Below are 54652 nucleotides of genomic sequence, written 5' to 3'. Positions count from 1 at the left end.
GCCGGAAACCGGTTCTCGATACGGCCCTGGCGGGCCTACTCGACCAACGGGAGATCCGCACGTCGGCTCGAGGGCGCCGGTCTCGCGCGGTTGGCTTCGGTCGCTGGCGCTCCCTCGAGCCAACGGGAACACCCACGTCGGCTGGAGGGAGCGAGGAACGAGCGACCGAAGCCCCGGAGCCCGCGCGACCGCGCTGCTCCCGACCCGCTGGTCGAGTAGCGAGGAACGAGCGTATCGAGACCCCGCACGAAAGACGACCTCCCGCCGGAAACCGGGTCTCGATACGGCCCTGGCGGGCCGACTCGACCAACGGGAGATCCGCACGTCGGCCCGAGGGCGCCGGTCTCGCGCGGTTGGCTTCGGTCGCTGGCGCTCCCTCGAGCCAACGGGAGATCTGCACGTCGGCTCGAGGGCGCCGCGCCGCGACGAAGGAGCAGCGCAGCGCCCGAAGCCCTGAGCGGATCCGCGGACACTGCAGCCTGCGGCGTCCGCGCGATCAGGCGACCGGCGCCTTCTGCCCGCGCACGGCCGGGGCGAGGCGCGCGGGGTCGAGGTCGATGCGGCGCAGCAGCTGGGCGTTCAGCGCGACGACGATCGTCGAGAGCGACATCAGCACGGCGCCTGCCGCGGGCGAGAGCACGAAGCCGACTCCGGCCAGCACTCCGGCGGCCAGCGGCACCGAGATGACGTTGTAGCCGGCCGCCCAGACCAGGTTCTGGATCATCTTGCGGTAGCTCGCGTGCGAGAGCTCGATGATCGAGAGCACGGCCCGCGGGTCGTTGGCGGCCAGCACGACGCCGGCCGACTCGACGGCGACGTCGGTTCCGGCGCCGATCGCGATGCCGATGTCGGCGCGGGCCAGCGCGGGGGCGTCGTTCACGCCGTCGCCGACCATCGCCACCGTGAGTCCGCGCGCCTGCAGCGCGGCCACCTGCGCGGCCTTGTCGCCGGGCAACACCTCGGCGAACACCTCGTCGATGTCGAGGTCGGCGCCGACGGCATCCGCCACCTGCTTGGCGTCACCCGTGATCATGGCGACCCGGATGCCGCGCGCGTGCAGTGCCGCGATCGCCGCGCGCGACTCGGCGCGCACCTCGTCTTGCAGGGCGAAGGCGCCCAGCACAATCGCCGCGGGCACGGCTGCCGCGGCGGAGCCGGCGCGCACGAGGTACAGCACGGAGGCGCCGCGGGCCTTCCACCCGTCGACCTCCCGCTGCATCTCGGCCGGCACCTCGAGGTTCTCGTCCGCCAGCAGGCGAGGGCCGCCGACCGCGTACTCGACGCCGTCGACGACGGCGCGCACGCCGATGCCCGTGAGGGAACGGAAGTCTGCGACGTGGCCGAAGCGCGCCTCGTCCTCTGGCGCGCCGGCGGCATCCGCCTGCCGGGCGGCCTCGGCGAGCGCGGCGGCCACGATGGCGCGGGCCACCGGGTGCTCGCTCGACTGCTCGGTCGCGGCGGCCAGACGCAGCACCTCGCCGCGCTGCTGACCGCCGGCGACGGCGACATCCGTCACCGCGTGCTCGCCCTTGGTGAGGGTGCCGGTCTTGTCGAACAGCACGACCTCGACATGGCGCATGCGCTCGAGGGCGAGGCGGTTCTTCACCAGCACGCCGGCGCGGGCCGCGCGCTCGGTCGAGATCGCGATGACCAGCGGGATCGCCAGGCCGAGGGCGTGCGGGCAGGCGATCACGAGAACTGTGACGGTGCGCGTGATGGCGTCGTCGACGCTGCCGAGCAGCATCCAGGCGATGAAGGTGAGGACACCGGCCCCGGCGGCGAAGTAGAACAGCAGGGCCGCGGCGCGGTCGGCGAGCGCCTGGGCGCGCGAGCTGGAGGCCTGGGCCTCGGCGACGAGGCGCTGGATGCCGGCGAGCGCGGTCTGGTCGCCGACGGCGGTCACGCGCACCCGGATGGCGCTGTCGGTGGCGACGGTGCCGGCCACGACGGTGTCGCCGAGGGCGCGCGGCACGGCGGCGGACTCCCCCGTGATCATCGACTCGTCGAGCTCGGCGGCGCCGTCGACGATCACGCCGTCGGCCGGGACGCGGGCACCGGAGCGCACGAGCACGACGTCGCCGGCGGTGAGCTCGCCGATCGGCACCTCAGCGATGTCGTTGCCGGTGGCGGCGCCGTTGACTCTCTCGGCGGTGTCCGGCAGCAGGGCCGCGAGGGCGTCGAGGGCCCCGGATGCCGCGCCGAGCGCCCGCATCTCGATCCAGTGGCCGAGCAGCATGATGACGATGAGGAGCGCGAGCTCCCACCAGAAGTCGAGGTCGAGCCCCCAGCCGAGGCTCGTCGCCCAGGAGGCGATGAAGGCGACCGAGATCGCCATCGAGATGAGCGTCATCATGCCGGGCTGGCGGCTCTTCAGCTCGCGCACCGCGCCCTGCAGGAAGGGCAGGCCGCCGTAGAAGAAGATGACGGTGCCGAGCACCGGGGCGATCCAGGTGGAGCCGGGGAACTCGGGCAGGTGGTAGCCGAGCAGGTGCGCGACCATCGGGCTGAAGATGACGACGGGGATCGAGAGCACGAGGCTCCACCAGAACTTGTCGCGGAACATCGCCACGCTGTGCCCGGCGTGCTCGCCGTGCAAGTGCACGGCGTGGTCGTCCATGTCGTGGCCTGCGTGGTCGTCCATGTCGTGGCCGGCGTGCTCGTGGGCGGCCATGTCGTGCGCACCGTGCTCGTGCGAGCTCGGTGCGTGGCCGGTCATCTCGTGGCCGGCATGCCCCGCGTGCGCGTCATCCGCCCCGTGTCGAGTCTCGTTCTGCATGGCGCATTCCCTCCGTCAGACACTTCAACCCTATACCCCCTAGGGGTATTCCGAGCCGGCTGGGTGGCGCGGTGGGCCAGAACTGGCGCAGAGCGGATGCCGCTCAGCCGCGTCGCGGTCCGAGCGCACGGGCCCGGTTCAATAGCAGGGCGCGGTCTCGCTCGTTGCCGGCGAGCGCCGCCGCGCGCTCGTACTCCTCCCGAGCCTCCTCCCGCCGACCCAGTTTCTGCAAGAGGTCGGCGCGCACGCTCGGCAGCAGGTGGTAGCCGGCGAGCCGGCCCTCGGCGACGAGCGCGTCCACCAGCACGAGCCCGATGGCCGGCCCGCGCGCCATCGCGAGCGCGACCGCGCGGTTGAGGTCGACGACGGGCGAGGGCACCCGCCGGGCCAGCCGCGCGTAGATGTCGGCGATTTGCGCCCAGTCGGTGGCATCCGCCGTCAGTGCGCGGGCATGGCAGGCGGCGATCTCGGCCTGCAGTTGGTAGTTCCCGGGCTCGGCCCCGCGGGCGGCCGCGCAGCGCTCCGCCCGCTCGAGGGCGGCGAGGCCGCGCCGGATCAGCAGCTGGTTCCAGCGGCCGCGGTCCTGTTCGAGCAGCAGGATCGGCTCGCCCTCCCGCGTGGTGCGCGCGCCCAGCCGCGAGGACTGGATCTCCATCAGCGCGACGAGCCCGTGCACCTCGGGCTCCCGCGGCAGCAGCTCGGCGAGCACGCGGCCGAGCCGCAGAGCCTCCCGACCGAGCTCCGGCCGCATCCAGTCGTCGCCGGAGCTGGCCGAGTAGCCCTCGTTGTAGATGAGGTAGACCACGGCGAGCACCGAGTCGAGCCGGGCGGCGAACTCCGCCCGCTCCGGCACCTCGAACGGCACTCCGGCGGCGGCCAGCGCCTTCTTGGCGCGCACGATGCGCTGCTGCATGGTCGCGGTCGGCACGACGAAGGCTCGGGCGATCTGCTCGGCCGTGAGCCCGCCGAGCAGGCGCAGGGTGAGCGCGACCCGGGCGTCGCGGCCGAGCACCGGGTGGCAGGCGATGAAGATCAGCCGCAGCAGCTCGTCGTCGATCGGCTGCAGCACGGCGAGGTCCGGCCGGGTCTGCACCGACAGCGGGGCACCGGCCAGCGCGCTCGAGGCGGCGGCGGCCGGCGCGGTTCCGGATGCCGCGGCGGCGGCCTCGGCCGCGGCATCCGCGACCCGCAGCTCCTCGGCGAGCGCCGCCGCCCGGTGCTCGAACGCGGCCTGCCGGCGCCACTGGTCGATCGCCCGGCGCTTGGCGACGGTGGTGAGCCAGGCCCCCGGGTTGCGCGGGACGCCGGAGCGCGGCCACTGCTCGAGCGCGGCGACGAGGGCATCCTGGGCCAGTTCCTCGGCCTGGCCGACGTCACCGGTGAAGCGCACCAGCGTGGCGATCAGGCGGGCGGACTCGATCCGCCACACGGCCTCGACCGCGCGCCGCGCGGCGCCCGCGGCGCCCGCGGCGTCCGTCATCCGGCACCCCTGCCGCTGTGCACGCGCGTGCCGCCCTGCACCAGTTCGCAGGCCTCCGCGCCACATGGTGTGGCGCGGAGCGCCACGAACTGGCGCAGGGCGGCGGCGTGGCTCACGCGGTGCGCGACGTGCCCATCTCCTCGCGCCAGACCTTCTCCTTCTGCACGTACTCGTTGCTCTGGTCGAAGTCGGCGAGCTCGAACACCTGGCGCACCTCCACCTGGCCCTCCGGCAGCGGGATGCGCTTGGCCCACTCGATCGCCTCCTCCTTGGAGGCGACGTCGATGATCCAGAAGCCGGCCAGCAGCTCCTTCGACTCGGTGAACGGGCCGTCGACCACGGTGCGGTCGTCGCCGTCGTACGTCAGGCGCACGCCCTCCGACGTCGGGTGCAGGCCCTCGCCGGCCAGGATCACGCCGGCCTTGATGAGCTCCTCGTTGTACGCGCCCATCCGGTTGAGTGCCTCCTCCTCCGGGCCATTGGTGACGGAGTTGGACTCGTCGGACTGCAGCAGCATCATGAACTTCATGGTCGTACCCTCTCGATCGGCGTGAGGCAGAACCGCCTCATACCCAGACGTCGAACGGGCGGGGCTCCGATCGACACGGCATCCGAAATTCTCCGAAAAGTTTCCGGTTGGCTCCACAGTACGAGCCCGGATGCCGCGGCAACAGTGCCCCGACAACACTGCGCCGGCAACACTGCGCCGGCTACTCCCGGTGCCGCTCCGCACCCGCCTCGGCGGGTGCGGCGGCCTCCGCGGCGGCCTTGATCGCGGCGAGCCGCTCGTCCCAGCCGCTGGCCACCCGCTCGAGCCGCCGTGCGGCCTCGCCGAGCGCGGCGCCGATGGCCCGGTAGCGCAGCTCGCGGCCGTGCCGCTCGGCCTCGACCAGGCCGGCTCCGCGCAGCACCTCGAGCTGCTTGGCGAGGGCCTGCCTGCTGATCGGGAACTCCGTGCTCAGCGCCGACGCCGAGGCCGGCTCCGCGCCCAGTCGCACCAGGATCTGCCAGCGGGTGTCGTCGCCGAGGGCGGCGAAGACGGCGGTCAGCGGGGCCGGCCGGGCCTCAGACGGCGCAGCACTCATGCCGCGGCCGCTTCGAGGTGGGCCTTGGCCGCGTCGAGCTCGACCTCCCAGCCCTCCGTGTTGTTCTCGAGGGCGGCGCGGCGCTTGGCCGCGTCGACGGGGAGCGCGGCGAACCCGGTCTCCAGCACGCGCAGGGTGACGCCGCCCGGCCGCTCGCTGATCCAGAACTCGACGAGGGTCGTCGCCTCCGTGGCATCCGAGCCCGAGCGGTCGACGCCCTCGAGGTTGAACCAGCGGAAGGCGGCGTAGCGCGGGGGCTCAAGGGCGACGGTGCGCAGCGGGAACTCGCCGTAGGTCGGGTCGATCACCACGACGTAGCCGTCCTCCTGGCGGATCTCGTGCTCGATGACGGTGCCGGTGTTGATGTACCAGCCCGGCTCCGCGATCAGCTCCCAGACCCTCTCGGCACTGGCGTCAATCTCGATGCTGCGCTCGATGCTGTCCAGCTCGTCGCGCTCCGCTGTCTCGGTCATGGTGGATCCCTTCCTCGATCTGCAACCACATAATTGCACGACGAAACGCGTCCTGCAACCGTTTGTTTGCACTTCTGTGTGCGGCGGCATCCGCCGGGCCGGCGCGCTGCCACCGCCGCTAGGCTCTGGCCATGAGCGCGCAGGAGGATCTGTTCGACGGCCCGGCCGTGCCGATGCCCGCACCCGGTGGCGGCAGCTTCGGCTGGGAGGTCTTCAGTGCCGAGGCGGATGCCGCACCCGTCGCCGCCCCGGCCCCGGTTCGCCACGTCGAGGGCTACGCGCCCTTCCTCGCCTTCGCACGGGAACGCGGCGCCAGCCCCGCCGATCTCGCCGGCGACCCGCTCACCCTGCTGCGCTTCGCCCTGCTGCACGCCGCCGCGCTGAACGAGGACGCCCGGCTGCGCGCTGCGGCGACGGTCTTCCTCGGCAACGCCATCGTCGCACTGCGGACAGATGCGAACTGGCGCGCGATCGGGGCGGGGCGGCCGGCCGAGGTCGGTGCCGGGCGGATGAGCTTCGACGTCGGGAGCATTCTCGATGCGATCACCGCGATACCGCCGAACAGCGCCGGCACGGGCGCGGGCTCCGGCACGGTCGCGGGCTCCGGCGCGGTCGCGGGCTCCGGCACCCCGCCCCCAGAGGGCGCCGCCGCGATGCTCGCTGAATGGGCCGCCGCAGAACAGGACGACGCGCGTGACGCCGCAGAGCAGGAGCGCCGGCTTGAGCGGATGCGCGCCTGGCCGGCGCCGCAGCCTGCGCCATCCGGGGCCCCGCGCTACACCCGGCCCGCCCTGCCCGCATCCGACTACTCCGATGCCGCTGGGCAGCCGATCCCCTATGGCAACCGCTGGGGCGCGGACGGCCCGGACCCCGACAGCTACAGCCGGGTCAGCCACCCCGAGCGCTTCGCCGGGCTGCACACCGTCGCGAACGCCCTGATCGACTATCTCGAGCAGGCCTACGCGGTGAGCGTGTGGCGCGAGAGCGCGGTGCCCGACGCCCCCGGCGGCGGCTTCGATCCACCGCTGCTGCACGCGCAGGACGACGTGGTCGAGGTGGTGCGGGTCGTTCCAGAGAGCCCGGATGCCGCATCGCTCAGTTTCGCGTTCACCGCGTTCCCCGGCGTCTTCGTCGAGGCCGGCGTGCTGCACACCTTCCCGCACCCGATCTGCGGCTGCGACGCCTGCGACGACACCGCCGAGGCGCAGGCCGTCGAGCTCGAGGAGCTCGTGCTGGCGGTGGTGAACGGCGCCTACACGGAGGAACTGGGCTCCGGGCCGGGCGCCGAGGTGAGCCACAGCCTCGTGTTCTTCGACGAGAACGGGGCGCAGACCGGCTCCCGCAGCGGCAGCGGGGGCGCCCCGACGACGGTGTCGGCCGAGCGGCTGGCCGCGGCATCCGCCACCCTCGCCGCGCTCCCCCACGGCTGGCGGGCCTGGCCGCGGCGCGGCTGAACCCTCCTACGCCAGTTCAGCCGGAACCGCGCCAGCTCAGCTGGCGCGATCCGTGCTGAACTGGCGTAGGCGACGGGCCGTGCGGGCCGTGCGGACCGCCTAGGCGGCGGGCTCGGCCGCCCGCAGCCCGGCCGGCACCGGCTGGCTATGGTGCGGCTCGTCGCCGAGCGACGCCTGCAACTGCCACAGCTGCACGGTCAGCTCGTCGATCACGTGCGCGTACTCGGCCGAGTGGTAGACATTCACCAGCTCCTCCGGGTCGAGCTGCATGTCGTAGAGCTCCCACTCCGGCGGGTAGACGTGCTCGGAGCTGCCGGGCAGCCCCATTCCGTCGTTGTAGAAGTAGATCAGCTTGTACCGCTCGGTGCGGATGCCGTAGTGCGCCAGCGCGTGGTGGTGCTGGTCGTCGTTCTCGTAGTACCGGTAGTACACCCCGTCCCGGGTGGGCGCGTCCGGCGAGTGCGTCAGCTGCGGCCAGAAGCTCACCCCCTGCATCCGCTCGGCCGGCTCCACCCCGGCCGCCTCCAGGATCGTCTGGGCGAAGTCGACGTTCGTCACCATCTGCTCCAGCGGCACGCCCGGCTCGATCGCGTTCGGGTAGCTCAGCACCAGCGGCATCAGGATCGACTCCTCGTACATGAACCGCTTGTCGAACCAGCCGTGGTCGCCGAGGAAGAAGCCCTGGTCCGAGGTGTACATCAGCAGCGTGTCGTCGAAGTCGCCGCGCTCCCGCAGCCAGTCGGTGACACGGCCGACGTTGTCGTCGACCGAGGCCACGCAGGCCAGGTAGTCCTCCATGTAGCGCTGGTACTTCCACAGCGCCAACTCCTCCGGGGTCAGCCCCTCCGGCGGCGCGACCTTGAGGTCCTTCATGGTCAGGTATTCGGCGACCCGCATCGTGGCGTGCTTGGCGGCGCTGGAACGGCCGGCGTAGTCGTCATCGAACGTGGCCGGCACCGGGATCCGCTGGCCGGCGTACATGCCCTGGTGCTTCTCGTCCGGCTCCCACGAGCGGTGCGGCGCCTTGTGGTGGATGAGCAGGCACCACGGCTCCTCCCCCTCCAGGGAGTTGACCCAGTCGATCGACAGGTCGGTGATGATGTCCGTGGCGTAGCCCGGCTCGATCCGGACGCCGTCGGCGCTGAGGATCTGCGGGTTGAAGTACTCGCCCTGCTCGCGCAGCACCGCCCAGTAGTCGAAGTCCTGCGGGTCGTGCCCCTCGCCCTCGCCCATGTGCCACTTGCCGACGATGCCCGTGCGATAGCCCTGCGCCTTCAGCAGCGACACGAACGTCGTCTGCGAGGCGTCGATCGGGGTGTCCAGCGTCGTCACCCCGTTGACGTGGCTGTGCGTGCCGGTCAGGATCGACGCCCGGCTCGGCGTGCACAACGCGTTGGTGCAGTAGCAGTGGTCGATGCGGCGCCCCAACGCGGCGATCTCATCGATGCGCGGCGTTTGGTTGACGACCGAGCCGTACGCGCTGATCGCGTGCGCGGCGTGGTCGTCGGTCAGGATCAGCACAATGTTGGGGCGCTTGCGGGGTGTCTTCATCGGTTCTCGTCCTGTTGTGAAGCGGTGTTGCGGTGTGGTGGTGACGGTGTGAGTGCGGATGCCGCGGCGCCAGTGCGTACTGGCGCCGCGGCATCCGGTGCCCGCCGGGGCGGGCGGGTGCTGCGTTACTTCGTGCCGGCGGCGAGGAACAGCTCGCTGGTGAAGTAGGTGGCGGGGTCGGCCGGGTCGGTGACCTTGCCTGCGCCCACGAAGTAGTTGTTCATGCCGGTGAGCCAGCTGTGGACGGTGCCGTCCTCGATCAGGGCGTCGAGCTCAGCCGAGTCGAAGTAGGTGACGTTGCCCGCGTCGGTCTTGACGACCTCGGGGTCGAGCTTCATCATCTTCGCGGTGAGCTCGATGACCTCGTCGAGGTTAGCCTTGCGGTAGTCGAGGGCCTCGCGCACGACCTGCAGCACCTTGGTGGTGGCCTCGGGGTTCTCGGCGACGAAGTCGTTGGCGCCTACGAAGCCGGAGGCGAACGCGACGGTGTCCTTGAAGTCCTCGTTGGAGGCGAGGATCTCCAGGTCGGGAACCTGGGTCTCGATGGTGCTGATCAGCGGGTACCAGAGGCCGGCGGCATCGACCTGGCCGGAGGCGAAGGCGGCGACGGCCGTGGCCGGGTCCATGACGACCTTCTCGACGTCGGCGATGGTCATGCCGGCCGACTCGAGGGCGAGGTTGAGGATCATGTCGCCGGAGGTGCCCTCTGGAACGGCGACCGTCTTGCCCTTGAGGTCCTTGATCGACTCGATGCCGGGCTGCGCGATCACGCGGTCGCCGTTGCCGGTGGCGTTGACGGAGATGACCTGGGCCTGGCCGGAGGCCGGCAGCCACATGGCGCCCGGGCCGACGTAGCCGAAGTCGAGGTCGCCGGTGCCGAGGGCCTGGATCTGCAGCGGGCCGTTGGTGAAGACCGGGGTCTCTGCCTTGAGGCCGTACTTCTCCCACAGGCCGAGCTCCGCGGCGATCGCGTGGACGCTGGCGCCGTTGAAGTCGGCGATGTAGCCGAAGGTGATCTCGATGGGCTTCTCGGCGGGAGCGGCGCTCTCGGCACCGCCCGCTGCGGGGGTGTCGCCGGCGGCGCAGCCGGTGAGAACGAGGGCGGCTGCCGCGAACGCTGCGACCATTCCGCGCTTGATTGCAGTGTGCTTCATTGCTTCTCCTGTGGTTCGGGCCGTCGCTGTTGACGGCGCGGTGGTGGGCGGATGCCGGCAGACGCTGTTGTCTGCTGCGCCCGTCGGTGCTGCTGGGGTGGTGGGGTTAGTGGTTGCCGTCCTGGTGGTACACCGCGTGCCAGACGCGGTTGCGCAGGGCGGTGAACTCGGGGCTGAGGCGCATGTCCTCCGTGCGCGGGTAGGGCAGGTCGACGTCGATGACCTCGTGGATGCGGCCGGGGCGGGCCGCCATCACGACGACGCGGTTGGCGAGGTAGACGGCCTCGTCGACGTCGTGGGTGATGAACACGACGGTGCGCTTCTCCTGGCTCCACGTCTCGAGCAGCTGCTCCTGCAGCTTGACCCGGGTGAGGGCGTCGAGGGCGCCGAACGGCTCGTCCATCAGCAGGATCGAGGGGTTCACGGCGTAGGCGCGGGCGATGGCGCAGCGCTGCTTCATGCCGCCGGAGAGCATCTTCGGCAGGGCGTCGGCGAACTGGCTGAGCCCGACCAGGTTGATGAAGTGCTCTGCCCGCTCCCGGCGCTCCGCGCGCGGGACCTTGGCGGTCTTCAGCCCGAACTCGACGTTCTTGCGCACGGTGAGCCAGGGGAAGAGCGCGTACTGCTGGAAGATCACGCCGCGCTCCGGGCCGGGGCCGTCGACGGCGATGCCGTCGACGAGCGCCTGGCCGGTGCTGACCGTCTCGAGGCCGGCGAGCACGTTCATCATGGTGGACTTGCCGCAGCCGGAGGGGCCGACGATCGTGACGAACTCGTTGTCGGCGACGTCGAGAGACACGTTGTCGAGGGCGGTGAACACCTCGTTGCCGAGCGGGAACGTCTTGGTGACGCCGCGCACGGAGATCTTGGCGGCGGCCGTTGCGGGCTGAAGGGTGCTGGTGGTCATCGACGTTCCTGCCATCCGGTGAGCTTGATTTCGGCGAACAGCAGGATGCGGTCCATGAGGAGGCCGAAGATTCCAATGGTGATCAGCCCGACGAAGATCGTGGGCAGGTCGTAGTACATCTGCGCGGCCTGCATGCGGGCACCGAGGCCGACCTGGGCGGCGATGAGCTCGGCCGCGACGACCGTTGCCCACGCGGCTCCGAGGCCGACGCGCATGCCCACCAGGATGAACGGGGTGGATGCCGGCACGACGACGCGGGCGAAGATCGCCGGGTCCTTTGCACCCAGCACCCTGGCCGCGTTGATGAGGGTGCGGTCGACGCTCACGACGCCCTGGTAGGTCGAGATCACGCTGGAGAGGAACGCGGCGAGGAAGATCACGAAGATCTTGGGCTGCTCGCCGATGCCCATCAGCACGATCACGAGCGGGATGATCGCGAGCGGCGGGATGGTGCGGAAGAACTGGATCCACGGCTCCATCAGCCCGCGCGCGACCCAGTACCAGCCCATGAGGAAGCCGACCGGGATGGCGAGCGCGGTGCCGAGGGCGAAGCCGGCGAGCACGCGGCCGAGGCTGGCCCCGGCATCCACGAACAGGGTGCCGTCGACGGTCAGCTGGATGGCGCGCTCGAGCACCTGCGGCGGCGTCGGCAGGCGGAAGCCCGAGACCGAGAGCACCCACCAGATGCCGATGCCGGCCACGACCGAGAACACGTTGAGGGCGAGCATCGTGCGCGAGCGCTTCGAGCGGCGCTTCTTCTCGGCGCGCGCACCCTGGGGCGAGACGGTCGCCGTCAGGGTGGTCGCCGTTTCGGGCGCCTGGTGCTTGCCGGGCGTAGCCGTGCCGGCGGCGGCTGTAGCCGTCATCGCGCGCACCTCGCCTTCTTCTCTGCGCGGGGTGCGTTGCGGCCGATCATGTGGTGCTCCTTTGCAATGAAACTGGCGACTGAGAATCTGTGGGGGCGGATGCCGGGGCGCTCTGGTAGCGCTCGAGCAGCGACGACCGGCGCAGCACCGCTGCGACGGCGCCGCGGGCCCCGTCGTCGGAGCCGAGGGTCGCCGCGCGCACGACCGGTTCGGCCTGCGGGATGGGGAGAAGCTCGTAGGCGATGGAGGCGCGCGCCTGGTCGACGATCATCGGGGCGGCGAGCGCGAGCGGCCCGCCGATCACGATCTCGGCCGGGTCGAGCGCAGTGGCGAGGCCGCCCAGCACGCGGCCGACGGCGACGCCGACCTCGCGCAGCACGGCGGTGGCGATGGGGTCGCCGTTCTCGGCCGCGCCCTGCAGGGCGTCCAGGTCGGGGAGGGTGGCCCCGCGGCGGGCGCACTCGGCGAGCACGGCGGGGATCGAGGCGATGGTCTCCAGGCAGCCGCGCTTGCCGCAGCGGCAGTCCAGGCCGTCGACGGCGACCGTGATGTGGCCGATCTCGCCGGCGTAGCCGGACGCGCCCGTCTCCAGGGTGCCGCCGAGCACCAGGCCGCCGCCGAGGCCCTGCGAGAGTCGCAGGTAGAGCAGGCTGGACGAGGGCGTCTGGCCGCCCCAGATCGCCTCGGCGAGGCCGGCGAGGCGGGCGTTGTTGTCGATGTGCACGGGGGCGGCGAAGCGCTCGGTGAAGCACTGCAGCAGCTCGCGGGCGCCGTCCACGGCGGAGGTGTCGCGGCGGTCGCGGCCGAGGGCCAGGCGGGCGCCGTTGGCCGAGAAGGGGCCGGGGAAGCCGAGGCCGATGCCCTGGAGGGCGCCGTAGTGCACCTCGTGCTGGGACTTCAGCCGGTCGAGCAGGGCGAAGGCGATCTCGGCGCGCTCGGTCCAGGCGGAGCCGGTGCCGTAGTCGGCGACGCCGGCGGCGATGATCTGCTGGCTCGCGTCGACGACGACGGCGTACACGCGGCCGTGGCTGAAGTCGATGCCGATGACCTGGCCAGCCCCGGGGTCGAGCACGAGGCGCTCGGCGGGGCGCCCGCGGCCGGCGCGCTCCGCGGCATCCGGGGCCACGACGACGATCGCGCGGCGCTGGATGAGCTCGGCCGTGATCTCGGAGGTGGTGGTGCGGGAGAGGCCGACGCGCTCGGAGATCTCGGCCCGACTGAGGGCGCCGAGCTCGCGCAGGGCACGCAGAACGCGCTCCTCGTGGGTCCTCCGCACGAGGGCATGCGCACCTTCGAGCTCAGCCATGCCTGAAACCCTAAGTGAGCTTATTTTTTCCGTAAACACTCCGGCAAAATTACACGGTCTTTTTGTTACCGTTTCGTCATAAATGCCGGCGGAGAACGGCAGGTTGCGCCAGTTCGGCCGGGTCTGCGCCAGCTCAGCTGGCGCAGACCCGGCCGAACTGGCGTGGACGGATCGGAGCGGGGTTCGCCTAGCTCCAGACGGAGGGCGCCTCGGCACGGGTGGCCGGCAGGGCGACATCCGGGGCCCAGCGCAGCAGCCACTCGGGCAGCTCCATCTCCTCCGGCACGGCACCGACGGCCTCGAGCAGATCCTCGATCGCCACGACGCCGCCGCTGCGCTTGAGGAAGCGGCCGCGGATGAAGCCCTGGGCGTAGATCTCGGGGTTGCCGTCGGCATCGGGGCGCACGAAGCGCTGCTCGACGTAGACGGCCTTGTCGTCGAAGCCGAGGATGCGCGACTCGATCGTGAAGCGCTGCCACGGCTCGAGCGACTTGCGGAAGCTGATCGTCTCGGCGACGACGACCGGGTACCAGCCGCGTTCCTTGAAGATCGCCCAGACGCCGTTGCGCACGAGCATGTCGAAGCGGGCGACGTCCATGATCGACAGGTAGACGCCGTTGTTCATGTGGTTCAGGATGTCGAGGTCGGTCGGCAGCACCCGGAAGTTGGTGTGGGCGACGTCGTAGTGGCCGAGGCGCGGCTTGCGCCGCGAGAACACCAGCATGTGCATCATCGTGCGGAAGAACATGTGCATGGGCCTCACGCTATCTGCGAGGTGCGGATGCAACGGAATCTGTTGTGCGAATCCTCAAAGCCCGCGCGCTCCCGTCGATTGAGCAGGCCGTCTACGGCCGTATCGAAATCACGCTCCCGCGAGAGCATCCACGCGCGAGGTCTCGACACGCTCGTTCCTCGCTACTCGACCAGCGGAGGTGGAGCCAGCTCACGCGGGCAGCTCCCGCTGGTCGACGCCGTTGTACACCGAGAGCGGCCGGATCAGCGCGTTGGACGCGAGCTGCTCCATCACGTGCGCGGTCCAGCCGACGACGCGGGCGGCCACGAAGATCGGCGTGAACGTCTCGGTGTCGAAGCCCATCAGGTGGTACGTCGGGCCGGCCGGGTAGTCGAGGTTCGGCTTGATGTTCTTGCGCGACACCATCGCGGTCTCCAGCGCCTCGTAGAGCTCGAGCATGTCCGGCCGCTCGTAGTGCGCGGCCATCGCCTCCAGCGCGGTGCGCATCGTCGGAACGCGGGAGTCGCCGTTCTTGTAGACGCGGTGCCCGAAGCCCATGATCTTGGCCTTGCGGGCGAGGGCCTCCTCGAGCCACGCCTCGGCCTTGTCGGCGGAGCCGATCTCGTCGAAGGTGTGCATGACGGCCTCGTTCGCCCCGCCGTGCAGCGGCCCCTTGAGCGCGCCGATCGCGCCGGTCACAGCCGAGTAGATGTCGGAGAGCGTCGAGGCGATCACGCGCGCCGTGAAGGTGGAGGCGTTGAACGAGTGCTCGGCGTAGAGCACCAGCGACACCCGGAAAGCGTCTACGACGGCCGGGTCGGCCTCCTCGCCGAACGTCATCCAGAGGAAGTTCTGCGAGTAGTCGAGGTCGGCGCGCGGCTCGACGAGCTCCTGCCCGTGGCGGCGGCGCTGGTCGTACGCGACGATCGCCGGCAGCTGGGCGAACAGGTGCTTCGCCTTGCGCAGGTTCTGCTCCGGCGCGTTGTCCTCGGCATCCGGGTCGTTGGCCCCGATGATGCTGACGGCGGTGCGGCAGACGTCCATCGGGTGCGTGCTGAGCGGCAGGTCGTCGATCGCGCGACGCACGTTCGGGGCGAGTGTGCGCGAGGCCCGCTCCTCCGCCATGAAGCCGTCCAGCTCGGCGCGGGTCGGCAGCTCGCCGTACCAGAGCAGCCAGGCGACCTCCTCGTAGCTGCACATTGAGGCCAGCTCCTGCACCGGGTAGCCGCGGTAGAGCAGCGAGTTGGTGTCCGGATTCACCTTGGAGATCGCGGTGAAGTCCACAGGCACCCCGGCCAGGCCCTTGAAGATGGTGGGAGTCTCGTCAGTCATCGTCGTCTGATTCCTTTGCTCGTGGTGCGGGGGTGGTGCGGATGCCGCGGCCGGATTCACGCCGGCCCGCAACACACTATTTCGTGACAGTGAAGTTGAACACTCCGGAGTCGAAGTGGTTGTAGCCCTCGTAGTCGATCAGCTCGTAGAGGTCTGCCCGGTGCTGCATCTCGCCGAGCAGGGGCTCGAGCGTGCCGGCATCCGTCAGCGAGTCGAGGCCGCGCGCGGTGGCTCCCATCGCCAGGCGCAGCATCGACACCGGCCAGATGACCATGTTCATGCCGATGCCCTGCAGCTGCTCGACGGTGAAGAGCTCGCTCTTGCCGAACTCGGTCATGTTGGCCAGCAGCGGCACGTCCACGGCCGCGCGCATCGCCGCGAACTCCTCGAGCGAGCGCATCGCCTCGGGGAAGATGGCGTCGGCGCCGGCGTCGACGAGGCGCTTGGCCCGGTCGATCGCGGCCTCCAGGCCGTCGACGGCTGCGATGTCGGTGCGCGCCATGATGAGGAAGTTCGGGTCGCGGCGGGCGTCGACGGCGGCGCGGATGCGCTTGATTGCCGTGTCGGAGTCGACGACCTGCTTGCCGTCGAGGTGGCCGCAGCGCTTCGGGTTGATCTGGTCCTCGATGTGCATGCCGGCCAGGCCGGCATCCTCCATCTCCTGCACGGTGCGGGCGACGTTCATCGGCTCGCCGAAGCCGGTGTCGGCGTCGACGATCGCGGGCAGCTCGGTCATCCGGGCAATCTGCTTGGCCCGGCCGGCCACCTCGGTGAGCGTGGTCAGGCCGATGTCGGGCAGGCCGAGGTCGGCGCTCAGCACGGCGCCGGAGATGTAGACGCCGTCGAAGCCTTTCTTCTCGATCAGTCGGGCCGAGAGCGGGTTGAACGCGCCGGGGAAGCGCAGCAGCTCTCCGCTGGCGAGGCCGGCACGGAACGCGATGCGCTTCTCGGCCGGGGTGGTCTGGGCGTACAGCATTAGAAGATCCCCTCCGGGGTGGCGACCGAGGAGAGCACGCCGGGGGTCGCCTGGAAGGTGAGCCCGCCGAGCTCGGCCGGGCCGAGCTCTGGCAGGCGCTCGGCCAGGGCGATGAAGCGGTCGATCTCGGCGCCGGAGAGCACCGGCTCGGCCAGCATCCGGAACTTGTTGATGTAGTCGGCGCGGGCGAAGGGGCGGGCGCCGAGCGGGTGGGCGTCGGCGACGGCGATCTCGTCGACGATGGTGCTGCCGTCGGTCAGGGTGATGACGACCTTGCCGCCGAAGGCCTTCTCGTTCACGTCGAGTGAGTGGTAGCGGCGGGTCCACTCCGGGTCCTCGACGGTGCTGAACTTGTTCCACAGCGCGACCGTGTCCGGGCGCTGGGCGCGGGCCGGGGCGTAGGAATCGACGTGGTGCCAGCTACCGTCCTGCAGGGCGACGGTGAAGATGTACGGGATCGAGTGGTCCAGCGTCTCGCGGCTGGCCGTCGGGTCGTACTTCTGCGGGTCGTTGGCACCGGAGCCGATCACGTAGTGCGTGTGGTGCGAGGTGTGCAGCACGACGCTTGCGATGTTCTCGACGTTGTCGAGGATCAGCGGGTAGTCGTTGTGCAGGCGGCGGGCCAGGTCGATGATGGCCTGCGCCTGGTACTCGGCCGAGTGCTCCTTGGTGTAGCTGTCGAGGATGGCGCGCTTGGCCTCGCCGCGCTCGGGCAGCGACACCTCGTAGGCGGCATCCGGGCCGTCGAGCAGCCAGGCGATGACGCCGTCCTCGCCCTCGTAGATGGGGGTCGGGCTGGTCTCGCCGCGCATCGCGCGGTCGACGGCCTCGACGGCCATCTTGCCGGCGAAGGCCGGGGCGTGCGCCTTCCAGGAGGAGATCTCGCCCTTCCGCGACTGGCGGGTGGCCGTCGTGGTGTGCAGCGCCTGGCCGATGGACTGGAAGATCGTGTCGACGTCGAGGCCGAGCAGGGTGCCGATGCCGGCGGCGGCGCTCGGGCCGAGGTGGGCGACGTGGTCGATCTTGTGCTTGTGCAGGCTGATCGCCTTGACCAGGTCGATCTGGATCTCGTAGCCGGTGGCGATGCCGCGCACCAGCTCGCGGCCGCTGAGCTCGCGCTTCTCGGCGAGGTGCTGGGCGACGGCGAGGATCGCCGGGATGTTGTCGCCGGGGTGCGAGTACTCGGCGGCCAGGAAGGTGTCGTGGTAGTCGAGCTCGCGCACGGCGACGCCGTTGGCCCAGGCCGCCCACTCTGGACTGGTGCGCCGGGCCGGGTCGAGGCCGAAGACGTTGGCGCCGGCGCCGTGCACCGAGACGGGGTGCGAGGTGGCCTGCGAGCGGGCCGAGACGACGGGCGCGCGGGTGAGCGATGCCGCGGCGACGGCGGCGTTGTCGATCACGCGGTTGATCACCATCTCGGTGACCTCCTCGCTCACCTCGACGGGGTCGGCGGCGAGCTCGGCGAGCTTGTAGGCCAGCTGGCCCTCGCGGGCGAGGTTCTCGTCGCTGCGGTGCACTCGAAGGTGGTGAGTCTGCACGGATGGTCCTTTCGTCGTGCTGCGGGGTGCGTGTCTAAACGGTGTTGCTGGCGGTGCTCGTCGCTTCACTCTCGGCGCTGGAGAGGGCGTTGGTCAAGCTCTTGTGCAGGTGCACGTGGGTGGCGTGGCTGGCGAGGGACGCGTCGCCGGCCAGGATCGCCTCGACGATCAGGAGGTGCTCGGATGCCGCCTGCCGGAGGCGGTCGTGGTCGTGGCTGGCGAGCCTGCGGATGCGGCTGGAGTGCAGCCGCACGCTCTGCAGGGCGGCGACGAGGTAGTCGTTGTCGACGGCCTCGTCGATGGCCTGGTCGATGTCGTCGACGAGGGCGAAGTACTCGCGGAGGCCTTCATCGCCCTGCTCGAGGAGGGTCGGGGCGCTGCCGAGTCGGCGCTGCAACTGGCGGAAGGCGACGTCGTCGCGGCGGCGGGCGGCGAGCATGGCCGCCTGGCCCTCCAGCGCCTGGCGCAGCTCGTACAGCCCGACGATGTTGTCCGGGGAGATCTCGCTGACGACGAGGCCGCGCCCGGAGAGCGCGGTGACCAGCCGGTCGGCGGTCAGCCGGGTGAGGGCCTCGCGCACGGGGGTGCGGGAGACGCCGAGCCGGATGGACTGCTCCACCTCGGCGAGCACGGTGCCCGGGCGCAGAACGCCGTCGAGGATCTCGGTGCGGAGGGTTTCGTATGCCCGGTCTCCAGCGCGCATGTCGCCCCCTTTGTGTGTCCGTGTGGCGGCCGTGAAGCCCACTATGTATACATAGTAGGGGTCGACGTGGGGATAATGCCAGTCGGGGGCGAACTTTTGACACCGAATGTATACAGGAACGCTGCAGAGCGCGGCCGAGACCAGTGCGCGGGGCGGCATCCGGGCAGCGGGCCTCGCATTGAGTCCCGGGCGGGTGAGCCGCTAGCATTTTTGCTGAGGTCGCACCGGCCATCCACCCCTTCACCGATGGAGCCCCATGCCCGACTACGCGTCACTGTCCCCATGGAAGCGATTCTGGGAACGCGGAGGGTGGTGGAAGGCGGTCATCCTCGCCGCCGCCTACTTCGCACTCTACGAGCTCGGCTCGCTCCTCTTCGTGCCGCTGGCTGTAGGTGTCGACCAGGACAGCGCCGCCTTCGTCCTCATCGCGTATGCGCTTCCGATCATGCTCGGCAGTGTGATCCTGGTGCTCTTCGGGCTGTCGCTGGGTTGGCTCCGCGAACTGTTCGGCCGCCAGCCCATCCGCGGCAGCTGGTGGATGTGGATCGCCGTCGCGGCGGTGCTCCTCTTCAACATCCTGCGCTTCGCGACCCTCGACTACGAGGCGGCCGGGTTTGACCTGGTTGCGGCCTGGCTGATTGCGGCCCTGTTCGTCGGCTTCGCGGAAGAGGTGCTCACCCGCGGCTACGTCGTGAACATCATGCGCAAGGCCGGGCACTCGGAGATGGCGGTGGCGCTCGTCTCGGCAGCCATCTTCTCTGCGCTGCACGCCGGCAACCTGCTCGGCGGCCAGGACCTGTTCCCGACGCTGGTTCAGCTCGTCTACACCTTCGCGTTCGGCATCTGCATGTACCTCACGCTCCGCGTGACCGGCAACATCATCTGGCCGATCCTGCTGCACGCCAGCACCGACTCGAGCATCTTCCTGCAGACCGCGCACCCGACGGACGGCCCGCTCGCCACGATCGCGGGCCTCGGCAACATCGTGGTGATCATCACCGGCCTCGTGCTCGTCTTCTTCATCCGGGGCCGCATCGCCGCCCGCGAGGGTGATCCCGCGCTCGCTTCGGCACGGGCGCCGCTGGCCTAGCGGCCGGCAGCCGCGGAGGTGCTTCGCGGCGCCGCCCGCTCCGTCGACCGCGTTGTGAGGAGGCCTCGGCCTACCAGAGCGGCTCGGCCGGGCGGTGCGCGAGGGCGGACGCCGCGGCATCCGCGTGCAGCGCGGCCAGGGTCGCCGGCTCCCAGCGGGGGCTGCGATCCTTATCGATCAGCAGGGCGCGCACGCCCTCGGCGAAGTCGGGCTGCTCGAGCAGCCACGCGCCGACGCGGTACTCCTGCTCGAGGGCCGCGCGCAGGCTCGGCAGCCGGCGCGCAGCGCGTAGCGCCGCCAGCGTCACGGCAAGCGCCGTCGGCGAGAGCCGCCCGAGTTCCTCGGCGGCCTGTGCCGCCTCGGCCTCGGGCCGGGCGCGCAGGCGCTCGAGGATCCCGGGAACGGTGTCAGCCGAGTAGCAGGCGTCGATCCACTCACGGCGCGAATGCAGTGACTGAAACGTTTCGCCGTCGGCGACCAGCGGTTCCGGCGTCTCGTCGAAGAGCATCGCGATCTCGGCCGGAGAGCCCGGGTCCGCGCGCTCGGCGAGCGCCTGGAGCAGGTGCGGCAGCAGCTCGCTGGGCAGGTAGAAGTCGGCGAAGCCGGTGTCGATGGCATCCGCCGCCGCCATGCTCGCCGAGCTCAGCGCGAGGTAGGTGCCGAGCTCCCCCGGCGCCCGGGCAAGCAGCCAGCTGCCGCCGACGTCGGGGGTGAAGCCGATGCGCGTCTCGGGCATCGCCAGGCGGGAGCGCTCGGTGACGATGCGGATCGCGGCGTGCCCGGCCAGGCCGATGCCGCCGCCCATCGTGATGCCGTCCATCAGAGCGACGACGGGCTTGGGGTACTCGGCGATCATGGCATTCAGCCGGTACTCGGCGCGGAAGAACTCCCGGGCGCCCGCGTGCTTGCCCGCCGCCGTGTTCTCGGCCAGCTCGCGGATGTCGCCGCCGGCGCAGAAGCCGCGCTCGCCCGCGCCGTCGAGCACGACCACGGACACCTCGCTGTCGCCCGCCCACCCCTGCAGCACCTCGGTCAGGGTGTCGACCATCCCGGCGTTCAACGCGTTGAGCACCCGTGGGCGGTTGAGCGTGAGCCGGCCGACCCCGTCGGCAACCCGGACCAGTACCTGCGGTTCATCGCTCATCCCCTCACGCTATCGCGCTGCCCGCCCAGCCCCCGGCATCGAGATGACGGTTGAACGTCTTCGCTGGGCCAGGGAACACGCCGAAGTGTCATCTCGGCGAGCGCGCCAGGCGGATGGCGCTGGAGTAGCATTCCGGCATGGTTCCGTGGCCCAACCTGCTCGCCTTCGCGCTGGCGTCGATCGCGCTCATCGCCCTGCCAGGCCCGAGCGTGCTGTTCGTCATCGGCCGCACGCTGACCCTCGGCCGCACCGGCGGCCTGCTCAGCGTGCTCGGCAACTCGCTCGGAGCCCTGCCCGCCCTCGTGCTCGTCGCACTCGGCGTCGGCACCATCGTGGCGCAGTCGGCGACGCTGTTCACGGTCATCAAGTTCGCCGGCGCCGGCTACCTCGTCTACCTCGGCGTGCAGGCGATCCGGCACCGCAAGGATGCCTCGAGCTCTGCCTCCGCAGAGGAGATGCCGGCTGGCATCACGCCGTCCGAGGCGCCACAGAGCCGCGGCGCCCGCTTCGGCCGCGCCTTCCGGCACCCCACCACCCGCATCCTCGGCGAGGCGTTCCTCGTCGGCCTCACCAACCCCAAGACGATCGTGTTCTTCGTGGCGGTGCTCCCCCAGTTCGTCGACTACGGCGCGGGCATGATCCCTGTGCAGCTGGCCGAGCTCGGCCTCGTCTTCATCGTGCTCGCCCTCATCGGCGACAGCCTGTGGGCGCTCACCGCAGGCGCCGCCCGCGACTGGTTCGCGCAGAGCCCGAAACGGCTCGAGCGCCTCGCCGGGGCCGGCGGCGCCATGATGATCGGCCTGGGCGGGGTGCTCGCCCTCACCGGCAACAAGAGCTGACGGCATCCGCTGCACTCGACCACCGGCGGATGCCGCCTAGTCGGTCGTCGCGGTTCCGGTGAGCGTGCCGCGGGCCAGCGTGTGGAAGTGCAGGTTGAAGCCGAGGACAGCTGGGGTCGACTGCGGGTCGAGCTCGAGCCTGGCCACATCGACCGCGTGCACGGCGAAGATGTAGCGGTGCACGCCCGTCGTCGGCGGCGGGCCGGCGCCGACGAAGGAGGTCAGCCGGCGCTCGTTCGGCAGGGTGAGGCTGCCGGCCGGCAGCAGGACGCCGCCCGGCGCCCCGGCGTTCTCGGCCAGCGACGTGACGCTCGCCGGGATGTTGCAGACCGCCCAGTGCCAGAAGCCGGAGCCGGTCGGGGCGTCCGGGTCGAAGCAGGTGACGGCGTAGCTCAGCGTGCCGGCCGGGCCCGCGCTCCAACTCAGCTGCGGCGACGTGTCGCTGCCCGCACCGCCGGGGCCGCCGCCCGCGCCCCACTGGGCGGGCGCCAACGGCTGGCCGTCGCGCAGCTGCTCGCTCGTGACGGTGAGCGGCGCGAACTGCTTGAGCGTGGCCAACTCGGCATAGGGATCGTAGCTGAACATCGTCGTTCTCCATTCAGGGCGGGGCGGCTGCGCCGCGACATCCGGATGCCGCCAGCCTACGTCGCAACGGGCGGCGGCACCCGGTAGGCACCCGGTCTTCCCTCGTTCCCCGCTCAGCCGCCGTGGAGGGCGCAGTCCGTAAACTTGGCTCGTGGCCACAGCCAAAATCCTCCTCTATTACGCATTCACGCCCCTCGCCGACCCCGAGGCCGTGCGCCTCTGGCAGCGCGACCTCGCCGAGTCGCTGGGCCTGCGCGGCCGCATCCTGCTCTCCGGGCACGGCATCAACGGCACCCTCGGCGGCGACATGGCGGCGCTCAAGCGCTACGTCCGCAAGACCAGGGACTACGCGCCGTTCAAGGGCATCGACTTCAAGTGGAGCGAGGGCACCGGCCTCGACGAGACCGGGGCGAGCCTCGACTTCCCGCGGCTCAGCGTGAAGGTGCGCGACGAGATCGTCAGCTTCGGCGCGCCCGGCGAGCTCGCGGTGGATGCCGACGGCGTGGTCGGCGGCGGCACCAAGCTGGCGCCGCGCGAGCTGAACGCCCTGGTCGCCGAGCATGCGGCATCCGGCACCGAGGTCGTCTTCTTCGACGGCCGCAACGCCTTCGAGGCCGAGATCGGGCGCTTCAAGAATGCGATCGTGCCGGATGTCGCCACCACCCGCGACTTCGTCAGCGAGCTGGACAGCGGCAAGTACGACCACCTCAAGGACACCCCGATCGTCACCTACTGCACGGGCGGCATCCGCTGCGAGGTGCTCTCCGGCCTGATGAAGAGCCGCGGCTTTGAGAACGTCTACCAACTCGACGGCGGCATCGTGCGCTACGGCGAGGCCTTCGGCGACTCCGGCCTCTGGGACGGCTCGCTCTACGTCTTCGACCAGCGCGGCTCGGTCGACTTCGGCGCGAACACGGCCGTCATCGGCGCCTGCGTGCGCTGCGGCGCGGCCAGCAAGCGCATGCAGAACTGCAACGACCTCTCCTGCCGCGAGCAGATGGTGGTCTGCGCCGACTGCGCGGCCGAGTCGGAGACCTTCTGCGGGGAACACGCCCTCACCGCCCAGTAGCTCCCACCCGCACCCCACCCCCGCCCAGTTGCCACAAATCGGGGGTAGGCGCCCCGCGCACCCGTGAATTTCGGCAACTGGGTGGGGTTAGGGGGCGAGGGTGGGCGCGGGGTCGTTGCGCCGCGCGAACGCGCGCGCGGCCCGGCTGGAGAGCGCCAGCAGGATCAGGATGTCGAGCGCCAGGCTGGGCAGCGTCGTGCGCAGGGTGATCTCCAGACCGGACTGCCACCACTCGAAGAACGACACCAGGATGCTCACCGTGGCGAACAGCATCGCGGCGACGCGCGCCCAGTTGACCCCGCGCAGCACCAGCCAGGACAGGACGAGGTAGAACAGCAGCCACGCGCCGTAGCCGATCATGAGGACGTCGACGAAGGCGCTGGCCGCGGCCTGCTCCTCGGCGGTCGCCTTCGCGCCCTCGAAGATGACGTCGTTGAGGAAGTCCTCCCTGTCTCCGAACGCGACCGCGATGACGAGCACGCCCGCGAGGGCCCGCAGGCACATGAGCACCGCCCCCATCGTGGTGGGCGCCGGCCGCCTCTTGCCGGACGCGGCGCTCACGACAGCCCCCGCAGCTCGGTCGTGCGCGGCTCGTCGCCGGCGACCTCGCCGGCGGCCTCGCCGGCATCCGCGCCCGCGCCCGCGGCGAGCGCGACCCGGCGCAGGTCGATCACGGGCAGGTCGCCGTCGGTGTGAATCGAGTCGCCGCCGCCGTTGCGGGCGTGATAGCCGGTCGAGAAGTCCCGGATGACCACGAAGCGCGCCTTCGGCTCGGCCTCGCGCACCGTCGCGACGATGTGGTCGCGCTCGATGTCGGTGTTCGCGTCGATCTTGTGCGTGACCTGCAGGGTGAAGAGCGAGAAGCCGACGGCCCGGTCGAAGGTGCCGGCCGCCAGCCAGTCGACGCGGTGGCCTCCCGGCAGCATCCAGCCCTCCGGGCACTTCCAGAAGCGCACGTGGTGGCGCTTGGACGGGTTGCCCTCGACCTCCTGCTGGTAGGCGAAGTCCTGCTGCCGGCCGAAGAGGAACAGCGGGCTCACGGGCGCCTCGTCATAGCTCTGCCGCGTCAGCGTGGAGGTGATGATGCGCCTGCTCGATGCGCCCGTCACCTGGTCGGCGCGCGTCCAGCCCGCGGCATCCATCGTCTGCTCCAGCTGTTCGGAATCCCCGAGCAGCGCCAGGTTGACCGGGTCGCCGAGCAGCCCGTCGCTCGTGCGGGCCCGCCCGATGAAGTAGTTGGGCACGTAGAGCTGGGTGAGGATGCGGTGCAGCCGCGGCAGAACCAGGTAGGCCAGCAGCAGCCAGAACGCCAGCGCGAACCAGATCGCTCCCCAGCCCCACTCCAGGCTGTCGGAGGCCAGCAGCACGGCGAGCCACACGGCGGCGAGCCCACCGAAGACGAAGAAGAAGTTGTCGAGCGCCGCGCTCAGCGAGCGGCGCTTGGTGCGCGTCGGCCTCGTGTGCTGCGTCGCCGTGGCAGGCATGACGCCATGCTAACCGCTGGCCCCCTCCGCCGTCGGTTACGGCCGCACGATCACGTTGCCGACCTTGCGGCCCGTGTCCACTCGCGCGTGCGCGGCGGCGATGTCCTCCAGCGGGGCGACGAGGTCGGTCACCGAGACGAGCTCGCCCGCGGCGAGCATCTGCAGCAGCAGCGCGACGTCCTCCGGTCGCTCCGGCGCAGTGCCCGACTTGACGTTGCCGTGGGCGCCGAGGATCTGCCAGAGGTCGGCCACCGCCAGCAGCAGCACGCCTCGCTCGGTCAGGAGCCGGCGGCCGGATGCCGGCGACAGCACGCCAACGGTGTCGAGCACGACGTCGTAGCGCCCGTCGTGCTCTGCCCACTCGGTGCCGGCGCGGTCGATCGTGCGCTCGGCGCCGAGCCCGGCGACGAGGGCGCGGTTTCCGGCACTGCAGACGCCGGTGACGCGGGCGCCGGCCCGTGCGGCGAGCTGGACGGCGTTGGTGCCGATCGCCCCGGAGGCCCCGATGACGAGCACGGAGGTTCCCGGCGCGACGTCCGCCTTCTTGCGCAGGAAGTACAGGGCGGTGCTGCCGCCGAAGAGCACCCCGGCCGCATCCTCGTGGCTCACCGCGGCGGGCTTCGGAACGGCGCGGGAGGCCGCGATGCAGAGGTATTCGGCGTGCGCGCCCATCGGGCTGCCCGTCATACCGGACACCTCGTCGCCGGGGGCGAAGCCGCCCGCGTCCGAGCCCCGCGCGGCCGGGCCGACCGCCTCGACCACGCCGGAGAAGGCGCTGCCGAGCACCTGCCGCCGGGGCCGCCGCACCCCGAACATGAGCCGGGCCATCGGGGCAAAGCCGCGCGGGAAGCGGGCCGCCCGGATGCGTGCATCGGCGCTCGTGACGGCGGCGGCGTGCACCCGCACCAACAGTTCGCCCGCGCCCGGCACCGGCACGGGCAGCTCGGCGATGCGCACCCGCTCCGGCGCACCGTAGTTCTCGACAATTGCGGCTCTCATCGGATTCTCCCTTACATGCGTAAGCCGGCCAGCGCTGCTACTGTAGCCTTACGGTCGTAAGTCCACAAGGGCCGAGCCGCTCCACCTTCCCGGAGGCCGAATGACCCCCCGCACGCCCCTCACCCGCCCGCTCATCGCCGATGCGGCCGCCCGGGTCGCGGATGCCGGCGGGCTCGCCGCCGTGAGCATGCGCAACGTCGGCAAGCAGCTCGGCGTCGAGGCGATGTCGCTCTACCACCACGTGCCGAACAAGGAGGCACTGCTCGACGACCTCGCCGACTGGGTGTTCGCCCGGATCGAGCTGCCGGCCCCCGGCCAGCCGTGGCGGCCGGCGATGGCCGAGCGGGCGGCGTCGGCCCGGAGCGTGCTGGCGCGGCATCCGTGGGCCCTCGGCCTCGTCGAGTCGCGCCGCGCCCCCGGCCCGGCATTGCTGCACCACCACGACTCGGTGCTCGGCTGCCTGCGCGCGGGCGGCTTCAGCGTGGCCCTCGCCGCGCACGCCTTCTCGGTGATCGACGCCTACGTCTACGGCTTCGTGCTCACCGAGCAGAATCTGCCCTTCGACGACGATGACGACGCGGGCACCGACGAGCTGATGGCGAGCTTCCTGGCGATGGCGGAGAACTATCCGCACCTCGCCGAGCTCAACGCGACCCTCTCCCGGGGTGAGACCTACAGCTACGCCGTCGAGTTCGGCTACGGCCTCGAGCTCATCCTCGACGGGCTCGAACGGCGGATGCCGCTGGGCTGAGCCCGCTCAGCTGTAGTAGTAGCCGATGCGCTGGCCGGCGATCTCGCAGACGTCGATCGGCATGCCGTAGATGTTCGCGAGCACCGCGTTCTGCATGATGTCGTCGATGCCGCCGTGCGCGAGCACGCGCCCCTTCTGCATGGCGATGATCTCGTCGGAGTACACCGACGCGAAGTTGATGTCGTGCAGCACGATCACGATGCGCTTGTCCATCTCGTCGGCGACGCGGCGCAGCAGGCGCATGATCTCGACGGCATGGCGCAGGTCGAGGTTGTTCAGCGGCTCGTCGAGCAGCACGTACTTCGTGTCCTGGGCGAGCACCATGGCGATGAAGGCGCGCTGCCGCTGGCCACCGGAGAGCTCGTCCAGGTAGCGGCCCTCGAGGCCGCCGAGGTCGAGGAACTCGAGGGCGTTCTCGATGTGCTCCCGGTCGAGCACCGTGAGCCGGCCCTTGGAGTGCGGGTAGCGCCCGAAGGCCACAAGCTCGCGCACGGTCAGGCGCGCGGCCAGGTGGTTGTCCTGGCGCAGCACCGCGAGGCGGGTGGCGAGCTGCGAGCCGGCCGTCTTGACGACGTCGAGCCCGTCGACGGTGATGGTGCCCTCATCCATCGGCAGGAGCCGCGCAATCATCGACAGCAGCGTCGACTTGCCCGCGCCGTTCGGCCCGATCAACGAGGTGATGCCGGAGCCGCCGAGCTCGAGTGAGACGTCGTCGACGACGGCGGTGCGCCCGTAGCGCTTGGTGACTCCGCTGATGCTGATCATCGAATGCCCTTTCTGAGAAGCAGGACGATAAAGAGGATGCCGCCGACGAACTCGATCACGACGCTCAACACCGTGCCGAGGCCGAAGACCTGTTCGAGCACGAACTGGCCGCCGACGAGGCAGATCACGCCGAGGAAGATCGTGGCGGGCAGCACAAGGGCGTGCCGGCTGCTGCCGACGATCAGGTACGCGAGATTGGCCACGATCAGCCCGAAGAAGGTGATGGGGCCCACCAGCGAGGTCGACACGGCCACCAGGATCGTGATCAGCACGAGCAGGATCGTGACGGTGCGGCGGTGGTTGACGCCCAGCGCGATGGCCTGTTCCTCGCCCAGGTTGAGCACGTCCAGCACGGGCAGCAGGCGCAGCGCCACGACGCACACGGCGATGACCGCGATCGCCGAGAGCCAGAGCTGCGCCGGGTCGACCGCGTTGAACGTGGCGAAGAAGCTGTCTTGCAGCACGGCGAAAGCGGCGGGGTCGAGCATGCGCTGCATCATGCTGGCCAGGCTGCGGAAGAACACGCCGAAGACGATGCCGACCAGCACGAGGAGGTAGATGCTGCGCTTGGCGCCGACGAACAGCCAGCGGAACAGCAGCCCGGCGAACCCCACCATCAGCGCCACTTCGCCCAGCCAGACGAGGCGCGAGTCGACGCTGGTGAAGGCCGACACCCCGAACACGAACATCAGCGTCGTCTGCACGAGCAGGTACAGCGCGTCAAACCCCATGATCGACGGCGTCAGGATCCGGTTGGCGGTGATCGTTTGGAACAGCACGGTCGACACGCCGATCGCCACGGCCACCAGCACCATGGCCGCCACCTTGCGCCCCCGGAACGGGATCGCGAAGTCCCAGCTGCCGGTGATGCCCACGAACAGGAACAGGGCGATGGATGCCAGGGCTGCCAGCGCCAGCAGTGCAACGCGCACCCGCGGCGAACCCAGCACCAGGGCCAGGGACGCACGGGCGCGGGCGGCGCGCGACGACGCCGGCGACGCGGCATCCGCCCCGCGCTGAAGAAGTGGTGGACTAGTGGGCATGGCTCGACCTTCTGAGCAGGAGGTAGAGGAAGAGGGCAGCGCCGACGACGCCCACGACGATGCCGAGCGGAATCTCGTAGGGGTAGCGCAGCACGCGACCCAGGATGTCGCAGGCCACAACGAAGATGGCGCCGATCAGCGCGACCCACGGCAGCGTGCGGCGCATGTTGTCGCCGAAGATGATGCTGACGACGTTGGGCACGACGAGGCCGAGGAACGGGATGACCCCGGCGGTCACCACGACGATGGCGGTCACGATCGAGACGATCACGAGGCCGAGCGTGAGAACGCGGCCGTAGTTGAGGCCGAGGTTCGTCGTGAACTCCTGGCCGAGACCGGCGACGGTGAACCGGTCGGCGGCGAGCCAGGCGATCAGCGTCATCGCGAACGCCAGCCAGAGCAGCTCGTAGCGGCCGCGCAGCACGCCGGAGAAGTCGCCCGTCATCCATGTGTTGAGGCTCTGCAGCAGGTCAAGGCGGTAGGCGAAGAAGGTGGTGACCGCGGCGATGATGCCGCCGAGCATCATGCCGACGAGCGGCACCAGGACGATCGAGCGCACCGGGATGCGCCGCAGGATCAGCAGGAAGAGGCCGGTTCCGGCGAGCGCGAACACGGCCGCGACCCCCATCTTGCCGAGCAGGCCCATCGACGGGGCGAAGATCGTGACCACGAGCAGGCCGAGCATGGCCGACTCGGTGGTGCCCGCCGTGCTCGGCTCGACGAATTTGTTGCGCACGAGCAGCTGCATGAGCATGCCCACGATGGCCATCGATGCCCCGGTGAGAACGAGCGCCAGGGTGCGCGGCAGGCGGCTGGCCAGCAGCAGCTGCATGGCCTCGCCGTCGATGCCGCCAGCCAGGAGCGACGCGGGTGTGACATCGCTGACGCCGATGAACGTGCTGACGACGGCGAGCAGCACGAGCAGGGCGCCGGCGCCGATGAGCAGCCACGGCGAGCGGGCGCGGTCGGCTGGGTGTGCCGCGGGCGGCCGGCCGGCCGCCGTCGGGGTGCGCAACGCACCGCCCCGCGTGGCGCGGGGCGGTGTGTCGGCAGTTTCAGAGCTCACGATGCGGGGAGAGCGACGGCCTAGGCCAGCGCGTCGGCAACCTCGTCGATCATCGTGTTGATGGCGGTGAGGCCGGAGATCACGATGTACCAGGCGGTGCCGTCGAGCTGCACAACCTGGTCCTGCTGCCATGCGGTCGTGCCGGAGACAACCTCGTTGTCGAGCACGGTGAGCGCCGCGGCTCCGCCGGACTCGCCGACGGCGACATCGCGGTCGACGACGAAGAGCCAGTCGGGGTTGGCCTCGCGGATGAACTCGAACGAGATCGGGTCGCCGTGCGTGGAGGCGTCGACGTCGGGCACGGCGGCCGTGAGGCCGAGTTCGGTGTGCAGCCAGCCGAAGCGCGAGCCGGGGCCGAAGGCGGTGACCTCACCGGCGTTGGTCATGACGATGAGGCCGGTCCCGGCATCCGGGGTCAGCTTCTGCACGGCGGCGATCTTCTCGTCGATGGCCGCGAAGGCGGTGTCGACCTCGTCCTGCTTCTCGAAGATCTCGCCCAGCGTCTCGGCGTTGGCGCGGAAGCTCTCGAGGTAGTCGGCCGGGTCGGTGGTGAGGTCGATGGTCGGCGCGATGGCGCTGAGCTCGGGAAGGGCGGATGCCGAGCGCTGCGCGACGATGATGAGATCGGGGGCGGCGGCGTTGACGGCCTCGTAGTTGGGCTCCTTGAGCGAGCCGAGGTCAACGTAGTCGTCGCTCGCGTAGCTCGTGAGGTACTTCGGCAGGTTCTGCTTGGGCACGCCGGCAACATCGACATCGAGGGCGTCGAGGGTGTCGAGAACGCCGAAGTCGAGCACGAGAACGGTCTGCGGGTTGACCGGGACGACGGTCTCGCCCTGCGCGTGCGTGACCGTGATCTCGCTCGCAGCCTTCTCGGTTGCCTGCGGAGGCGTCCCGGCCTCGCCCTGCGGGCTGGCGCAGCCGGCGAAGAGCAGAGCGCCGGCCGCGGCGAGCGCGAGGGCGCCAAGAGGTCGAATCTGGGCGTGCGTCATGAGGGTGCTCCAATGCGGTGGGGTTCCTGGCGGCTGCAGTGCGCAACGCCGACGTGCCGCGGGGCGGGTGAACCAGGAGCGGGCCGAAGCCGTCGCCAGGCAATCCGAGACAACATTGGATAGGCTAACCTAACTCTCCAACGACTGTCGAACCGACTCGGCTCCTTCCCTGCCTTTTACCCTACGCCGCCGGAGCGCCGAGCTGCGCGGCTTCGCCTCGGCCGGCGACGGTGAGGTCCGTTTCCCGCCGACCGCGCGGCGGGTGCCGCGGCTACGGTGAGGGGCATGACCGACATCGACACCGCCGCCACCGCCGCCCGCGCCACCGACCTCCTCCGCCTGCACGAGACACCGGAGCTGCTGCAGCTCGTCAACGTCTGGGACGTGGTGAGCGCCCGCGCCGTCGCGGCCCTGCCGGAGACCCGCGCCCTGGCCACCGCGAGCCACTCGATCGCGGCGAGCTTCGGCTACCCGGACGGCGAGGCCATCCCCCGCGAGCTCATGCTGGACATGGTCGGCCGCATCGCGGCGAGCACCGAGCTGCCGGTGACCGCCGACCTCGAGGCCGGCTACGGCGACGCCGGTGACACCACCCGCCGCGCGATCGCCCTCGGCGTCGTCGGCGCGAACATCGAGGACGAGCTGAAGCCCCTCGCCGAGTCCGCCGCGACCATGGCCGCCGTGGTCGCCGCCGGCGCGGCCGAGGGCGTCCCGTTCGTGCTGAACGCGCGCACCGACGCGTTCCTGCGCGGCGGCGACCGCCCGCTCGGGGCCATCGTCGCTGACGCCATCGAGCGCGGTCGCGCCTACTTGGACGCCGGCGCCGCCTGTGTCTTCGTGCCGGGAAACTTCGGCGAGGACGTCGTCGCAGAGCTCGTCGAGGCCTTCGGGGTGCGCCGCCTCAGCGTGATCGGGCTGCCGCTGCTGCCCTCCCCCGCCCGCCTGGCCGAGCTGGGCGTCGCCCGCGTCTCCTACGGGCCGTACGTGCAGCGCGTCGCCCTGACCGCGCTGCAGGATGTCGCGGGCGCCCTCTACGCCGGCGGCGAGATCCCGGCCGACACCCGCGCCCTCAACTAGCCCCAGCGCCCGCCGCCGCGCGGACGCCCGCTGCGGAGCGCGAGTAGGCTGGATTCTCGTGCTTAGAACCATGCTCAGCGGCAAGATCCACCGCGCGACCGTCACCCACGCAGACCTCGACTATGTCGGCTCGATCACGATCGACCGCGATCTGCTCGAGGCGGCCGGCATCCTGCCCGGCGAGCAGGTCGCCGTCGTCGACGTCACGAACGGCGCCCGCCTCGAGACGTACACGATCGCCGGCGAGCGCGGCAGCGGCGTGGTCGGCATCAACGGCGCGGCCGCGCACCTCGTGCACCCGGGCGATGTGGTCATCATCATCGCCTACGGCCTCATGCCGAGCGACGAGGCCATCGCGTTCACCCCGCGCGTCGTGCACGTCGGCGCAGCCAACGAGATCATCCATCTGGGCACGGATGCCGCGGAGTCGGTCGTGGCCGGGCTGCAGCGCCCGCCGCACGCGTAGCCCGTTCGACGGGCACAGAATCCCCCACGCGGCGGATGCGGCAGAGGCTGCGCCCTCAATAGGGTGAGGGCGTGGCGGGGATCCCTGCCGAGCACACAGCAGAGAGGATTCCATGCCCATCGGAGTGCCCATCGAGTTCGCCGGGGTGACGAAGCGCTTCGGCGCCGTCAACGCCGTCAACGACCTCTCCTTCACCGTGGAGCCGGGCCGGGTCACCGGCTTCCTCGGCCCGAACGGCGCAGGCAAGACCACGAGCCTGCGCATGCTGCTCGGCCTCGTGCGACCCACCAGCGGAACTGCCACCTTCGGCGGAGTTCCCTACCGCCAGCTGCCGAACCCGCTCACCGCGGTCGGCGCGGCCCTCGAGGCGGCCAGCTTTCACCCGGGGCGCACCGCCCGCAACCACCTCGGCGTCTACGCCGCCGCGGCCGGCCTCGACAAGGCCAGGGTCGACATCGTGCTCGGCAAGGTCGGGCTCAGCGAATACGCCGATCGCCGCGTCGGCGGCTACTCGCTTGGCATGCGCCAGCGCCTCGGCCTGGCTGGCACCCTGCTCGGCGACCCGGGCGTGCTCGTGTTGGACGAGCCGATCAACGGCCTGGACCCTGAGGGCATCAAGTGGATCCGGCTGTTCCTGCGCGAGCTGGCGGCCGAGGGCCGCACCGTGCTGGTGAGCTCGCACCTGCTCAGCGAGGTGCAGCAGAGCGTCGACGACGTCGTCATCATCGCCAGGGGCCAGCTCGTGCACCGCGGTCCGCTCTCCAGCCTCGACACCGAGGCCACCCCGCACGTCATCGTCAACTCCCCCACCCCCGAGGCACTCGCCGCCGCGCTCACGGCGGCCGGCCTCAGCCACGCCCCGGCCCGGGCCGGGCTGCTCGTGGCGGCATCCGACCCCGCCCAGATCGGACACGTCGCGTTCGCGGCCGGCGTCGAGATCAGCGTTCTGCACCGACAGGAGACCGGCTTGGAAGACTCCTTCCTCAGCTTGATCGCGGGAGGTGGCGAGCGATGACGTTCACCCGCGCCCTCTCGGCCGAGTTCCTCAAGCTGTTCAGCACCCGCCTCTGGTGGATCCTGGCGCTCGTCCTGTTCCTCTACGTCGGCGTGATGGCCGGCGGGCTCGGCGCGCTGTTCGGCTGGGCCGCCACCGGCGGCGACGCCTCGGCCGCCGGTGTCAGCCCACTCCCGCCCGGGATGAACCTGCACGCCGTGATCTACAGCATGGCCTCCTCGATCGGCTACGTGTTCCCTGTGCTGCTCGGCGCCTTCGCCGTCACGGGCGAATTCCGGCACCAGACGCTCACCCCGACGTTCCTGGCCACCCCGCGGCGCGGCATCGTGCTGAGCGCCAAGGTCGTCGCGATGCTGCTCGTCGGCGCCCTGTTCGGCGTCATCGCCTGGGCATCGACAGTCGGCCTCGGGGCCGCGGCACTCGGTGCCTTCAACCTCGACACGGCGCTCGACAGTTCAGACACCTGGGCGATGGTCGGCCGCGGGGTGCTGGCGATGGCGCTCTGGGCGGCGGTCGGCGTCGGGCTCGGTGCGCTCGTGCCGAGCCAGGTCGCTGCGCTGATCATCGTGATCGCGTTCACCCAGTTCCTCGAGCCGGTGCTGCGCCTGGTCTCCTCCTTCAACGAGGTCACCGCCAACATCGCGCGCTTCCTGCCCGGCGCGGCGAGCGACTCCCTCGTCGGCGCGAGCTTCTACTCGGTCGCCATGCCCGGCGGCTCCGCCGAGACGCTGTTCTGGTGGCAGGGCGGCCTCGTGCTGCTGGCCATCGCCGTCGTCACGACCGTCGCCGGCTACTTCACCAGCTGGCGCCGCGACGTCACGTGATCGGATCGCCCATGCCCCCGGCTCGAACGGGCCCCGCTGATTAGGCTGGGGGCATGAGCGATCAGTTCCGGGCCATCGTCGTCGATTCCGTGGCGGACGCCGCGGGCACGGGCCCCCGGCAGCGCGGCGCACTGCGCACCATCGACGAGGGCTTCTTCACCGCCGGCAGCGACGAGCACCCGGCCGCGCTCACCCTCGAGAGCGGCGTCGCCCTCGACGTCGAATACTCGGGCGTCAACTACAAGGACGGCCTGGCCGTCGCCGGCCGGCCGGGCGTCGTGCGGCGCACCCCGCTGATCGCCGGCATCGACGTCGTCGGCACGGTGCGCTCCAGCCCCGACGCGCGCTGGGCCGCGGGCGAGCGCGTCGTGCTGAATGGCGCCGGCCTCGGCGAGGGCCTGCACGGCGGGCTCAGCGAGCGCGCCCTCGTCAGTCCGGACTCCCTGGTGCGCCTGCCCAGCGCGATCAGCGCCCGCCGGGCAGCCGCCATCGGAACGGCCGGCTTCACCGCGATGCTCTCGCTGATGGCGCTGGAGAAGCAGGGCATCGGCCCGCGCTCCGGCGAGATCCTGGTGACCGGCGCCGCCGGCGGCGTCGGCTCGGTGGCCATCATGCTGCTGGCCCGCGCCGGGTACAGCGTGACGGCGGCATCCGGCCGGGCGGAGTCAGAGGCCGACTACCTCCGTGGCCTCGGCGCGAGCAGCGTCATCGACCGGGCAGAGCTCTCCGAGCCCGGCCGCCCGATGCAGAGCACCCGCTGGGCGGGCGCCATCGACTCCGTCGGCGGCACGATCCTCGCCAACGTGATCGCCCAGACCGGCTATGGCGGATCCGTCACCAGCTGTGGCCTGGCCGCCGGCGTCGAGCTGCCGAGCACGGTGCTGCCGTTCATCCTGCGCGGTGTGAACCTGCTCGGCGTGAACTCGGTCGACGCCCCGCTCGCCTTGCGCGAGGCGGCCTGGATGCGGCTGGCCGCCGAGACGCGCTTCGAGCTGCTTGACGAGCTCAGCACCGAGATCGGCCTTGCAGCCGTTCCGGAGACGGCGGACGCGATCCTCGCCGGCACCGTGCGCGGGCGCACCGTCGTCAACGTCCGCGCGTAGGGTCCGGCCGGCGTGCCGGCAGGCGAGAGCACGCTTCCGCGGCGGGTCGATCTCGTGCAGGGATACGGCGAGTACGTGATGTCGTACACGCCCAGCAAGACGCTCATGCAGTTATCGGAATATGAGTTCACCGGCGGCACGCTGCTGCACACCGTGCTGATCGACGGCATCATGGCCGCGCACTGGAAGCACGTGCTGCGGACTCGCGACGCGACGGTCGCGATCGACCGCCTGCGGTCGATATCGGCTTCAGAGCGCGCCGCGGGCGCACGGCCGGCGATCGCGTACGGCCGCCACCTCGGCGTGCCGGTGCAGGTGGAGTGGCTGTGAGAACCCGGTCGTAACCGGTTCGACCAGTTATGAGTTCTCGGTGCCGTCGGCCACCGCGCTCTTCGCGTCGGCATCCGCGGCCTCGGTGCCCGCAGGCTCGGAACTCGCCGGGTCAGCGCTCTGCGCGTCAGCGTTCTGCGCGTCAGCGTTCTGCGCGTTGGGGGCCTTCGCCTTGGCAGCGCGGGTGAGGCGCGGCAGCCGCACGGCGCGGGCCTTCGGGTCTTTCGCGGGCGCAGCCCCCTCGGCGCCCGCGCCGGCTGCCGCCTGCGCGGCGGCCGCGGCCAGGGCAGCGGTCTCGGCGTCGCCGGGGCTCACGTTCAGGGCCCGCACCAGCTCCGCGGCGTGGTTGGTGCTGACGATGTGGCGGGCATATTCCCCATCGGCAATATCAATGATGACGGCCTGGCGCTTGTTCTTGATGACGAGGAAATCCTTGCCACCGTGGAACTTCCAGGTGCCGACGGCGAGCACCAGCGGAACGAGCGAACCGGGCGCCCGAATCCCGCGGATCCAGATCCACGGGTCATCGGTGATTGTGACAGAGCGGATGGCCGACCGCGGGACCGAGATCTCTTCCCGGCGCAGCGCAAGCGCCTTCTCGGCGGGGGTGAGTTGAATCTCAAGCCGGTCGGGGTGCACACGCAATGAAGCCATGCCCCTAGTCTGCCAAGAGCTACCGACATTCGCCTTGTGCGAAACCTCACAATGCGGTGACGATGCACTGTGTGGCAGCGCCGTTCAGCAAAACTGACGGGCGGCGCCGTCGGGCGCCGCCCCTGCTGATCGGCTCCGAGGCTACTCCGGCTGTGCGGCGGCCGCCGCCTTGGCCGCATCCGGCAGCGCCTCGCGGATGCGCGCGATCACGGTGTCGTCGTGCGCAGCCGTGACAAACCAGGCCTCGAACACCGACGGCGGCAGCGAGATGCCGCTGGCCAGCATCGACTGGAAGAACGCCGGGTAGCGGTACGCCTCCTGGGTGAGCACCTCCGCGTAGGAGCGGGCGCCGGATACCAGGTGCTCGCCGAACACGAAGCTGAACAGGTTGCCCGCCCGCTGCACGTGGTGGGCGACGCCCTCCGCGGTGAGTGCGGCCGAGACGGCCTCGGAGATGAGCAGCGCGCTCGCGTTGAGCCGGGCGTAGAGCGCGTCGTCGGCCAGGCGCAGGGTCTCCAGACCGGCGGCCACAGCGACCGGGTTGCCGGAGAGCGTGCCGGCTTGGTAGACCGGGCCGAGGGGGGCGAGGTAGTCCATCACCTCGGCGCGGCCACCGAGCGCGGCGACGGGGAGGCCGCCGCCGATGACCTTGCCGAAGGTGAAGAGGTCCGGCGCGTAGCTCTGGCCGTGCGCATTCTCCAGGCCCCAGTAGCCGGCCGAGCCGACGCGGAAGCCGGTGAGCACCTCGTCCATGATCAGCAGCGCGCCGTGGGAGTGCACGATGTCGGCGAGGGCCGCGTTGAAGCCGGGGTCGGGCGCGACGACGCCCATGTTGGCGGCGGCGGCCTCGGTGATGACGGCCGCGATGTTGTCGCCGTGCTCGGCGAATGCGGCGCGCACGGCGTCGAGGTCGTTGTAGGGCAACACGAGCGTCTGCGCCGCCGTCGCGGCGGTCACCCCGGCGGAGCCCGGCAGCGCGAGCGTGGCGAGGCCGGATCCGGCTGCGGCCAGCAGGCCGTCGGAGTGGCCGTGGTAGTGCCCGGCGAACTTCACCAACAGCTCGCGGCCGGTGAATCCACGGGCGAGGCGGATCGCGGTCATCGTCGCCTCGGTGCCGGTCGAGACCAGGCGCACCTTCTCGACGGGGGCGACGCGCTCGGCGATCAGCTCGGCCAGCTCGGTCTCGGCCGGCGTGCTGGCGCCGAAGGAGAGGCCGCGGGCTGCCGCGTCCTGCACCACCTTGACAACCTGCGGGTGGGCGTGGCCGAGGATGGCGGGGCCCCAGCTGGCGACGAGGTCCACGTAGCGGCGGCCGGCCGTGTCGGTGACGTACGCCCCGGAGGCCTCGACGAGGAACAGCGGCGTGCCCCCGACGGAGCGGAAGGCGCGCACCGGCGAGTTCACGCCGCCGGGGATGGCGGCCTGGGCGCGCTCGAAGAGGTTCTCGTTGGTGCTCATGCGAAGTCTCCATTGTTCAGCCAGCCGGCGAGTTCGGTGGCCCAGTAGGTGAGCACGACGTCGGCGCCGGCCCGGTGAATGCCGAGCACCGATTCGTGCACGGCGCGCTTGCGGTCGATCCAGCCCTGCATGGCGGCGGCCTCAATCATCGAGTACTCGCCGGACACCTGATATGCCCAAACTGGAATATCACTGGCGGCTGCGACGTCGGCGAGCACGTCGAGGTAGCTGCCTGCCGGCTTCACCATGACGACGTCGGCGCCCTCCTCGATGTCGAGGATGGCCTCGCGCAGGCCCTCGCGCCGGTTGCCGGGGTCGAGCTGGTAGCTGCGGCGGTCGCCGTCCAGCGTCGACTCGACGGCATCCCGGAACGGGCCGTAGAACGCCGAGGCGTACTTGGCCGAGTAAGCGAGGATGGCGGTGTCGACGAATCCGGCCCCGTCGAGCGTCTCGCGCACGGCGGCCACCTGGCCGTCCATCATGCCGGAGAGGCCGAGCAGCGCCGAGCCGGATGCCGCCTGCACCAGCGCCATCTCGCGGTAGCGCTCGAGCGTCGCGTCGTTGTCGACCCGGCCGAGGGTGTCCAACACCCCGCAGTGGCCGTGGTCGGTGAACTCGTCCAGGCAGAGGTCGGTCTGCACGACGAGGGCGTCGCCGACCTCGTCTCCGACCACCCGGGTGGCGCGGTTGAGGATGCCGTCCGGGTGCGTGGCGCCGCTGCCCGTCGCATCGCGCACGCTGGGCACGCCGAAGAGCATCACGCCGCCGATGCCGGCAGCCGCGGCATTCTGAACAGCCCCCTTCACGCTGTCGAGCGTGTGTTGCACGACGCCCGGCATCGAGGCGATCGGCATCGGGCCACCCTCCTCACGAACGAAGAGCGGGAGCACCAGCTGGGCCGGGTGGAGGCGCGTCTCTGAGGCGAGGCGGCGGATCCCGGGATTGGCGCGCAGACGACGGGGGCGAATACGGGGGTTTGCGGTCACCCGAACAGACTACGTGTATCAACTGCGCTGAAGATGAGAAGCAGCGTCGCGAGGAACCCGACCGCGTAGTTGACCCAGAGGAAGTGCCGCCAGCCGCCGGTGGCCGCCGCCGAGTCGGCGTCGCTCACCGAGCGGTACGGCCAGGCCAGCACTAGGTAGGGCACGACGAGCAGGGCTGCGAGGGCGCCGGGCCAGCCGTAACCCAGCGGAATCAGCAGGAGGAGCACCAACCCCGCCACCGCCCAGCAGGCGAGCGCCACGCGAACAGTGGCCGCCGCGCCGAGCGCCGTCGCGATCGAACCGATGCCCGCCGCCCGGTCAGGCTGCACGTCTTGCACGGCGCCGAAGGCGTGGCTCGCGACGCCCCAGAGGAAGAAGGCGAGCAGCACGATGACGGCAACCGGGCCGAACGGAACGCCGGCGAGCACGATCCCGTAGACGGCGGGCGAAACGAAGTGGGTGCTCGAGGTGAGCGAGTCCAGAACCGGGATCTCCTTGAATCGCAGCCCGGGCACCGAGTAGGCGGCCACCGCGAACAGGCTCACCGCGAGCACCAGCCAGGAGGCCGGCGAGCCGAGCAGCACCAGCGCCAGCACGAACGGGGCGCAGAGCAGCACGGCGGCCAGCAGCGTCGCCCGGTGCAGCGGAGGTGCCAGCAGCGCGCCGTGGGCGCCGCCCTTGCGTGGGTTGGCCACGTCGGAGGCGTAGTCGAACACGTCGTTCACGCCGTACATGGCCAGGTTGTACGGCACCAGGAAGAACAGCGTGCCAATGACGAGGGCCGCGTCGATCCGACCGGTGCTCAACAGGTAGGCCGCGGCGAACGGGAAGGCTGTGTTGATCCAGCTCAGCGGCCGGGAGGCCAGCAGCAGCTGGCGAGGCAGGCTCTGGCTGGGCGGGCTCTGCCTCGTGCTGCTCTCAGCCGACATCCGCGCTCTCCTTCACTATGGCCGGGCGGCGCGCGGGGCCGAGCAGCGCCCAGAGCGATGGCAGCAGGATGACGGCCGCCAGCGGGTAGGCGAAGTCCTCGATCGGGGCCAGGCCGATCGACCAGCCAAGCAGGTGTTGCCCGCTGTACTCCATCAGCCCGCCGGCGATCATCAGGCTGTCGAACAGTGCCGTGAGCACGAACAGCGCCGCGGCCGTGACGCCCGCGGACGCGAGGGCCGTGCCGAGCCGGGCCGGCCGGCGCAGCAGCAGGGCGGATGCCGCGACCAGCAGCACGACGGCGAGCATCACCAGGTTCAGCACCGTGTACGTCATGCCGGCCTCCTCGCGGTGAGCACCCGCTGCGTTCCCCGGAACAGCACCATGCTCAGGTAACAGAGGAAGACGAGGAAGACGAGCTCCTCGACCGGGAAGTGCGGCCCGAGCAGCAGGCCGGTCGAGATCTCGTTCTGCCCGCGCAGGAAGATCCCGAGGGCGATCCCGGCGATGTCCCACAGCACGAAGAAGAGGGTCCCGAGCGCGAGCACCAGGGCCGCACGCCGCGGCTCGCGCCAGAAGAACAGCGTGAAGCGGCGGTCCAGCAACACCATGCAGCCGAGCGAGGCCAGCAGGAACGCGAGGTAGAGCAGGCTCATCGCGGGGCCGCCCCGGCCGCGGTGCGCGCCGCGTGCGCGGAGAGCGGCGCGGCCAGCGGCGCCCCGCCCCGGTCGCCGCGCAGCTTCTTGATGACGAGTTCCGCGCTGATCAGGCACATCGGCAGCCCGATGCCGGGGATGGTGCTACCGCCGGCGTAGTACAGCCCGTTGACAGACGTGGAGCTGTTCCGGCCGCGGAAGAAGGCGCTCTGCCGCAGGGTGTGCGCGGGGCCGAGCGCACCGCCGCGCCAGGAGTTCAGGTCCTCGGCAAAGTCTGCCGGGCCCACAGTGCGACGCAGCACGATGCGCTGTGCCAGATCGGGGATTCCGGCCCACTGGGCGATCTGCTGGATCGCCGCGTCCGCGGCCCGCTCCACGCGCGCGGAGCCGCTGCGGCCGAGCCCTCCCGACCCGATCTCCGGGTCGGCCGGCACGGGCACCAGTACGAACAGGTTCTCGTGGTTGGGCGGTGCCGCACCGGGGTCTGTGGCGCTGGGCCGGCAGACGTAGATGGATGCCGGTTCCGGGATGAAGCTGGGGTTGCCGTAGATCGCCGAGAAGTTGTCCTCCCAGTTGTCGACGAAGAACAGGTTGTGGTGCTCGAGCTCCGGCAGCGCGCCGCGCACGCCGAGCATCACGAGAACTGCTCCCGGCCCGGGGTTTCGCTGCTCCCACCACTCCTCTGGATAGCTCCGCAGTTCCGGCGGCAACAACTCCGTCTCGGTGAAGTGGAGGTCTGCGGCCGAGACCACGATGTCGCTCCGGATCTCGTGCTCCGCACCCTGTGCGTCCCGGTAGCGCACCCCCGTCGCGGCGGCGCGTGAGCGGCGCCGGCGCCGGCCGGGCCTGGCCCGCCGTGCGGCGGCACTGCCACCAGCCGTGCTGCCGGCATCCGTCGTGATCGCGGTGACCTGCGCCCCGGTGAGCACGCGAACGCCCGCCGACTCGGCCAGCCCCGCGATGCTGTCAATGATCGTGCTGAAGCCGCCCTGCGGGTAGTAGACGCCGTCGCCGAAGTCGAGGTGGCTCATCAGGTGGTAGAGGCTCGGCACCTCGAACGGAGAGGAGCCGAGGAACACGGCCGGGTAGCCCAGCACCTGCTGCAGCCGCGGGTCGCGCACGTGCTTCTGGATCAGGCCGTGGAGCGAGCGGGCGCCCAGACCCGCGAGCGCGGGCGCGCGGCGCAGCACCTCCGGCCCGATCAGGCTGCGCGGGTCGTCGAAGGTGTTGTAGAGGAAGCGGCCGAGTGCGAGCTCGTAGGCGTCAGAGGCCGAGGCGACGTAGCGTCGCAGCTCGGCTCCCGCGCCGGGCTCGATCGATTCGAACAGGGCGACGTTGGCCTCGAAGTCGGCCACGATGTCGATCGGCGCAGCGCCGGTCTCGGCGAAGACGCGGTAGCCGGGGTCCAGCCGTTCCAACGCGAGTTGCTCGCCTGCTGAGGTGCCGAGCAGGGAGTAGAAGTGCTCGAAGACCTCCGGCATCAGGTACCACGATGGCCCGGTGTCGAAGCGGTAGCCGTCGGCCTCCCACAGTCCAGCCCGGCCGCCCAGCTCGCCACGCGCCTCGAGCAGCGTGACGTCGTAGCCGTCTGCTGCCAGCAGCGCAGCCGTCGCCAGCCCGGCGATGCCGCCGCCGATCACGCTGGCGGTTGGCGCGCTCATCGTGACCTCAGCAGCACGCCGGCCAGGATGCGCACCTTGTGCGGCCCTGGGACGCGCACCCGTTGGCCGGCAAGCGCGGCCGCGGGGGTCGCGTCGACGCGGTCGGTGAGCTCTGCGAAGAATGCGGATGCCGCGCGGATCGCCCTCCGGCAGCTGGCTGGCAGCCGCGGGATGACCGCATCGGCCGCGAACAGGTCGGCCCGGATACCGGCGACAATGTCGGCCTTCTGCTCCTCGGTGATGGCCAGCGGGTCGACGCCGGGAAAGTAGCGCCGGCCGAGGGCGGTGAAGTCGGCCGAGATGTCGCGCAGGAAGTTGATCTTCTGGAACGCGGCACCGAGCCGACGGGCGCCGTGCTCCAACCGCCTGCGCTCGTTGTCGTTGATGTACTCCCCGTTCAGAAAAACCCGCAGGCACATCAGCCCGATCACCTCGGCGGAGCCGTAGATGTAGTCGCGCAGTTCCTCCGCGCCGAACGGCGCCGGATCGAGGTCGCGGCGCATCGAGGCAAAGAAAGGGCTGAGCAGCTCCGCGGTGATGCCGGCGCGTCTCGCGCTCAGCGCGAAGGCGTGCACGACGAGGTCGCTGCTGTAGCCGCGCTGCAGTGCTCGAACGGTCTCGGCCTCCATGGCGTCGAGGCACTCCCGCTGCTGGGCGATGCTCAACCCCGCGGCGGCTGCGGTGCCGTCGACGATCTCGTCGGCCACCCGCACCAGGGCGTAGATGTTCTCGATCTCGGGCCGGATCTGCGGGGCGAGCAGCCGGCTGGCCAGGCCGAACGAGCTCGAGTACTCCCGGATGACAACGGCGGCCCCCCGGTGCGCCGCGCGCTCGTAGAGCGCCAGCTCGCGGGCTCCGGCGAGTGCGGGCATGCTCCCCCGCTCCAGTGGCCTGGTCATGAGACGCGCACCGCCGCCCGGTGGGCGAGCTCGGCGAGCTCGGTCCGGAGCCCCGCCGGCACGAGCGGCTGCTCGAGCAGCGCGAGCGCCTCCGCGACGAGGTCTGCGATCAACCGTTCCGCGTAGCCGAGTGCACCGGAGTCGAGTAGCAGCGCGCGCACCCGATCGATGTCGCCCGGCCCGCCCGGGCCGATCAGTTGTCGCAACTCGGCCCAGCTGGCCGTGGTTCGGGCAAAAGCCATCATCGCCGTCATCTTGCCCTCTCTGGCATCGCCGATCGTGCTCTTGCCGGTCAGCTGCTCGTCGCCGAAGACGCCGAGCACGTCGTCGCGCAGCTGGAAGGCCGTGCCGATGAGACCGCCGAACTGCTCCAGCAGCAGCCCCAGCTCTGCGGGCGCGCCCGCCAACACCGCCCCGGCCCGAAGCGGCGCCGCGAACGAGTAGGGGGCCGTCTTCCATCTCGTCATGTCCAGAACCGCGGGCACCTCGGGGCTCACGGCGCCCGCACTCAGCCCCACGTCGCTCAGCTCGCCGGCCGCGGAGGCGAAGACGGCGGCGTCGAGCAGGTCGAGCAGCCCGAGTCGCACGGGCTCGGGAACGGCGAGACGCGCCACCATCGACTGCGCATCATGGATCAGCAGGTCGCCGGCGAGAATGGCGGATGCCTGAGCCCAGCGTGCCGCGTTCGCCGTGGCGAGCCCCGCGGCCACGCCCTCGTCGAAGCGTTCGCCGGCGAGATTGCTCTGGCCGCGACGAACGAAATCGTTGTCGATCACGTCATCGTGCAGCAGGAAGGCGGTGTGCAGCAGTTCGAAAGCGGCGGCCAGCTCGACCGCGGCGCCCCGACGCGGCGCGGCGTCGACGCTGAGCTCTTCATACGCACAGAGCACGAGGGCGGGCCGCAGCAGCTTTCCGCCGTGGGCCGACCGCTCGATCGCCGCCCAGAGCCGGGAGTAGTCCTCGCCAAAGGCCTCGGCCGCTGCGCGGCGCTTCTGCCAATGCCCGGCCAGCACGCCCTCGATGCGGGCGGCATCCTCGACGGTCACGAAGCGAGTCATGACGATGGTCATGGCCGCATTCTCCCTTCGAGGGCGGCGGTCTGCAAGACCAGCCAGGGACTGAATGCCCACGGGGTGCTGGAGATTGACCTCGCCAGCGACTCGGGTGCCACCCACGCCAGCTCCATCACCTCGTCGGGGTTCGGGGTCGGGACCTCGTCGGTGACGGCCGTGTAGACGGGGCAGATCTCGTTCTCGACGATCCCGGCGGGGTCAACGGCCCGGTAGCGAAAGTCGGGGAGTTCGAGCGTCAGCCGGTGGCGGACCGGGTCCAGCTGCAGCCCGAGCTCGCTCTGTCCATGGCGCACCAGCGCGGCCTCGATGCTCTCGCCCGGTGCGGGGTGGCCGCAAAAGGAGTTGGTCCAGACGCCGGGCCAGCTGCGCTTGCCCAGAGCCCGGCGGGTGACGAGCAGCTCGCCGGCCGAGTTCGCGATGTGGCAGGAGAAGGCCAGGTGCAGGGGCGTCTCGGCCGTGTGCAGTGCCTCTTTGGCCGCCGTGCCCGATGGCTGCCCGTTCTCGTCCAGCAGCACGACGTACTCACCCGATGTGTCAGGAACAGGCGACGCGTTCAGACCACTCATTGAGACTCCCCACAAAATTACCTAACCAAGTTAGCTACTAGCTAAGCATGGCACACTCTGCGCAAGTACACTGATGCCATGTCCAAGGCGAATTCCACGCGCTGGGATCCGGCTGCCTCCATGCTGGATCCGCGCATCGTCGACCCGACGGGCAGTTATGTGCGCTATGCCGGGCTGCCCCCAGAGGAGCTGGACCAGGTCGTCGCCGTGCTCACCGCCATCAAGGCGTGGCGGGAGTCAGAGGATCGGACCAGCCTGGAGTCACGCAGCTACATGCGGCTGAACGAGACGGACATGCGAGCGCTGCGATTCGTGATCGCCGCGAAGAATGCCGGCGTGCTCGTCACGGCCGGAATGCTCGCCGGTCACCTGCAGATCTCGACGGCATCCATCACCAAGATGCTGGACCGGCTCGAGAAGGCGGGGCACATCACCCGCTCGCCGCATCCCGACGACCGGCGTGCCGTGGTGATTGCCGTGACACCGGCCACCCACGCAGACGCACGCGCCACGATCGGGCGCAAGCACGCGCGGCGCTTCGACGTCGCCGCGGCGCTCTCCCCGGCCGAGCGCGAGGTCGTCATCGGCTTCCTGAACAGCCTGGCGGAGCTCGAAGAGGAAGCCGAGCCGAGTGAGGAAGCAGGGTCGGCCGAGCCGACCTCACCGCAGACCGACTGATCTGCAGCGGCCAGACGCCGCGCGCCACCCAGACGCCGCGCGCCACTCAGTCGCTGCGCTTGGCCTCCGCAGCCCGCACCAGCACCTCGATGAGCGACTCCGCGGTGCGCTCGTCGGCGACCGCGTCGACGCGCAGGCCGATCGCGCCGGCGTCCTTGGCGGTCTGCGGCCCGATGCAGACGACGAGTGTGCTCTCCGGGATCGGGCCCAGCTGGTTCTGCACCTGCTCCGCGACGCTCCCCGAGGTCACGAGGACGGCCTGGAAGCGCCCGTCGGCCACCTCGGCCACGATGGACTCCTCGACGGGCACTCCGACGGTGCGGTAGGCGACGACGGCCTCGACGTGGTGGCCGATGCGAGCCAGGCCGACACTGAGCAGCGGCTTCGCGATGGCGGAGCGCAGCGCGAGGATGCGCAGCGGGATGGCGCCGTCCGTGGCCGCCGTCCACTCCTCGAGCAGGCCCCGGGCGGAGTTGTCCTCCGCGGGGACGAGGGCGACCTGGTAGCCGGCGGCGACGAGCGCCGCCGCGGTGGTCTCGCCGACGGCTGCGACCTTCGTCGTCGGCGGCACGACCGCCTGGTGCGAGAACAGCACGTCGACGGTGGTGGCGCTGGTGACGGTGAGCCAGTCGAACTCGCCGGCGGCGAGACGCTGGAGGGCGCCCTCCAGTGCGGCGGCGTCATCCGTTGGAGCAAAGTTGATCATCGGCGCCACCTTGGGCGACGCGCCGCGGGAGCGCAGGTTCGCCGCAACCCGGTCTCCCCATGGGCCGCCCCGCGGCACGAGCACGCGCCAGCCGGCGAGGGGTTTGTCGGCCTTCTCTGCCTTGCCAGCGGAGTTCGAGGTCATGGCTTTCCCTTCAACACAGCAAGGTCTGCGGCGCCATTGCCCAGAAGTTCTTCGACAACACGGGATGCCACGTCGCGGGCGGCGTCGGCCAGGTGCTCGGCTCCGTGCCCCTCCGGGGTGGCGGCGTGGGAGCTGGTCAGCGACTGCTCGCCGTCCAGGCTGTAGACCGTTGCGGTCAAGAACAGCAGCTCGCTGTCCACCTCGGCCATCGCGGCGACGGGCGCGGAGCACCCGGCCTCGAGGCCGGCCAGCACCAGGCGCTCGGCCAGCGTCGTCGCCGCCGTCGTGCCGTGGTTCACGGATTCCAGCGCCGCGCGCACGGCCCGGTCGAGCGGCTCGCCGACGCCGTCTTCGCGCACCTCGATCGCGAGTGCGCCCTGCCCGGGCGCCGTCGGCCAGCCGGACAGGTCCAGGTACTCGCTCACGTGGTCGAGCTTGCCCAGCCGGCCGAGCCCGGCGGCAGCGAGCAGGATCGCGTCCAGGCGCTGCGGGTCGTCTGCGTCGAGCTCGTCGCTGACGCGGGCCAGGCGGGAGTCGATGTTGCCGCGGATGTCGAGGATCTCGAGGTCGGGGCGGCGCTTGCGCAGTTGCGCGATGCGGCGCGGCGAGCCGGTGCCGACGCGTGCGCCCTCCGGCAGCGTGTCCAGGGTGTGCCCGTCACGGGAGCAGAGGGTGTCGCGGGCGTCGGCGCGCTTGGGCGTCGCGGCCAGGCGCAGCCCGGGGTAGCCGGCCGTCGGCAGGTCCTTCAGCGAGTGCACGATGATGTCGCACTCGCCGGCCAGCAGCGATTCGCGCAGCGCGGAGGCGAAGACGCCGGTGCCGCCGATCGTGGCCAGCGACTCCCGGGAGGTGTCGCCGTGGGTGGTGACCGGGACGATCTCGATCTCGGCCTTCGCCGCGCTGCCGATGCGGGCGGCGATGGCCTTCGTCTGCGCCATCGCCAGTGCGCTGCCGCGGGTGCCGACGCGGATCACCGTGCTCATGCCACACCACCGGGGTTGTCGAGGGTCGACTCGGGGGCGCCGACCCTGGCGTGGTCTGGCCACGGGCCGAGGGTGGTCTCGTGCGGGCGCTCGGCATCCGGCAAGTCGTTGAGCCGCTCGACGACGAGGTCGATGAGCCCGGAGACGAAGGCGGGGTGCACGCCGGGGGTCGGCACGCGCACCGCGGCCATGCCGTGGCCCTGGGCGGTGGCGACGGCCTCGTTGTCGAGGTCCCAGAGCACCTCCATGTGGTCGCTGACGAAGCCGAACGGCACGATCACGACGGCCTTGACCGAGCCGGCGACGGCGAGCTCGTCGATGGCGTCGTTGATGTCTGGCTCGAGCCAGGGCGTCTGGGGATCGCCGGAGCGCGACTGGTAGACCAGCGACCAGGCCACGCCCGGTGCCGCCTGCTCCTGCACGCGCGCCGCGACGGCCAGGTGCTGGGCCACGTAGGCGCCGCCCGGGCCGAATTCGGGGCCGGATGCCTCGGCAGCCGTGTTCGGGATGGAGTGCGTGGCGAACAAGACGTGCACGGCGTCGCTGGGGATGCCCTCGGCCTTCAACTGCTCCATGGCAGCGCCGACGCCCTCGACGAACGGGGTGACGAATCCGGGGTGGTCGAAGAACTCGCGGATGCGGTCGATCGCGACCTCGTCGCCGAGGCCGGTCGTCTCCAGCGCCCGCTCGAAGTCCTCGCGGTACTGCTCGACGCCCGAGTAGGAGGTGTACGCGCTGGTCACCAGGCCGAGCAGGCGACGGTCACCGGCGGCGTGCGCCTCGCGGACGGTGTCGGCGAAGAACGGCGCCGTGTTGCGGTTGCCCCAGTACACCGGCATATCGATGCCGCGCGCGGCCAGCTCGGCCTCGAGCGCCGCCTTGAGCGCGCGGTTCTGCGCGTTGATGGGGCTCACGCCGTTGAAGTGACGGTAGTGCGTCGCGACTTCCTCCAGCCGCTCGTCGGGGATCCCTCGGCCGGCGGTGACGTTGCGCAGGAAGGGGATGACCTCGTCCTGGCCCTCCGGACCTCCGAAGCTCGAGAGCAGGATCGCGTCGTACTGGGCCACTACTGCAGCACCTCCACAAGTTCAGCTGTTTCAATCCGGCGGCCCGTGTAGAACGGGACCTCCTCGCGCACGTGCATGCGGGCGTCGGTCGCGCGCAGCTCGCGCATCAGGTCGACGAGCTCGGTCAGCTCGTCGCTCTCGATCGGCAGCAGCCATTCGTAGTCGCCGAGCGCGAACGAGGCGACCGTGTTGGCGATGGCCCCGCGGAACGCGGCGCCCTTGCGGCCGTGGTCGGCGAGCATGGCGGAGCGCTCCTCCTCCGGCAGCAGGTACCACTCGTAGCTGCGCACGAACGGGTACACCGTCATCCAGCCCTTGGGCTCGATGCCGCGCAGGAAGCCGGGAACGTGGCTCTTGTTAAACTCCGCGTCACGGTGCACACCCATGGCGTTCCAGGTGGGCAGCAGGCTCTTGAGCATGCGGGAGCGGCGCAGCTCGCGCAGCGCCCACTGCAGGCCCTCGGCGTCGGGGCCGTGGATCCAGAGCATCACGTCGGCGTCGGCGCGGAAGCCGGACACGTCGTAGATGCCGCGCAGGGTCACGCCCTGCTCCTCGACGAGCGCGATGATGTCGTCGAGCTCGTTCACGAAGTGCGGCACGTCGTGACCGTCGAAGTCGTCCGGATTGGCCGGGTCACGGCGGAGAACGGCGAACAAGGTGAAGCCCTGCGGCGCCGCCTCGTCCGTGGATGGATCGGATGCCGCCGCGCGAGCTGTCGGGTCAGTCATGCCCCTAGTCTCCTCCGCTTTGCCCTCGCGGGCAAAAGCGGGCGGGGCGCACGGCCGAATCGGCGGCGCCCCGCGCGCTCAGCGCGTGACGGCGCGGACGATGCCCCAGACGCCGAGCCCGACGACCGCGGCGGCGCCGAGGGCGATCGCGCCGAGGGCGATGGGGTTCTCCGCGGCGAGTCGGCGCACGCGCTCGGTGCCGCGCTCAGCGGCGAGCCCGATCTGCTTGGGCACGTTGAGCTTGTCCTCGATGGCGTCCAGCGTTGCGGCCAGATCGGCGCGGGCACGCAGCGTGTCCTGCTGCAGCTCGGCCCGGCTCCGCTTGGGCGCAGGGGCCGTCTCCGCTGGCGCGGCTGGCTGCGCGTTCTTGGCGACGGCCGCGCGCTTGGAGGCTGCGGCGTCCCTGGCGGCCTCGGCATTCTTGGCGGCTGCCGCGGCGTACTTAGCAGTGTCAGGCGCGTTGGTCATAGGAACCCTCTCCCTTGAAAGCGTCGAGGTCGCGGCGCAGGTCAACGTCGAGCTCGCTCTTGGCGAGGCCGGCCTGGATGCGGCCCCGGCCGATCAGGATCAGCAGCACCGCCAGCACGAACAGCAGGGCGGCCACGATCAGCGCGGCCAGCCAGGCGGGCAGCACGAGCGCGAGCGCGAGCACGGCGACCGCCACGAGCACGGCCAGGCCGAAGAAGGCGAAGACCGCCGCAACGATGATGAGCGCGACCCCCAGGCCGATGCGCTGGCCCTTCTCGCTGAGCTCGGCCTTGAACTGCTGGAGTTCTGCGCGCAGGAGGTCGACGATGAGCCCGGGAAGATCGCCGACCAGGGCGAAGAGCGAACGGCGGCGCGCTGCGTTCAGGGGATTCGTGTCGTGTTCTGACATGTCGCACCCACCTTTCTAGCGATCTGGCGAGATCAGTCGTTGCTGTTGGGCGTGCTCGGCTCCGTGCTCGCCGGCGTCGTGCTCGCCGGCGTCGTGCTCGCCGGCGTCGTGCTCGCCGGCTTCGTGGCCGCCGGGGTGGGTCTGGCCGCGTTCGTGCCGGCCGGGCTCGTGCGAGCCGGGGTCGGCTGCGGCGGCGTGGAAGCGCCCTGCTTGGCGGCGGCGTTGACGAGCTTCTTGGCTCCGTCGAAGACGGCATCCGAGACGATGCTGACGCGTGCGAGAGCGAAGCCCTTGGCCTGGTCGACGCCCTGCTGGACCGTCGGCGTGTTCCAGATCCCCGCAGCCGCCTCCTTGATCTGCTCGTAGCGCTTGCGCCCGGCGCGCGTGCCGAGCACGTAGCCGACTGCCGCTCCGGTAACGAAGAGAAGCTTGCCCTTCATGAGACCCCGATCTGTGTTGTCGATCCGCTGCGTCTGACGTTCTACCGCAGGGAAGGCTCTGTTTAGAGTAGCCCCGTTTTGGGTTCGCGGAAGAGGGGTTGTCTTAATATTCCATTTTTGTTATGCGTCGCCGTCGCCGCGGGCTGCGTGCGCCGGACCTCGGCTAGAGGTGCACGAAATGGCGGCGGATGCCGCCGGCGGCCTCTGTGGCATCCGGAATCACCGAGGCGAGGCCGGTGCCGCCGAGCCAGGATCCGGTGACGGCGAGCGTCGGCTCCTCCTCGAGGCGGGCGCGCAGTGCTGCCACCCGGTCCTTCTGCCCGAGTGCGGCGTGCGAGAGTGCGTCGCGCCACGGCGTGCGCGCGGAGCCCACGAGCTGTGTGACGTCCAGCTCGACGCCGAGGATGGCGCTCGCGTCGCGCAGTGCGAGCGCGGTGAGCTCGTCGTCGCCGAGTGCGGCGCTTGGGTTGACCTCGCCGATGCGGCCGTAGGAGAGGCGCACGACGTGGCGCCCGGGGCCGGCAGCCTCGGCCAGCCAGGCCCACTTCGCGGTGGAGTGGGTGAGTGCCTTCGCCGTCGTGCCCGGGGTTCCCGCGCCGACGAGCACCCCGGTGCCGCGCGGTGCGCTGTCCAGGGCCGGCGCGTCGAGCACGAGGGTGACGATCTCGACCGAGGATCCTGCGGCCCAGTCGCCGGCGGCCTCGTCCCAGTCGGGGCGGGCGTCGGCGAGCAGGCCGAGCGCCGCGGTGGACGGCGTGGCCACGATCACGGCGCGGGCCGCGATCTGCAGCGCCACGCTCTCGGCGGCGCCCTCGGCGCTGGCTGATTCGGTGTCGGCCGATTCGGCGCGGGTTGATTCGGCGCTGACCAGCCAGGAGCCGTTGGGCTCCTCACGCAGACCGACGGCCCGGGCGCCGAGGCGCACCTCGGCGCCGTAGTGGGCCAGTTCGGCCAGCAGGGCGTCGACGAGGCGGTGCATCCCGCCCCGGATGCCGCGCACCCCGGCGCCCGGCTTCGCCTCCGTCTTCAGCAGGCTCACAGCCCCGGAGAGGGACCCCGCCCGGGTGAATGCGGCGTTCAGGCCGGGCGCGACGGCGTCGACCTCGAGCATGCGCGGGTCGGCGGAGTAGACGCCGCCGGAGATCGGGGCGACGAGGCGGTCGAGCACCGCGCTGCCCATGCGCTTCTCCACCAGCTCGCCGAGGTTCTTCTCCGTGCCGATCGTGAGCACCGGGCGGAGCCGGTCGAGGTAGGCGCGGATGGCGGCCTTCCAGCCGATCGCGGCGACGACGTCGCTGGCCAGCGGAGAGCCGGGGATGCCGAGGAGGGAGAGCTTGGGCATCGGCACGGTGAGCGCCCCGTTGCCGTGCAGCGCGGGCAGGCGGAGCCACGCTCCGGCCGGGTTGGGGTCGACGATGTCGCCGCCCAGGCCGAGCTCGCCGAGCAGCGTCGCCACGGCGTCGTTGCGGGTGGCGAAGCCCTCCGCCCCGGTGTCGAGGCTGAGGCCGGCGATCTCGGTGGGGCCGACACAGCCGCCCGCGGCATCCGAGGCCTCGACGACGAGCACCGAGAGGCCGAGCCGCGCGCAGGCGCGGGCGGCGACGAGGCCGGCGACGCCCGCGCCGATCACGACGACGTCGTGGCGGCCGTCGGCGCTGTTGCCCTGGGCGCTCATCGGCCGTGCACCAGTTCGACGATGCGGCTGAGCGCGTCGGGATCGGTGTCGGGCGGCACGCCGTGGCCGAGGTTGAGCACGTGCGAGGGTGCGGCGTCGCCGCGGCGGAGCACATCGAGCACGTGGGCCTCCAGCACCGGCCAGGGCGCGCGGAGCAGCGCGGGGTCGACGTTGCCCTGCACGGGCACCGTGCCGCCGAGGCGGCGGATGCCCTCGTCCAGCGCGAGCCGGTAGTCCACGCCCACGACGTCGGCCCCGACCGCGTGCATGGCCGAGAGCAGCTCGCTCGTGCCGACCCCGAAGTGCACGATCGGCACGCTGCGCCACACCGTCTGCGGGTCGGCCGCGGCATCCGTCGTCTTCTCCCAGTAGCCGAGGTCGCGCACGAAGCTCAGCGCGTGTGCCGAGGCGGGGGCGACGTGCTCCACGTAGTCCTCGAGCGAGAGCGCGCCGGCCCAGGAGTCGAAGAGCTGGGCGGCGCTGGCGCCGGCCAGGATCTGGGCGCGGAGGAAGCGGCCGGTGACTTCGGCGGTCCAGCGCATCAGCGCGGCCCAGGCCTGCGGCTCGGAGTGCATGAGCGCCCTCGCCGCCAGGTGGTCCTTGGACGGGCCGCCCTCGACGAGGTAGGCGGCGAGGGTGAACGGCGCCCCGGCGAATCCGATCAGCGGGGTGACGGATGCCGGCTCGCCGGCGACCCGGTGCCGCGGCGCGATCTCGGCGAGCGCCGCGACGGTGCGGGCGACGGCATCCGAGATGGGGGCGAGCGCGGTGTCGAGGATGGCCGGGTCGAGCGCGGTGAGCTCGGCAACGTCGGCGGCGGTGCGCACGGCCTTGCCCATGACCGGGCCGCGGCCGGCCACGATCTCGACCTCGACGCCGACCAACTTGAGCGGCACGACGATGTCGCTGAAGAAGATGCCGGCGTCGACGCCGTGTCGGCGCACCGGCTGCAGGGTGATCTCGCTGGCGAGCGCCGGGTCGAGGCAGGCGTCGAGCATCTTCGTGCCGACCCGCAGCTCCCGGTATTCGGGCAGCGAGCGCCCGGCCTGGCGCATGAACCACACCGGAGTCACCTCGGGGCGGTCCCCGCGGTAGGCGCGGACGAGGCGCGACTGGCCGGTGAGGCCGGAGGCGAGCGGGTGCTGGGGCGGCAGGGTCTGGCGTGCGTCGTGGTTCACGGGCCCATTCTCCCCCACGCGGCTCCGCGTCTGCCCGGTGTGCGTATGGGAACGCATCGGCATACATCAAGCTGTAGAATTCTCAGGTGCTCATCTGCCTCTCTGCGAGTCACAAGAACTCACACTTTGACCTCCTCGAACAACTCTCCGTCGACTCTGCCTCCATGGGCGAGCGCATCGTGCAGGAACACCGCGCGCTGAGCGGTGGCCCCGCCCTGGCCGGCGCCGTCGTCGTCGCCACCTGCAACCGTTTCGAGACCTACCTCGACCTCAACGCCCCGTTCGGCGTTTCGCCGCTGCCGACGGTATTCGCCGCGATCGAGGCCGTCAGCGCGAGCACGGGCGTCGACGCCCAGACGTTGCGCGAAAGCCTGGACCTCGTGCACGGCAACGGCGTCGCCGAGCACCTCTTCGCCGTCTCCTCCGGGCTTGAGTCCGTCGTGGTCGGCGAGGGCGAGATCGCCGGGCAGGTGCGCCGCTCGCTGGAGCAGGCCCGCTCGGTCGGCACGACGAGCCCCGAGCTCGAGCGGCTGTTCCAGCGCGCTTCGCAGACCTCGCGCGGCGTCAAGAACCGCACGGGCATCGGCTCGGCCGGCCGCTCGCTGGTGCGCCTCTCCCTCGAGCTCGCCGAGAGCCGGATCAGCGACTGGTCGGCGACCAGCGTGCTGCTGGTCGGCACCGGGCGCTACGCCGGGGCCTCCCTCGCCGCGCTCCGCGACCGCGGCGCCGAGGACATCCGCGTCTACTCCCCCTCCGGCCGGGCCACCCGCTTCGCCGCCAACCACGACATCGCCGCGGTGCAGGCGGCCGACTACGCCGCCGTCGCGGCATCCGTCGACGTCGTCGTCACCTGCACCACCGCCGAGACCCACGTCATCGACGCCGCGCTGATCGGCGCGGGCCGCGAGGCGCTCGGCGGGGAGGCCGCCGGCCGCCAGCTGCTGATCGACCTCGGCCTGCCGCGCAACATCGACCCCGACGTCGCCGGTGTCGAGGGCGTCGAGCTGCTCGACCTCGAGACGATCCGCATCCACGCCCCGCTGGAAGAGCTGAACGCCACCCACGAGGCGCGCGCCATGGTCGGCCAGGCCGCCCGCTCCTTCAGCGCCGCCACCGAGGAGCAGTCGCTCGCCCCCGCCGTCGTGGCGCTGCGCAGCCACATCTTCGGGCTGCTCGACGCCGAGATCGAGCGCGCCCGCGCCAAGGGCGATCCGGACGGCCGCATCGAGCAGTCGCTGCGCCACCTCACCGGCGTGCTGCTGCACACGCCGATGACGCGCTCGCGCGAACTGGCCCGCGCCGGCGAGCAGCAGGCCTGGCTCGACGGGCTGGAGGCCGTGTTCGGTCTGCAGGTCAAGGCCCCGGATGCCGCGGCAGGCGGATGCCCGATCACCGGCCGCGGAGCGGCCACGGCATGAGCGGCGCAGCGATGGACGAGCCGGTGACGCCGCCACCCGGCTACTTCGCCGGCTTCCCGTTCGACAGCGCCCCGCTGGCCATCGCCCCGATCCAGACCGAGCGGCTGATCCTGCGCCCGCTGGCCGAGAGCGACATCGACGACATCTGGCAGTACCAGCGCCTCGACGAGGTGCTCCGCTACATTCCGTGGCCCAAGCGCGACTTCGAGGCGGCCGCTGCGCACACCAGATGGCGTGCGGCGGCACACAGCCTCGATGCCGATGGCAGAGCGATCTTCCTGGCCTGCGTGCTGGCCCCGAGCCCGGATGCCGGCGAGCACGCCGGCCGGGTGATCGGCGACGTCATGCTGCGCCTCAGCAGCGTCGAGACGGCCGAGCTCGAGATCGGCTGGGTGTTCCACCCCGACTTCCACGGCCGCGGCTACGCGACCGAGGCTGCGGCGGCCATGCAGCGGCTCGCCTTCGACGGCATTGGCGCGCACCGGCTGGTCGCCCACCTGGACCCGCGCAACGAGGCATCCGCCCGGGTCTGCGCCAAGCTCGGCCTGGCCCACGAGGGAACGCTGCGCGAGTCCTACTACGACAAGGGTGAGTGGAGCGACGCCGGCCTGTACGCCATGATCGCCCGCGACTGGCGCGCCCTCGAGGACACCCCGGCCCCGCACACGCCCTAGCCCGCGCGGCTGTCGGCCTCTGTCGCACGCCCCTCCTCCGCTGGTCGAGTGGGCCCGCCAGGGCCGTATCGAGACCCGGCATTCCGTCAGAAACCGAGTCCCGTGCGAGGTCTCGATACGCTCGTTCCTCGCTACTCGACCAACGGATCGGGCCGGCCTCGGTCGCACGCCCCCCTCGAGCCAGCGCGGCGGGACCCGGCCCCTCCTCCGCTGGTCGAGTAGGCCCCGCCA

General features: G+C 71.1%; 57 protein-coding genes. 14 read left to right on the top strand and 43 right to left on the bottom strand.

Going from position 1 to position 54652, the window contains the following annotated elements; genetic code table 11:
• Positions 1 to 496: 496 nt before the first annotated feature.
• The 5 genes from GY24_RS04960 to GY24_RS04940 all read right to left on the bottom strand — a co-directional run bounded on the left by GY24_RS04960 (position 497) and on the right by GY24_RS04940 (position 5814).
• Positions 497 to 2776: a heavy metal translocating P-type ATPase gene (locus GY24_RS04960; protein WP_407662146.1), complete on the bottom strand. Its 2280-nt coding sequence runs from the start codon at positions 2774 to 2776 to the stop codon at positions 497 to 499.
• Between the two features lie 103 nt (positions 2777 to 2879).
• Positions 2880 to 4256 (bottom strand): RNA polymerase sigma factor, encoded by a 1377-nt coding sequence (locus GY24_RS04955; RefSeq protein WP_202972906.1) that lies wholly within the window; start codon positions 4254 to 4256, stop codon positions 2880 to 2882.
• 112 nt (positions 4257 to 4368) lie between these two features.
• Positions 4369 to 4785, bottom strand: a complete 417-nt coding sequence (locus tag GY24_RS04950; protein WP_104474631.1) for a YciI family protein — start codon at positions 4783 to 4785, stop codon at positions 4369 to 4371.
• A gap of 181 nt (positions 4786 to 4966) precedes the next feature.
• Complete coding sequence (locus GY24_RS04945) at positions 4967 to 5341, bottom strand: ArsR/SmtB family transcription factor (protein ID WP_104474630.1); 375 nt, start codon at positions 5339 to 5341, stop codon at positions 4967 to 4969.
• The gene (locus GY24_RS04940) at positions 5338 to 5814 is read right to left on the bottom strand and encodes an SRPBCC domain-containing protein (protein WP_104474629.1); all 477 of its coding nucleotides are present in this window, start codon (positions 5812 to 5814) and stop codon (positions 5338 to 5340) included. The genes GY24_RS04945 and GY24_RS04940 overlap by 4 nt, the downstream gene beginning before the upstream one ends.
• A 131-nt stretch (positions 5815 to 5945) precedes the next feature.
• Between GY24_RS04940 and GY24_RS18020 the strand changes: the two genes are divergently transcribed.
• The gene (locus GY24_RS18020; RefSeq protein ID WP_233279201.1) at positions 5946 to 7268 is read left to right on the top strand and encodes a DUF6226 family protein; all 1323 of its coding nucleotides are present in this window, start codon (positions 5946 to 5948) and stop codon (positions 7266 to 7268) included.
• Between the two features lie 99 nt (positions 7269 to 7367).
• Here the strand turns inward: GY24_RS18020 and GY24_RS04930 are convergent, their stop codons facing one another.
• The 10 genes from GY24_RS04930 to GY24_RS04885 all read right to left on the bottom strand — a co-directional run bounded on the left by GY24_RS04930 (position 7368) and on the right by GY24_RS04885 (position 18334).
• Complete coding sequence (locus tag GY24_RS04930) at positions 7368 to 8819, bottom strand: sulfatase family protein (protein WP_104474628.1); 1452 nt, start codon at positions 8817 to 8819, stop codon at positions 7368 to 7370.
• Between the two features lie 125 nt (positions 8820 to 8944).
• Positions 8945 to 9973 (bottom strand): aliphatic sulfonate ABC transporter substrate-binding protein, encoded by a 1029-nt coding sequence (locus GY24_RS04925; protein ID WP_162496159.1) that lies wholly within the window; start codon positions 9971 to 9973, stop codon positions 8945 to 8947.
• 106 nt (positions 9974 to 10079) lie between these two features.
• On the bottom strand, positions 10080 to 10880 hold the full coding sequence (locus tag GY24_RS04920) for an ABC transporter ATP-binding protein (protein WP_104474627.1): 801 nt from the start codon (positions 10878 to 10880) through the stop codon (positions 10080 to 10082).
• Complete coding sequence (locus GY24_RS04915) at positions 10877 to 11746, bottom strand: ABC transporter permease (protein WP_193953501.1); 870 nt, start codon at positions 11744 to 11746, stop codon at positions 10877 to 10879. The genes GY24_RS04920 and GY24_RS04915 overlap by 4 nt, the downstream gene beginning before the upstream one ends.
• A 46-nt stretch (positions 11747 to 11792) precedes the next feature.
• Positions 11793 to 13052, bottom strand: a complete 1260-nt coding sequence (locus tag GY24_RS04910) for an ROK family transcriptional regulator (protein ID WP_161498685.1) — start codon at positions 13050 to 13052, stop codon at positions 11793 to 11795.
• Positions 13053 to 13239: 187 nt separating this feature from the next.
• The gene (locus GY24_RS04905) at positions 13240 to 13806 is read right to left on the bottom strand and encodes a thioesterase family protein (RefSeq protein ID WP_162842924.1); all 567 of its coding nucleotides are present in this window, start codon (positions 13804 to 13806) and stop codon (positions 13240 to 13242) included.
• A 189-nt stretch (positions 13807 to 13995) separates the two neighbouring features.
• Positions 13996 to 15117, bottom strand: coding sequence for a bifunctional 2-methylcitrate synthase/citrate synthase (locus tag GY24_RS04900; RefSeq protein ID WP_104474624.1), 1122 nt, complete (start codon positions 15115 to 15117; stop codon positions 13996 to 13998).
• A 76-nt stretch (positions 15118 to 15193) separates the two neighbouring features.
• A complete protein-coding gene (gene prpB, locus GY24_RS04895) occupies positions 15194 to 16093 on the bottom strand; it encodes a methylisocitrate lyase (RefSeq protein ID WP_104474623.1) in 900 nt (299 codons plus the stop codon).
• Positions 16093 to 17631, bottom strand: a complete 1539-nt coding sequence (locus GY24_RS04890) for an MmgE/PrpD family protein (RefSeq protein WP_104474622.1) — start codon at positions 17629 to 17631, stop codon at positions 16093 to 16095. The genes prpB and GY24_RS04890 overlap by 1 nt, the downstream gene beginning before the upstream one ends.
• Before the next feature lie 34 nt (positions 17632 to 17665).
• The gene (locus GY24_RS04885; RefSeq protein WP_104474621.1) at positions 17666 to 18334 is read right to left on the bottom strand and encodes a GntR family transcriptional regulator; all 669 of its coding nucleotides are present in this window, start codon (positions 18332 to 18334) and stop codon (positions 17666 to 17668) included.
• A 256-nt stretch (positions 18335 to 18590) separates the two neighbouring features.
• On the opposite strand from GY24_RS04885, the gene GY24_RS04880 reads away from it, so the two are divergent.
• Positions 18591 to 19424, top strand: a complete 834-nt coding sequence (locus tag GY24_RS04880; RefSeq protein ID WP_104474620.1) for a CPBP family intramembrane glutamic endopeptidase — start codon at positions 18591 to 18593, stop codon at positions 19422 to 19424.
• 70 nt (positions 19425 to 19494) lie between these two features.
• Here GY24_RS04880 and GY24_RS04875 read toward each other — a convergent pair whose 3' ends face one another.
• Positions 19495 to 20568, bottom strand: coding sequence for an enoyl-CoA hydratase/isomerase family protein (locus GY24_RS04875; protein WP_104474619.1), 1074 nt, complete (start codon positions 20566 to 20568; stop codon positions 19495 to 19497).
• Positions 20569 to 20705: 137 nt separating this feature from the next.
• Here GY24_RS04875 and GY24_RS04870 point away from each other — a divergent pair, with 137 nt between their 5' ends.
• Positions 20706 to 21407 carry a LysE family translocator gene (locus GY24_RS04870; protein WP_104474618.1) on the top strand — a complete coding sequence of 234 codons (702 nt, stop codon included), beginning with the start codon at positions 20706 to 20708 and terminating at the stop codon, positions 21405 to 21407.
• A gap of 36 nt (positions 21408 to 21443) precedes the next feature.
• Here the strand turns inward: GY24_RS04870 and GY24_RS04865 are convergent, their stop codons facing one another.
• Positions 21444 to 21992 (bottom strand): YbhB/YbcL family Raf kinase inhibitor-like protein, encoded by a 549-nt coding sequence (locus tag GY24_RS04865; RefSeq protein ID WP_104474617.1) that lies wholly within the window; start codon positions 21990 to 21992, stop codon positions 21444 to 21446.
• Between the two features lie 151 nt (positions 21993 to 22143).
• Here GY24_RS04865 and trhO point away from each other — a divergent pair, with 151 nt between their 5' ends.
• Complete coding sequence (trhO, locus tag GY24_RS04860; protein ID WP_104474616.1) at positions 22144 to 23061, top strand: oxygen-dependent tRNA uridine(34) hydroxylase TrhO; 918 nt, start codon at positions 22144 to 22146, stop codon at positions 23059 to 23061.
• A gap of 87 nt (positions 23062 to 23148) precedes the next feature.
• Here trhO and GY24_RS04855 read toward each other — a convergent pair whose 3' ends face one another.
• Genes GY24_RS04855 through GY24_RS04845 form a run of 3 tightly spaced genes read right to left on the bottom strand, consistent with a single transcriptional unit; the run spans position 23149 to position 25544 of the window.
• Complete coding sequence (locus tag GY24_RS04855) at positions 23149 to 23622, bottom strand: hypothetical protein (protein WP_133161117.1); 474 nt, start codon at positions 23620 to 23622, stop codon at positions 23149 to 23151.
• The gene (locus tag GY24_RS04850) at positions 23619 to 24545 is read right to left on the bottom strand and encodes an LssY C-terminal domain-containing protein (protein WP_104474614.1); all 927 of its coding nucleotides are present in this window, start codon (positions 24543 to 24545) and stop codon (positions 23619 to 23621) included. Before GY24_RS04850 ends, GY24_RS04855 begins: the two co-directional genes overlap by 4 nt.
• A 36-nt stretch (positions 24546 to 24581) precedes the next feature.
• Positions 24582 to 25544, bottom strand: a complete 963-nt coding sequence (locus GY24_RS04845) for an NAD(P)-dependent alcohol dehydrogenase (protein ID WP_104474613.1) — start codon at positions 25542 to 25544, stop codon at positions 24582 to 24584.
• A 100-nt stretch (positions 25545 to 25644) separates the two neighbouring features.
• On the opposite strand from GY24_RS04845, the gene GY24_RS04840 reads away from it, so the two are divergent.
• Entirely contained in the window at positions 25645 to 26295 is a 651-nt protein-coding gene (locus tag GY24_RS04840; protein ID WP_104474612.1) for a TetR/AcrR family transcriptional regulator, read from the top strand.
• A gap of 6 nt (positions 26296 to 26301) precedes the next feature.
• Here the strand turns inward: GY24_RS04840 and GY24_RS04835 are convergent, their stop codons facing one another.
• From GY24_RS04835 to GY24_RS04820, 4 genes are read right to left on the bottom strand one after another with little or no spacing between them, the layout of a single operon-like run.
• Positions 26302 to 27060, bottom strand: a complete 759-nt coding sequence (locus GY24_RS04835) for an iron ABC transporter ATP-binding protein (RefSeq protein ID WP_104474611.1) — start codon at positions 27058 to 27060, stop codon at positions 26302 to 26304.
• Positions 27057 to 28103 carry an iron chelate uptake ABC transporter family permease subunit gene (locus GY24_RS04830; RefSeq protein WP_104474610.1) on the bottom strand — a complete coding sequence of 349 codons (1047 nt, stop codon included), beginning with the start codon at positions 28101 to 28103 and terminating at the stop codon, positions 27057 to 27059. Before GY24_RS04830 ends, GY24_RS04835 begins: the two co-directional genes overlap by 4 nt.
• Positions 28093 to 29169, bottom strand: a complete 1077-nt coding sequence (locus GY24_RS04825) for an ABC transporter permease (RefSeq protein ID WP_324778144.1) — start codon at positions 29167 to 29169, stop codon at positions 28093 to 28095. Before GY24_RS04825 ends, GY24_RS04830 begins: the two co-directional genes overlap by 11 nt.
• A 20-nt stretch (positions 29170 to 29189) precedes the next feature.
• Positions 29190 to 30158, bottom strand: a complete 969-nt coding sequence (locus GY24_RS04820; RefSeq protein WP_104474609.1) for a siderophore ABC transporter substrate-binding protein — start codon at positions 30156 to 30158, stop codon at positions 29190 to 29192.
• A 285-nt stretch (positions 30159 to 30443) separates the two neighbouring features.
• Here GY24_RS04820 and GY24_RS04815 point away from each other — a divergent pair, with 285 nt between their 5' ends.
• The 6 genes from GY24_RS04815 to GY24_RS04790 all read left to right on the top strand — a co-directional run bounded on the left by GY24_RS04815 (position 30444) and on the right by GY24_RS04790 (position 34973).
• Positions 30444 to 31235: an isocitrate lyase/PEP mutase family protein gene (locus tag GY24_RS04815; RefSeq protein ID WP_104474608.1), complete on the top strand. Its 792-nt coding sequence runs from the start codon at positions 30444 to 30446 to the stop codon at positions 31233 to 31235.
• 58 nt (positions 31236 to 31293) lie between these two features.
• Positions 31294 to 31701 (top strand): aspartate 1-decarboxylase, encoded by a 408-nt coding sequence (panD, locus tag GY24_RS04810; RefSeq protein ID WP_083365235.1) that lies wholly within the window; start codon positions 31294 to 31296, stop codon positions 31699 to 31701.
• 112 nt (positions 31702 to 31813) lie between these two features.
• Complete coding sequence (locus GY24_RS04805; protein WP_104474607.1) at positions 31814 to 32716, top strand: ABC transporter ATP-binding protein; 903 nt, start codon at positions 31814 to 31816, stop codon at positions 32714 to 32716.
• Entirely contained in the window at positions 32713 to 33540 is an 828-nt protein-coding gene (locus tag GY24_RS04800; protein ID WP_104474606.1) for an ABC transporter permease, read from the top strand. Before GY24_RS04805 ends, GY24_RS04800 begins: the two co-directional genes overlap by 4 nt.
• A 53-nt stretch (positions 33541 to 33593) precedes the next feature.
• Positions 33594 to 34643: an MDR family oxidoreductase gene (locus tag GY24_RS04795; RefSeq protein ID WP_104474605.1), complete on the top strand. Its 1050-nt coding sequence runs from the start codon at positions 33594 to 33596 to the stop codon at positions 34641 to 34643.
• A 12-nt stretch (positions 34644 to 34655) separates the two neighbouring features.
• Entirely contained in the window at positions 34656 to 34973 is a 318-nt protein-coding gene (locus GY24_RS04790; RefSeq protein ID WP_133161116.1) for a hypothetical protein, read from the top strand.
• A 27-nt stretch (positions 34974 to 35000) separates the two neighbouring features.
• Here the strand turns inward: GY24_RS04790 and GY24_RS18015 are convergent, their stop codons facing one another.
• From GY24_RS18015 to idi, 10 genes are all read right to left on the bottom strand, one after another.
• Positions 35001 to 35627, bottom strand: coding sequence for a hypothetical protein (locus GY24_RS18015; protein WP_233279200.1), 627 nt, complete (start codon positions 35625 to 35627; stop codon positions 35001 to 35003).
• Between the two features lie 141 nt (positions 35628 to 35768).
• On the bottom strand, positions 35769 to 37085 hold the full coding sequence (gene hemL / locus GY24_RS04780) for a glutamate-1-semialdehyde 2,1-aminomutase (RefSeq protein WP_104474603.1): 1317 nt from the start codon (positions 37083 to 37085) through the stop codon (positions 35769 to 35771).
• Positions 37082 to 38071, bottom strand: a complete 990-nt coding sequence (gene hemB, locus GY24_RS04775) for a porphobilinogen synthase (protein WP_104474602.1) — start codon at positions 38069 to 38071, stop codon at positions 37082 to 37084. Before hemB ends, hemL begins: the two co-directional genes overlap by 4 nt.
• Positions 38068 to 39000, bottom strand: coding sequence for a prenyltransferase (locus tag GY24_RS04770; RefSeq protein WP_104474601.1), 933 nt, complete (start codon positions 38998 to 39000; stop codon positions 38068 to 38070). The genes hemB and GY24_RS04770 overlap by 4 nt, the downstream gene beginning before the upstream one ends.
• The gene (locus GY24_RS04765; protein WP_104474600.1) at positions 38990 to 39334 is read right to left on the bottom strand and encodes a lycopene cyclase domain-containing protein; all 345 of its coding nucleotides are present in this window, start codon (positions 39332 to 39334) and stop codon (positions 38990 to 38992) included. The genes GY24_RS04770 and GY24_RS04765 overlap by 11 nt, the downstream gene beginning before the upstream one ends.
• Positions 39331 to 39654, bottom strand: coding sequence for a lycopene cyclase domain-containing protein (locus GY24_RS04760; protein ID WP_104474599.1), 324 nt, complete (start codon positions 39652 to 39654; stop codon positions 39331 to 39333). Before GY24_RS04760 ends, GY24_RS04765 begins: the two co-directional genes overlap by 4 nt.
• The gene (crtI, locus tag GY24_RS04755; RefSeq protein WP_104474598.1) at positions 39651 to 41315 is read right to left on the bottom strand and encodes a phytoene desaturase family protein; all 1665 of its coding nucleotides are present in this window, start codon (positions 41313 to 41315) and stop codon (positions 39651 to 39653) included. Before crtI ends, GY24_RS04760 begins: the two co-directional genes overlap by 4 nt.
• Entirely contained in the window at positions 41312 to 42187 is an 876-nt protein-coding gene (locus GY24_RS04750; RefSeq protein WP_104474597.1) for a phytoene/squalene synthase family protein, read from the bottom strand. The genes crtI and GY24_RS04750 overlap by 4 nt, the downstream gene beginning before the upstream one ends.
• Positions 42188 to 42210: 23 nt before the next feature.
• Positions 42211 to 43284: a polyprenyl synthetase family protein gene (locus tag GY24_RS04745; RefSeq protein ID WP_104474596.1), complete on the bottom strand. Its 1074-nt coding sequence runs from the start codon at positions 43282 to 43284 to the stop codon at positions 42211 to 42213.
• On the bottom strand, positions 43281 to 43853 hold the full coding sequence (gene idi / locus GY24_RS04740) for an isopentenyl-diphosphate Delta-isomerase (protein WP_104474595.1): 573 nt from the start codon (positions 43851 to 43853) through the stop codon (positions 43281 to 43283). Before idi ends, GY24_RS04745 begins: the two co-directional genes overlap by 4 nt.
• A 78-nt stretch (positions 43854 to 43931) precedes the next feature.
• Here idi and GY24_RS04735 point away from each other — a divergent pair, with 78 nt between their 5' ends.
• Positions 43932 to 44531 carry a MarR family winged helix-turn-helix transcriptional regulator gene (locus tag GY24_RS04735; protein WP_233279199.1) on the top strand — a complete coding sequence of 200 codons (600 nt, stop codon included), beginning with the start codon at positions 43932 to 43934 and terminating at the stop codon, positions 44529 to 44531.
• 46 nt (positions 44532 to 44577) lie between these two features.
• On the opposite strand, the gene GY24_RS04730 is transcribed toward GY24_RS04735, so the two are convergent.
• The 9 genes from GY24_RS04730 to hemE form a co-directional block, all read right to left on the bottom strand.
• On the bottom strand, positions 44578 to 45381 hold the full coding sequence (locus tag GY24_RS04730; RefSeq protein ID WP_104474594.1) for a uroporphyrinogen-III synthase: 804 nt from the start codon (positions 45379 to 45381) through the stop codon (positions 44578 to 44580).
• Complete coding sequence (hemC, locus tag GY24_RS04725; protein WP_104474593.1) at positions 45378 to 46364, bottom strand: hydroxymethylbilane synthase; 987 nt, start codon at positions 46362 to 46364, stop codon at positions 45378 to 45380. Before hemC ends, GY24_RS04730 begins: the two co-directional genes overlap by 4 nt.
• Complete coding sequence (locus GY24_RS04720; RefSeq protein ID WP_104474592.1) at positions 46361 to 47431, bottom strand: ferrochelatase; 1071 nt, start codon at positions 47429 to 47431, stop codon at positions 46361 to 46363. The genes hemC and GY24_RS04720 overlap by 4 nt, the downstream gene beginning before the upstream one ends.
• Positions 47431 to 48159 (bottom strand): hydrogen peroxide-dependent heme synthase, encoded by a 729-nt coding sequence (hemQ, locus tag GY24_RS04715; protein ID WP_104474591.1) that lies wholly within the window; start codon positions 48157 to 48159, stop codon positions 47431 to 47433. Before hemQ ends, GY24_RS04720 begins: the two co-directional genes overlap by 1 nt.
• A gap of 78 nt (positions 48160 to 48237) precedes the next feature.
• Positions 48238 to 48627, bottom strand: a complete 390-nt coding sequence (locus GY24_RS17965) for a DUF3618 domain-containing protein (RefSeq protein ID WP_133161115.1) — start codon at positions 48625 to 48627, stop codon at positions 48238 to 48240.
• A complete protein-coding gene (locus GY24_RS04705; RefSeq protein WP_104474590.1) occupies positions 48611 to 49036 on the bottom strand; it encodes a phage holin family protein in 426 nt (141 codons plus the stop codon). The genes GY24_RS17965 and GY24_RS04705 overlap by 17 nt, the downstream gene beginning before the upstream one ends.
• A 32-nt stretch (positions 49037 to 49068) precedes the next feature.
• Positions 49069 to 49476 carry a hypothetical protein gene (locus GY24_RS04700; protein WP_104474589.1) on the bottom strand — a complete coding sequence of 136 codons (408 nt, stop codon included), beginning with the start codon at positions 49474 to 49476 and terminating at the stop codon, positions 49069 to 49071.
• A gap of 163 nt (positions 49477 to 49639) precedes the next feature.
• The gene (locus GY24_RS04695; RefSeq protein ID WP_104474588.1) at positions 49640 to 51151 is read right to left on the bottom strand and encodes a protoporphyrinogen/coproporphyrinogen oxidase; all 1512 of its coding nucleotides are present in this window, start codon (positions 51149 to 51151) and stop codon (positions 49640 to 49642) included.
• Complete coding sequence (gene hemE, locus GY24_RS04690; RefSeq protein ID WP_233279198.1) at positions 51148 to 52329, bottom strand: uroporphyrinogen decarboxylase; 1182 nt, start codon at positions 52327 to 52329, stop codon at positions 51148 to 51150. The genes GY24_RS04695 and hemE overlap by 4 nt, the downstream gene beginning before the upstream one ends.
• A gap of 86 nt (positions 52330 to 52415) precedes the next feature.
• On the opposite strand from hemE, the gene GY24_RS04685 reads away from it, so the two are divergent.
• Both GY24_RS04685 and GY24_RS04680 read left to right on the top strand, forming a co-directional pair.
• On the top strand, positions 52416 to 53747 hold the full coding sequence (locus tag GY24_RS04685; RefSeq protein WP_104474587.1) for a glutamyl-tRNA reductase: 1332 nt from the start codon (positions 52416 to 52418) through the stop codon (positions 53745 to 53747).
• Positions 53744 to 54421: a GNAT family N-acetyltransferase gene (locus GY24_RS04680; protein ID WP_161498684.1), complete on the top strand. Its 678-nt coding sequence runs from the start codon at positions 53744 to 53746 to the stop codon at positions 54419 to 54421. The genes GY24_RS04685 and GY24_RS04680 overlap by 4 nt, the downstream gene beginning before the upstream one ends.
• Positions 54422 to 54652: the final 231 nt, after the last annotated feature.

Source organism: Microterricola pindariensis (assembly GCF_002936985.1).
Taxonomy (GTDB): Bacteria; Actinomycetota; Actinomycetes; order Actinomycetales; family Microbacteriaceae; genus Microterricola; species Microterricola pindariensis.
This window is presented reverse-complemented; position numbering and strand designations above follow the sequence as displayed.

Coding starts and splice junctions, on each gene's coding strand:
- GY24_RS04815 (WP_104474608.1), top strand. CDS start 30,444: ATGACCGACATCGACACCGCCGCCACCGCCGCCCGCGCCACCGACCTC.
- GY24_RS04730 (WP_104474594.1), bottom strand. CDS start 45,381: ATGACCTCGAACTCCGCTGGCAAGGCAGAGAAGGCCGACAAACCCCTC.
- GY24_RS04880 (WP_104474620.1), top strand. CDS start 18,591: ATGCCCGACTACGCGTCACTGTCCCCATGGAAGCGATTCTGGGAACGC.
- GY24_RS04910 (WP_161498685.1), bottom strand. CDS start 13,052: ATGGCTGAGCTCGAAGGTGCGCATGCCCTCGTGCGGAGGACCCACGAG.
- GY24_RS04850 (WP_104474614.1), bottom strand. CDS start 24,545: ATGCCTGCCACGGCGACGCAGCACACGAGGCCGACGCGCACCAAGCGC.
- GY24_RS04885 (WP_104474621.1), bottom strand. CDS start 18,334: ATGCGCGCTGGAGACCGGGCATACGAAACCCTCCGCACCGAGATCCTC.
- GY24_RS18015 (WP_233279200.1), bottom strand. CDS start 35,627: ATGGCTTCATTGCGTGTGCACCCCGACCGGCTTGAGATTCAACTCACC.
- GY24_RS04900 (WP_104474624.1), bottom strand. CDS start 15,117: ATGACTGACGAGACTCCCACCATCTTCAAGGGCCTGGCCGGGGTGCCT.
- GY24_RS04905 (WP_162842924.1), bottom strand. CDS start 13,806: ATGCACATGTTCTTCCGCACGATGATGCACATGCTGGTGTTCTCGCGG.
- GY24_RS04840 (WP_104474612.1), top strand. CDS start 25,645: ATGACCCCCCGCACGCCCCTCACCCGCCCGCTCATCGCCGATGCGGCC.
- GY24_RS04835 (WP_104474611.1), bottom strand. CDS start 27,060: ATGATCAGCATCAGCGGAGTCACCAAGCGCTACGGGCGCACCGCCGTC.
- GY24_RS04745 (WP_104474596.1), bottom strand. CDS start 43,284: ATGACCATCGTCATGACTCGCTTCGTGACCGTCGAGGATGCCGCCCGC.
- GY24_RS04750 (WP_104474597.1), bottom strand. CDS start 42,187: ATGCCCGCACTCGCCGGAGCCCGCGAGCTGGCGCTCTACGAGCGCGCG.
- GY24_RS04925 (WP_162496159.1), bottom strand. CDS start 9,973: ATGAAGCACACTGCAATCAAGCGCGGAATGGTCGCAGCGTTCGCGGCA.
- GY24_RS04955 (WP_202972906.1), bottom strand. CDS start 4,256: ATGACGGACGCCGCGGGCGCCGCGGGCGCCGCGCGGCGCGCGGTCGAG.
- GY24_RS04870 (WP_104474618.1), top strand. CDS start 20,706: ATGGTTCCGTGGCCCAACCTGCTCGCCTTCGCGCTGGCGTCGATCGCG.
- hemQ (WP_104474591.1), bottom strand. CDS start 48,159: ATGACTGACCCGACAGCTCGCGCGGCGGCATCCGATCCATCCACGGAC.
- GY24_RS04930 (WP_104474628.1), bottom strand. CDS start 8,819: ATGAAGACACCCCGCAAGCGCCCCAACATTGTGCTGATCCTGACCGAC.
- GY24_RS04940 (WP_104474629.1), bottom strand. CDS start 5,814: ATGACCGAGACAGCGGAGCGCGACGAGCTGGACAGCATCGAGCGCAGC.
- GY24_RS04705 (WP_104474590.1), bottom strand. CDS start 49,036: ATGTCAGAACACGACACGAATCCCCTGAACGCAGCGCGCCGCCGTTCG.
- GY24_RS04920 (WP_104474627.1), bottom strand. CDS start 10,880: ATGACCACCAGCACCCTTCAGCCCGCAACGGCCGCCGCCAAGATCTCC.
- GY24_RS04830 (WP_104474610.1), bottom strand. CDS start 28,103: ATGCCCACTAGTCCACCACTTCTTCAGCGCGGGGCGGATGCCGCGTCG.
- GY24_RS04865 (WP_104474617.1), bottom strand. CDS start 21,992: ATGTTCAGCTACGATCCCTATGCCGAGTTGGCCACGCTCAAGCAGTTC.
- GY24_RS04915 (WP_193953501.1), bottom strand. CDS start 11,746: ATGACGGCTACAGCCGCCGCCGGCACGGCTACGCCCGGCAAGCACCAG.
- idi (WP_104474595.1), bottom strand. CDS start 43,853: ATGAGTGGTCTGAACGCGTCGCCTGTTCCTGACACATCGGGTGAGTAC.
- prpB (WP_104474623.1), bottom strand. CDS start 16,093: ATGCTGTACGCCCAGACCACCCCGGCCGAGAAGCGCATCGCGTTCCGT.
- GY24_RS04765 (WP_104474600.1), bottom strand. CDS start 39,334: ATGACGTACACGGTGCTGAACCTGGTGATGCTCGCCGTCGTGCTGCTG.
- GY24_RS04735 (WP_233279199.1), top strand. CDS start 43,932: ATGTCCAAGGCGAATTCCACGCGCTGGGATCCGGCTGCCTCCATGCTG.
- GY24_RS04700 (WP_104474589.1), bottom strand. CDS start 49,476: ATGAAGGGCAAGCTTCTCTTCGTTACCGGAGCGGCAGTCGGCTACGTG.
- GY24_RS04805 (WP_104474607.1), top strand. CDS start 31,814: ATGCCCATCGGAGTGCCCATCGAGTTCGCCGGGGTGACGAAGCGCTTC.
- GY24_RS04875 (WP_104474619.1), bottom strand. CDS start 20,568: ATGAGCGATGAACCGCAGGTACTGGTCCGGGTTGCCGACGGGGTCGGC.
- GY24_RS04795 (WP_104474605.1), top strand. CDS start 33,594: ATGAGCGATCAGTTCCGGGCCATCGTCGTCGATTCCGTGGCGGACGCC.
- GY24_RS04960 (WP_407662146.1), bottom strand. CDS start 2,776: ATGCAGAACGAGACTCGACACGGGGCGGATGACGCGCACGCGGGGCAT.
- hemL (WP_104474603.1), bottom strand. CDS start 37,085: ATGAGCACCAACGAGAACCTCTTCGAGCGCGCCCAGGCCGCCATCCCC.
- GY24_RS04945 (WP_104474630.1), bottom strand. CDS start 5,341: ATGAGTGCTGCGCCGTCTGAGGCCCGGCCGGCCCCGCTGACCGCCGTC.
- GY24_RS04845 (WP_104474613.1), bottom strand. CDS start 25,544: ATGAGAGCCGCAATTGTCGAGAACTACGGTGCGCCGGAGCGGGTGCGC.
- GY24_RS04800 (WP_104474606.1), top strand. CDS start 32,713: ATGACGTTCACCCGCGCCCTCTCGGCCGAGTTCCTCAAGCTGTTCAGC.
- GY24_RS18020 (WP_233279201.1), top strand. CDS start 5,946: ATGAGCGCGCAGGAGGATCTGTTCGACGGCCCGGCCGTGCCGATGCCC.
- crtI (WP_104474598.1), bottom strand. CDS start 41,315: ATGAGCGCGCCAACCGCCAGCGTGATCGGCGGCGGCATCGCCGGGCTG.
- GY24_RS04760 (WP_104474599.1), bottom strand. CDS start 39,654: ATGAGCCTGCTCTACCTCGCGTTCCTGCTGGCCTCGCTCGGCTGCATG.
- GY24_RS04695 (WP_104474588.1), bottom strand. CDS start 51,151: ATGAGCGCCCAGGGCAACAGCGCCGACGGCCGCCACGACGTCGTCGTG.
- GY24_RS04680 (WP_161498684.1), top strand. CDS start 53,744: ATGAGCGGCGCAGCGATGGACGAGCCGGTGACGCCGCCACCCGGCTAC.
- GY24_RS17965 (WP_133161115.1), bottom strand. CDS start 48,627: ATGACCAACGCGCCTGACACTGCTAAGTACGCCGCGGCAGCCGCCAAG.
- GY24_RS04950 (WP_104474631.1), bottom strand. CDS start 4,785: ATGAAGTTCATGATGCTGCTGCAGTCCGACGAGTCCAACTCCGTCACC.
- hemC (WP_104474593.1), bottom strand. CDS start 46,364: ATGAGCACGGTGATCCGCGTCGGCACCCGCGGCAGCGCACTGGCGATG.
- GY24_RS04820 (WP_104474609.1), bottom strand. CDS start 30,158: ATGACGCACGCCCAGATTCGACCTCTTGGCGCCCTCGCGCTCGCCGCG.
- GY24_RS04770 (WP_104474601.1), bottom strand. CDS start 39,000: ATGTCGGCTGAGAGCAGCACGAGGCAGAGCCCGCCCAGCCAGAGCCTG.